The sequence below is a fragment of the Streptomyces sp. NPDC001787 genome (assembly GCF_040297465.1).
Lineage (GTDB): Bacteria > Actinomycetota > Actinomycetes > Streptomycetales > Streptomycetaceae > Streptomyces.
Map to the genome: position 1 here is coordinate 1 of NZ_JBEOZE010000017.1, position 57,671 is coordinate 57,671.

The following is a 57,671-nucleotide window of genomic DNA, read 5'->3' on the forward strand; positions in this document are numbered from 1 at the left end:
GGGGGGGGGGGGGTGTTGTTGCGGGGGGGGGGGCTGGGGGGGCGCCCCCCCCCCCCCCGGGGGGCCCCCCCCCCCCCCCCCCCCCGGGGGGGCCGGGGGACGGGGGGTGTGTCCCCGGACGTCCAGGGGCCGGCCCCGAGTCCGGGCCGGTGCCGGCCAGGGGCCGTTCCGGGGCCGGCCCTGCGCGGATCGGGCCCCGGGCAACGGCCTCAGGCCTTGCGGTATCCGTACGCCTCCGAGGCCGCGGCCTCCACCGCCGCCAGATCCCCGCCCGCCGACGCGGTGACCAGGGCGGCCACGGCGCCCTCGACGAACGGCGCGTCGACCAGACGCGCTCCGGCCGGCAGCTCGTCGCCCTCGGCGAGCATCGACTTCACCGTCAGCACCGCGCTGCCGAGATCGACCAGTACCGCGATCCCGGCCCCGCGGTCGACCGACTCGGCGGCGCGGGCGATCAGTTCGGCGCTTGTCCCGAACCCCCCGTCGGGCAGCCCACCGGCCGCGGCGACGGGCGCGGTGGCACCCCCCGCCGCGAGCCCCCGTGCCAGCTCGGCGACGGACTCGGCCACCGGCCCGCTGTGCGAGACCAGGACGATCCCGACCTGCCCGCGCGCACTCATGAGCCGCTCCCGTCCGTCGTCCCGCCGGCCCCGGCCGTTCCGGTGCCCTCCCCGGCCCCGGGCGGCTCGTCGGCCTCGACCAGCGCGGCGACCAGCAGCGCGGACGAGGCGGCCCCCGGATCCTCGTGCCCGATGCTGCGCGCGCCGAGATAGCTGGCCCGCCCCTTGCGCGCCTGGAGGGGAACCGTCGCCCGCGCACCGGCTCCCGCCGCGTCCCGGGCCGCCCGGAACGACGAACCCAGGGCGTCCGCGGCGGGCAGCAGCGCGTCGAGCATCGTCTTGTCCCCGGCCCGCGCGCCGCCGAGCTGCCCCACAGCCGCGACACCCGCGGAAAAGGCCCCGGCCAGCTGCCCCGACGTCACCTCGGCCGATTCGCCCAGGGCCTTGCCCGTACGGCGCAGCAGCGTCCCGTACAGCGGCCCGGACGCACCGCCCACGGTGGAGATCAGCTGTCGTCCGGCGAGGGTCAGCACGGCTCCGGGCGTCGCGGGGGCGTCCTTGGCCAGGGCCGCCGTCACCGCGGTGAAGCCGCGCTGGAGGTTGCTGCCGTGGTCGGCGTCACCGATCGCCGAGTCCAGTTCGGTCAGACGGTCCGCCTCACGGTCCACGGCAGCCGCCATGGCGGCCATCCAGCGGCGGAAGAAATCGGTGTCGAGCACAAGGTCTCCTGTTCCTCGGGCCGGTCCGGCGCGGGGGATCCCGGCGCCGTGCGCGCCACGGACGGGCGAGGGCGGGCAGTACGGGTGGGAGCCGGGCGGTCGGTACGCGGGGCGCCGGGGCTCAACGGCCCCAGCGGAGCGCGGCAGTCCGCACGGGCGCGTCCCAGAGCCGCAGCAGCTCCTCGTCGACCTGACACAGCGTCACCGAGCAGCCCGCCATGTCGAGCGAGGTCACGTAGTTCCCCACGAGCGTACGGGCCACGGGCACACCTCGCTCGGAGAGCACCCGCTGCACCTCGGCATTGAACCCGTACAGCTCCAGCAGCCCGGTCGCCCCCATGCCGTTCACGAGCACCAGCACCGGTCCGGTGGGCCGGAGGTCCTCCAGCACGGCGTGCACCGCGAAGTCGGCGATCTCCCCGGAGGTCATCATGGGGCGCCGTTCCCGGCCCGGTTCGCCGTGAATGCCGATGCCCAACTCCAGCTCGCCCGGGGGAAGATCGAAGGTGGGGCTGCCCTTCGCCGGAGTGGTGACCGAACTCAGCGCCACCCCGAAGCTCCGGGACCGCGCGTTCACCTGCCGCGCCACATCCGTCACCCGCTCCAGCGACGCGCCCTCGTCGGCGGCGGCCCCGGCGATCTTCTCGACGAACAGCGTCGCCCCCGTACCCCGCCGCCCGGCCGTGAACGTACTGTCGCTCACCGCCACGTCGTCGTCGACGAGGACCTGGGCGACCCGTACGCCCTCGTCCTCGGCGAGTTCGGCGGCCATCTCGAAGTTCAGCACGTCGCCGGTGTAGTTCTTGACGATGAAGAGGACCCCGGCCCCGCTGTCGACCGCGGCGGCGGCCCGCACCATCTGATCGGGTACGGGCGAGGTGAACACCTCCCCGGGACACGCGGCGGAGAGCATCCCCGGCCCGACGAACCCGGCGTGCAGCGGCTCGTGCCCGGACCCGCCGCCGGACACGAGCCCGACCTTCCCGGCCACGGGGGCGTCACGACGCACGACCACCCGGTTGTCGACATCGACGGTCAGCTCGGGGTGCGCGGCGGCCATGCCCCGCAGGGCGTCGTCGACCACGGTCTCCGGGACGTTGATGAGCATTCTCAACGGTTCCTCCTGGGAAGGTTTCCAGTACGGCTCTGAACTCGGGTTCTGCCCGGTCGGTGTTGCGTCGCGGGTTCCGGGCCCCGGCGTTCCGGGGCGGCCTCGGGCGGTGCCGGCGGGGCTGACGCCGGCTTCGCCGACTGATGGACAGGGGACGTGTGTCCTTGCCGCTGCCGCGACGAAGACTCCAGTATCGACGAGACGGGGCCGAGCGACGGTGCGTCGGGCCCGGCGCTTTCGCGCGCCGCACGGGGACCTGGCGTGCGGTGCGCGGGATGACGCGTTCCACGATGACGCACCGAACGGTGTGCGTCATCCGCACTGCGGGAGAGCCGTTCGACGGGCTCTCCGCGCGGGGCGGTGTCGGAAACCGCGGGGTCGTCGCGGACCGCGGCCCGGTCGTGCCGTCCCGCGACCGCGCCCGCGCAGGCCGGCGCCGCGCCCGGCCGGTCGGGCCGAACGGCCGCCCTTCGCCCCGGCGTCTCCCCACCTCCTCCCGCTGAGCCGCCGAGAACCCGCGGCCACGCACCTGTGCCTCCACGATCCGGGTGGCCCGGCGCCAGTTCCGCACCCCGGCCGGTGTGTTGCTCGCCGCGCCGGCCGCCTTCGCCGCCACCCTCGCGGTCACCGGCCCGCGGCCGGCCGATTTCTGCGGAGCCGGTGTCCGCCGCGCCGCCTTCCGGGTTCCGCGCCTGGTGGATCCGCCGCCGAGTGGCCCGACCGACGCAGGCCGCAGGCCGGGAGCAGCCGCGAGGGACGGCCCAGCGGCGGATCGGTCCTGGGGTTCCGTGGCCGCGGGGGGAGCGGCTTGTGGATTCACCCGCACGTTTCCCCTGCCCGGCCGGGCAGGCCAGGTCGCGGAGGTCTCGTCCTCGACGTGCCGTGCGAGCGGACTCTCGGCTTCCCCCGCTCAGGTGATTCCCCGGTCGGGCGCATCCGCTGTTCGGGGCCGGGCCGTGCCGTCCGCCTGGCACGCTTCCCCCCGGGGGTATCTCATGGATCCGGGCCGTTCCCGCCCCGCACCCCGCACCCCGCACCCGAGGAGGCTCGGACAGACGTGTCGGACCCCGAGCGCATCGACGTACACCAGCATCTGGTCCCACCGGCCTTCGGCGCTGTGATGGCCGAGCGAGCCGCGGCCCTCGGCTGGCCGGCTCCCGCGTGGGACGTCCGGAGTGCGATCGCGATGATGGACCGCAGGTCGATCGCCACCGGCCTCCTGTCGTTCCCCGCCCCGGTCGCGGCCCCGGACGACCTGGCCGGAGCCCGCGCCGGTGCCCGGAGCGTGAACGAATACACCGCCGAGGTCGTCAAGGACCGGCCCGATCGCTTCGGCCACTTCGCGGTCCTCCCTCTGCCCGACGTGGACGCCGCGCTCGCCGAGACGGCCCACGCGCTGGACGAGTTGAACGCGGACGGGCTGATGGTCCTGTCCAACGTGCACGGCCGCTACCTCGGCGATCCGGAGTTCGAGCCGCTCTGGGCCGAGCTGGACGCCCGTGCCGCCGTGGTCCTCGTCCACCCCACCGCGCCGCCGATCGCGCCTGTTTCCGGCCTGCCCGGACCCCTGGTGGACTTCCCCTACGACACGGCCCGCACGGCCCTGCACATGGCTCTGAACGGTGTGCCGAGGCGCCACCCCCGGATCAGGATGATCCTGCCCCACGCCGGTGGTCTCCTGCCGTACGCCGCCGACCGCTTCGCCGTCGCCGCCCGTCTCCACCCCGACTCCACCCCCGAGGGCCTGCTGAGCGACCTTCGGCGCTTCTACTTCGACACCGCCATGTCCCCCACCGCCGCGCTGCCCTCACTGCTCGCCTTCGCCGCACCCGGACACGTCCTGTACGGCAGCGACTTCCCCATGCTTCCCGAGGAGTGGGGCACCGGCTTCGACAGCGGGCTGGACGAGTATCCGCACTGGGAACCGGAGCAGCTTCACGCCGTCAACCGTGGCAACGCCGAACTCCTCGTCCCACGGCTTGCCCGTGCCTGACACCGCGGAGCGGTCGTACGGCTCCGGGCGTGTCCGCCGTACCGTGCGGGGCGCGCGGCCGTTCGACGGGCGGGCCGCGTCCGGACACGCGAACGGCGCCTTGCCGCGGGACGGGACGGAACCCCGCTGTGCGCAGTGACATGTTCGAGGCGGACGGAGCGCGTCTGTACCACGAGGTGCGCGGCAGCGGTCCCGCCCTGCTGATGATCAGCGGGGCCGGAGGGGACGCCGGGTACTACTCGGGCGTCGCCGAGGAACTGGCCGACGCCTTCACCGTGATCACCTACGACCGGCGGGGCAACTCCCGCAGTACCGGCCGTTGCGCCGAACCGATGGACCTCGCCCAGCAGGCGGACGACGCACGCCGGCTGATCGAGTCGGTGGCGCGCGGACAGGCTCTCGTCTTCGGCAACAGCGGAGGCGCGATCATCGGCCTCACGCTGGCCGCGCTGCACCCCCAGGTGCTCACCGGTCTCGTCGCGCACGAGCCGCCGGCCGTGAACGTCCTGCCCGACGGCGATCCCGACCGCGGTTTCTTCGGGGACATGGCCGCGCTGTACGCCGAGGGCGGCGCCCCGGCGGCGGGACGCCGGTTCGCGGAGACGACGCGCGGGGAGGGGACGTACCGCTGGCCCGACGATCTCTGGAAGCGGTTCCTGGGGAACCAGGACCATCTCTTCGGCACGGAGTGGCCCGGCTTCGCCGGCTTCCGCCCCGACGGGGCCGCGCTGAGGGCCGCGCCCTTCCCGATGGTGCTGGGCGCGGGCTCCTTTGACCGGGGTACGTATTACGCGCGTCCCGCCGCCGAGATCGCCCGCCGGATCGGTGTGCCGTGGGTGGAGTTCCCCGGCATCCACATGGAGTTCCTGCGCCGTCCGGCGGTCTTCGCGGCAGCCCTGCGAGCGCTGGCGACACAGATGCTGAGCCCCGGGGGCCGGGTGCCCGCCGCATGGCTGGACGAGCACCCGCCGGGAGCAGGACACGGCGACGAGCATCCTCGGGAGCGGTGAGGCGTACGGACGCCGGCCGCTGACCCGGGCGGTACACGACCGGCCGATACCGGGGCGCCCGCAGGGCAGAGACCCTCCCCTGCGGCCCCCGGCCCGCGGGGGCGTGTTCGCAGCGGCTTCACGTGGTCCGGCGCGCGTGGTCCGAGTTGCCCGGACCACGAGGATGGCTGTCTTGTGAGAGGGGACGAATGCATCCATATGCCTTCCCTGCTGTGCGCACGCCGGAGGGGAGGCCGGACCTGGGCGACGGAGAAACGGCATGGCGAAGAAGAAGTTCATGGCCGAGGCGGTACGGCTGGCCAAGGAGTCGGTGGTGAACGGCTGGGGCGGGCCGTTCGGCGCGGTGGTCACCCGGAACGGTGAGATCATCGCCCGCGGCCAGAACCGGGTCCTGCTGACCGGTGACCCCACCGCGCACGGTGAGGTGGAGGCCATCCGCAAGGCGATCCAGGTGCTCAACCCGGAGGCTCCGACCATCGCGGTGAAGTACCGGAACAAGAGCACGCTGAAGCTCATCCGCCGTGAGCCCGATTCTCCCGACCGGGTGCCGAGGCGGGCCCGGATGCTCAAGGGCTGCGAGATCTACACCAGCGGCCAGCCGTGTCCGATGTGCATGAGCGCCATCTACTGGTCACGGTTCGACGCCGTCTACTTCAGCCGCGACCTCAAGGCCACCGAGGAGATCGGCTTCAGCGACGAGTACCAGTACGAGGACTTCAAGAAGCCGATCGGTGAGCGGAGCATCCGTATCGTGCAGTGCTTCCCGGAGCTCGGCAGAAGCGCGTACGACGCGTGGCGGAACAGGCCCGAGAAGCACCCCTACTGAGGCGGATCCGCCGGGCTCCGCCCTCCGGGCGCCTTCCGGGGACCGGCTGCGGGACGGCCTCTAGGATGGGCGCCACGACAAGCGGAGCGCAGGGGGCCATGACATGACGTCGGAACTTTCCGGACCGGATGAGGCCGGGCGGGCCGCGGGACTGGTGGCGGCGCAGGAGAAGGCCGTCGCGCTGTTCGCCGAGGTGGAGGCGCGCGGACTGGTCGCGCCCGGTACCGGGGAGCGGGAGGCGAGCGACCGTATCCGGGACCTGGCCAACGACATGTTCGGCACCACCAAGCACTGGCACAAGCGGATCATCCGCTCCGGGCCGAACACGCTGCTCCCCTACCGGGACAACCCGCCCGACCGCGTCATCGGTGAGGACGACGTGGCCTTCGCGGACTTCGGCCCGATCTTCGAGGAGTACGAGGCGGACTTCGGCCGCACCTATGTCTTCGGCGACGATCCGGACAAGCGCCGGCTGCTGGTGGATCTGCCCCGCGTGTTCGACGCGGGGCGCGCGGTGTTCGCGGGGGATCCGGACATCACCGGCCGGCAGCTGTACACCGAGGTCGAGCGGCTGGCGGAGGAGGCCGGCTGGGAGATCGGCATCTGGCACTCCGGGCATCTCGTGGGGGAGTTCCCGCACGAGACGAACGACGGTGCCAAGGCGCGGTCCTACATCACCCCGGACAACACGGAGCCACTGCGGGGCACCGACCGGGCGGGGCGGGTCCGCCACTGGATTCTGGAGCTGCACTTCGTGGACAGACGACGGGGATTCGGCGGCTTCTACGAACAGCTGCTCGACCTGGCCTGACCTCCGCGCGGCCGGAGGCGGGGAAGAGGCCCGGCCCGAGGGTGGGGCCGGCCCGAGGGCCGGCTCCAGGACCGGCCCGAGCACCGGCCGGGTGTGCCGCCGGATCGGGCCGGGCCGGCAGCTCAGGGGTGTGTGCTCCAGAGGGCCGCGGAAACCCTGACTCCGGCGCCGTCACCCCTCACAGCGCCCACCGTCACCCCTCACAGCGCCTCCGGCAGTCCTCACAGCGCCCACCGGCAGTACATCCGGTGACCGGCCGACCGCGCCCGCCCGGCCAGTTCCGCCAGCTGAACCGCCACGTGGGCCGCGGTATCGGAGGCCATGCCGGAGGCGAGCAGCTCATCCGTACCGGCCCAGGGGCCGGCCGCTTCACGCAGGGTCTCGTGCGTGGCCGAGGCCAGCGCCTCCTGAAGGGTGTCGGACACGCTCATGATGAACGCGCTCTCCGCTTCGGGGGACGAGAGCAGCTTCCCCGAGCGGGGACGCCCGACCGCCTCGTCGTAGGTGCAGCCCGTCAGGATCGATTCGAGCCGCGGCATCACCACGACCGGGTCGATGCCCTTCAGCGGCACCACGTCGAAGGCCGAGGCATCCGGTCCGCCCGGTTCGTCGAGAACGCTGACGGCCGCGTCGTCATCGGAGGCCGAGAAGTAGTCACACATCACCATGCCGTGATCCTCGCACCCGGGACTGACAGTCCCCGGTGCGCCCGGTGTGCCCGGACTGCCCGGACTGCCCGGTGCGCGTACCGCGTCTCCCGGCACCGTTTGAATGATCAAAGTGGCATGGGGTTACCATATGAGCGCCGCCTAGCTCGAAAGATAAACCTGTGACTGTCAATGACGACTCGTTCACCAATTGGAAGACCCGCGAGGAGATCGCGGAGTCGATGATCCCGATCATCGGGAAGCTGCACCGGGAGCAGGACGTCACCGTCCTCCTCCACAGCCGCTCCTTGGTGAACAAGTCGGTGGTCAGCATCCTCAAGACGCACCGGTTCGCCCGGCAGATCGCCGGTGAGGAGCTCTCGGTCACCGAGACGCTGCCGTTCCTCCAGGCCCTCACCACGCTCGATCTCGGTCCTTCGCAGATCGACATCGGCATGCTCGCCGCGACGTACCGGGCCGACGGGCGCGGCCTCTCGGTGGCGGAGTTCACCGCCGAGGTCGTCGCCGGCGCCACGGGCGACAACAAGATCGACCGCCGTGAGCCGCGCGATGTCGTCCTCTACGGATTCGGCCGCATCGGCCGCCTCCTCGCCCGTCTGCTCATCGAGAAGACCGGCTCCGGCAACGGTCTGAGGCTGCGGGCCATCGTCGTCCGCAGGGGTGTCGGCCAGGACATCGTCAAGCGCGCCTCGCTGCTGCGCCGCGACTCCATCCACGGCCAGTTCCACGGCACGATCACCGTTGACGAGGCGAACAGCACGATCGTCGCCAACGGCAACGAGATCAAGGTGATCTACTCCGACGACCCGACCAAGGTCGACTACACGGCGTACGGCATCAAGGACGCCATCCTCATCGACAACACCGGCAAGTGGCGCGACCGCGAGGGCCTGTCGAAGCACCTGCGCCCCGGTATCGCCAAGGTCGTCCTGACCGCGCCGGGCAAGGGCGACGTCCCCAACATCGTCCACGGCGTCAACCACGACACGATCAAGCCGGACGAGCAGATCATCTCCTGCGCCTCGTGCACCACCAACGCGATCGTGCCGCCGCTGAAGGCGATGGCCGACGAGTACGGCGTCCTGCGCGGACATGTGGAGACCATCCACTCGTACACCAATGACCAGAACCTTCTGGACAACTACCACTCGGGTGACCGCCGCGGCCGATCGGCGGCGCTCAACATGGTCATCACCGAGACCGGCGCCGCCTCCGCCGTGGCCAAGGCGCTGCCCGCGCTCAAGGCGCCGATCACCGGCAGTTCGATCCGCGTCCCCGTGCCGGACGTCTCGATCGCGATCCTGAGCCTGCGGCTGGCGCGCGAGACCACCCGCGAGGAGGTCCTCGACCACCTCCGCGACGTCTCGCTCACCTCGCCGCTCAAGCGCCAGATCGACTTCATCAGCGCGCCCGACGCGGTCTCCAGCGACTTCATCGGCTCGCGCCACGCCTCGATCGTGGACGCGGGTGCCACCAAGGTCGATGGCGACAACGCGATCCTCTACCTGTGGTACGACAACGAGTTCGGCTACTCCTGCCAGGTCATCCGGGTCGTCCAGCACGTCTCCGGAGTGGAGTACCCGACCTACCCGGCCCCGGCGGTCTGATCCCGGCCGACGGTCCGATCAACCGTCCGGACAGGAGTCTCCTGTCCGGACGGGCGGGCGCGGCGGTGGTGGTGCGGCAAGGATTCCGAGAGGTGTCCGGTTGCCGCCCCGCCACCGCCGCGCCCGCAGTCGTCTCCCGTGCCTGAACAGCCTCGTGAACATTCGTGGGACCGGGCGGGGGCGGACATGTTCGCCCCATCCGCCGATGGGTCCAACACGGACTTGGCGAGGTGGGCCGGTCATCCCGAACACCCCTGGCACAACAGCACTTTGGAAGATGTGGCACCCCCGGGACGCAGCTACTTTGCTAAGTGACGGAAAGTGAAGGAAGTACCTTCCGGCATGAAATGCGAAGATCGCCAAGGGTGAGTACCGCGAGGTCACCGAGGCACGGTGGCGGACCTTCCTGTCACCGCTCGGCGCCGTGACCGTGCCGATGGATTCTGGGGGTAGGGATGCGTCAATTCGCTGTGCGGGCCGAGCGCGGAACGGTCGGCTTCTTACCGGTGCGAGCCCTGATCAACACGGGTGTCACGGCCACGTGGCCCCGGCAGGCGCGCGTCGGTCTGAGGCTGATCGCCCCCGAGGACCCCGCGTGTGCCGCGAACGAGGACGACGGGAGCCGCGCCGAACGCATGCGGCGCCACGGAGCGGGGCGGTTCCCGCACCGCGACCGGGTGGTCCACAGCCTCCGGGAGATCGGGCTGGCGTGGCTCGACCAGATGGGCCCCTGCCGTGTCGATGTGGTCGACGCGGACCTGCTCGACGAGGGGAGCCGGCTGTTCTTCGCGATCCTCGACGAACTGGGGGAGGGGATGATCACGCTCCACCGGCCGGCGGATCGTGTCGTGGAGCCGGAAGGCCTGATTCCCACGGCGGCCAGCCCCCGCGAACGCCACATCGAGCTCCTCGCGTCCTCGGCGGGCCGGCTGAGCGGGGAGGAGGCCGACTTCCTGTACCGCCAGGCGGTCGGCTACCTGGGCACCGGGGACGGCTGGACCGCGGAGCGCATTCTGCGCACGGTCCAGCGACACCGCCCGACCCCCGCCGGCCGGGCCAAACTGCAGGTTGCCCGCACCATGCTCGGCCACCCCCCGGGCGTGGGCCACCCCTCCGGGAGCCAGGCGCCTGTGCGGCGTCCGGCCGGGGCCGACACGGCCGCACGCGGACCGCTCCGGCTGACCGCGGGATGGGAGCTGCTGGAGCGCTGGTCGCGCACGGCCTGCCAGATCCACCGCAACGCGGTGCACAAGGCCCTCTTCGCCATTGCCGACCGATCGGTGTTCCGGGCGTACGAGACCGACGACGTCCCCGGCCGGCCGCTGGAGTTCTCCGTCCTGGTGAGGGACGGGCTCTTTCTCAAGATCCGCATTCGCGACCTGGACACCTTCGAGATCACCCATGTCGGTGCCCATGGCGAGGCACCTGGAAGGGAGGGGGGAACTCTCCGGGCGGCTTGAATCGTTCCCCGTGAGGGCCGGTGTCGAACCCCCAACACCGGCCCGAACAACTGTGCTTGACAGGGTGCAGGGCCTGTGAAAATGTCGTGGGCACTTGCGACACCTGGCTTCCTTTTCGAGAAATCGGGGAGATTTTGATGGCGCCACTGGAAGTGTCCGGAATAGACGTTTCCTCGCGGGTCCGGGCCCGTGATATTCAAATGGCGGGCGTCGCGGACATTCGCCGTCATGTGCTGATGATTTCCGGTGCGATCGACACCGTCGACCACGATGTCTCCGTCTGTGTGAATCTCCCCGAGCCGGGTCGCTGGCAGATCATCAAATCCGAGACCAACCTGACGGACCGTACGTGGGTGGCCATGCAGGCGGCCACCGACGAGGACTCCGTGTTCGTCGACGACGCCGACACCCTGGTGATGTCGCGTCAGTTCTCCAAGTCCTTCATCACCCCCGATCAGCGTCGGCTCACGTTCTACGGCGGCGAAGTGCGCCCAGGCGAAGCCGTGGTGAAGATGTATTCCCTGGAGACCACGGGCCGACGGCCCACCTACGCGTACTCCCGGTACAGCCCGATCGCCACGGACAGCCCGGAGACCAGCGCCAGGACGCTGGAGCAGCTGGTCGCCGAGGGAATGCCCCAACGCCCGGTCATCGAGGTCATCGTCCCGGTGACGGTCATCGGGTGATCACCTTCGTCCCCGAGCCCCACCTGCTGGAATCGCCCCGTGGGCGCGACTGGCCCCCCGCCCCGTACAGCACGCCCACCGCTCCGCCACCCGCCGAAGCGGACGTGGTCATCGTCGGTGCCGGCCCCGCGGGACTGGCCGTCGCGTCCGCGCTCTGGCACCTCGGCGTGCGCGATGTCGCCCTTCTCGACCGGGAAGGCCGGCCGTGCGGCCGTTTCTTCGACCGCGTCGACGTTCTGGGGCAGCGGGTCCTGCGCTCGCCCTACGAGCACCACCCCGGAGTCGAGGGCTACCGCGACTGCGAACTGCTCGACTACGCCCGCCTCCACTGGTCGCGGCTCACGCCCGTCGAGCGCCGCGAGATCCGTATGGCCCAGGCGGGGCACCGCTCCGTCGTGCCCGTCGATGTCTTCGAGGCCTACTGCGAGCACGTCGCCTCCCTGCACCATGTGGACGAGCGCACCTGGCGGGCCTCCGTCCGTGAGGTCCGGCCCGCCGCGGACGGCGTCACCGTCCGCGGCGACGGTTTCGCGGTCACCGCCGGGTACACCGTCCTGTGCCTCGGCGAGGAGCGCCGCCCCGCGCCCTCCGACTGGTGGGACGGCGAGGCCACTCCCCACAACGTCAGCTACTGGGACGAGCCGGTGCCCCGGGACGTCCAGCGCCTGGTCGTCATCGGGTCCGGGCTCAGCGCCGCCCACCTCATCACCAACGCCCTCAACGAGGGAACACGCGTGCACTGGGTGCTGCGCGCTCCCGAGGAGCGCTATCAGTGCGCCGACGTCAACGCGTCGTTCTTCCGTGCCGAGGGCCGGGCCCGTTTCGACGGGACGAGCTGGGAGGACCGCCGGATCCTGATGGGCGGACAGCGCCGGGCGTCGGTCATGTTCGAGTTCCGCCCCCTGCTGCAACGCGCCGAGGCCGACGGCCGGCTGACCGTCCACCGGGGCCGTTCCGTCACCGCCGTGGCACCCGGACGGGCCGGCCGCGCCGCCGTCCGGCTCGCCGGCGGTGAAGAGGTCATCGGCGACCATGTCGTGCTGGCCCTCGGCACCACCGTCTCCAACGGTGAACAGCTCCTGCCCCGCGGCATTCCCTCGCCCCGCGACGGCTGGCCCGACCTGGACGAGCAGACCCTGGCCTACCGCAACGCCCCGCGGGTGTTCGCCGTGGGCGCGGCGGCCGGGATGGTGCTGGGCCCGGCCGCCCGCAACATCGACGGCCACCGTGTCGCGACCGCCCGGGTGGCCACCGCCGTCGCCGCGCACCTGGAGGCGTCCGCGGGCCGGCGCCGTACCGAGGAAAGAGTGGCCGCCCGTGTCTGACCGCGACAGCCCCGGACACCGGGGCAGCCACGAGTACGCCGGGCACCACGACGGCCGTGACCGTCACGAGGACGACTACGATCCGCGGTTCTCCCTGTCCTCGGTCGATGACCCCGCGCTCACCGAGACGGGCGTCATGCTGATGGGCCTGGACGCCGAACGGCTCCTGGCGGGCCTCGGCATGGCCACCCTCATGGACGATCCCGCCCAGGTGGCCCTGGCCGTCGACCGGGTCCGGCACGGTGTCGCCGCCTTCCCCGGTTTCGACGGCCTCGTCGAGACCGGGGTCCGCCGCTGGCGCTCCGCCCGTGTGGCCCTCGCCGCCGCCGGCTCAGGGCCACCGGCACCCGCCTCCCTCCGCAGGGCCTGGGCCGAGACGCTGCGCGTGCTCGCGTACTGCGACCTCGGCGACGCGGGCTCCGCCACCACCGCCCACCTCGCCGCCTGCTGGCTCCGCCAGGAGGAGATCGACCGGTGCGCCCGCCGCCCGGCATCCGCAGGGAGCTGACCGCCCGATGTCCTATCTGCACTCCCAGCCCGCCGACGCCGCGCTGCTCGATGTCTTCCGCGCCTACCCGCACACCGCGCGCCCGCTGCTCGACCTGCATGAACAGATCCTGCGCGAGCCTTCCCCCTTCACCGTCGCCGAGCGGGAACTGATGGCCGCCTATGTCTCCGGCCTGAACGACTGCGCCTACTGCCACGGCATCCACACCGCGACCGCGGAAGCGTTCGGCGTCCCCGCGGGACTGCTCACGGCAGCCCTCACCGACCTCGACACCGCTCCCGTCGACGCCCGGCTCAGACCGGTGCTCCGCTACCTGGAGACCCTCACCCGCAAACCGTCCCGGCTGACCCCGCAGGACGCCGAAGCGGTCTACGCCGCGGGCTGGGACGAGCGGGCCCTCCATGACGCCGTCATGGTCGGCGCCCTCTTCAACTTCATGAACCGCATGGTCGAGGGGCTCGGGATCTCCGCCGACCCCGGCTATGTCCCCACCTCCGCCGCCCGGCTCCACCAGCACGGCTACGCGGCCCTCAGCCGCACGCCCCCCGCCTGACGGCCCGCTCGCCGGACACCGTGTCGTATCTCCGGGCGGGACCGGGAACACCCCTGCCCCGCCCTCCGGGTGCTCACGTCCCGGGGCGCTCCGGACGCAGCCCGCCGTGCCCCGTCCGGGCCACGGCGCCGACGCGTTTGACGGTACGCATGACGGGCGCGCTCTCCACCGCGTCGACGCCGTCGAGGGTTCCGACACGGTCGGTCAGATAGCTGTAGAGGTGTTCGTCGTCCGGGCAGAGGACGGAGGCGAGCAGATTGGTCCGCCCGGTGGTCGCCGCCGCGTACACCACCTCGGGATGGTCCGCCAGGGCCGCTCCGACGGCCGCCAGCCGCGAGGGCCGCACCGACATCCACAGAGCCGTGCGGACCTGGTTGCCGAGAGTGCGTTCGTCCAGGTCCAGGGCGAAGAAGAGGGCCCCCGACCCACGCAGGTGCGCGATACGGCGGCGCACCGTCGACTCGTGGCAGCGCGCCTCCGCCGCCAGCGCGGCATACGGCGTGCGTCCGTCCCGGGCCAGCGCGGCGAGCAGGACGTGGTCGAGAGCGGTGAGCACGACCGGAGGCGACTGGGCGTCGGGTGACGGGTACGGGGGAGCGAGCGCGGCAGCCGCCTCCCGGCTCAGCACGGACGCCGGGCCGGCCCAGCCGGTCGGACCTCCCTTGAAGAGCCGCAGCAGCCGGTGCGCGGAGACCGAGGTGACCCGGCGGCTCGCCGGAATCGTGTTCATCAGCAGTGTGTCCCGGTCCTGGTCGCTGTGGACCGCGAGATGGCTGATGATCTCCGTTCCGCCGGAGGCGAGCTGGACCCAGCGGGTGTCCGAGCGCTCGGCCAGCGCCCGCGCGAGGCCGAGCGAGGCACTGGGCACACAGATCAGCCGCAGGATCCACACGGACTGTCCGACGGGCCGGGGATTGAGCCGGCCGACGACACGGAGCCCGGCCGTCTCGTGCAGGCGGGCGTAGTGGCGGGCGATCATCTGGTCCGAGACGCCCAGCGCCGAGGCGATCCGGCGCAGCGGCGCGCGCCCGTCGATCTCCAGTGCATGAATGAGCTGCAGATCGAGGCTTTCCATGGATCACGACTCTAGTCCGCGCAGAAACCGGCAGGGCGGTCCGCACTCGTTGAGCACGGCCGTGGTCGGTCGGGATTCTCGATGTGCAGGCACCCCGCGCGCTCATCATCCACGCGGAGCCGCTTCCCCGCGGCATCGCTCCACGCGCGGCTGCCGACAGCACGGAAGAGATCGGAAGAGGAGGACGGAGAGACCGGGCGCACTGTCCGGCTCCCGACGGCACATGACCGCATTCAAGGATCTTCGGCACTACATCGACCGCATGACCGAAACACTCGGAAAGGACGAGGTCCTCCGGATCGACGGCGCGGACCGCGATCTGGACATCGGAGGCATCACCGAACTGCTGGCGGAGCAGGAAGGCCCCGCCCTGATGTTCGACAACATTCCCGGCTTCCCGGCGGGGTACCGGGTCTTCACCAATTTCATGGGGACGGCCGCCCGTACGGCGGTGGCCCTCGGCCTGCCCGCCGACACACCCAAGCTCGACATCGTGCGGGCCTGGAAGGACCTGAGCAAGCGGATCGAGCCGGTCCCGCCGGTGGACGTCACCACGGGACCGGTCCTGGAGAACGTCCTGACCGGCGAGGACGTGGACCTCGGCATCTTCCCCGCGCCGCGCTGGCACGACGGGGACGGCGGCCGCTACATCGGTACCGCCTGCATGGTCATCACCCGCGACCCCGACAGCGGCTGGGTCAACGTCGGCACCTACCGGGCCTGTGTCCAGGGCAAGGACCGGCTCTCCCTGTGGATGCTCGGCAACCGGCACGCCAGGGCCATCGCGGAGAAGTACTGGGAGCGCGGCCGGAGTTGCCCGATCGCGGTGGTGGTGGGACAGGACCCGATCCTCTCGACCGCCGCGGCGATCGCCGCACCCTCCGGAATGTCGGAGTACGACCTCGCCGGCGGGCTGCGCGGCCAGGGGGTCGAGGTCCTGTACCCGCCGGGCAGCGAACTGCCCGTCCCGGCCCACGCGGAGATCGTGATCGAGGGCGAACTGCCGCCGCTCGACGAGGAGTCCGTACTGGAGGGCCCCTTCGGGGAGTGGACCGGCTACTACACGCACTCGGGCCAGGAGACCGTCGTGCGTGTCACACGGATCCTGCACCGCGACGATCCGATCATCCTCGGCGCCCCACCGATGCTCCCGACCGTGCCCGCCGGTGACCAGGCCGTCCCGCTGTACTCGGCATCGGTGACCTGGGACCACCTGGAAGCCTCCGGAGTGCAGAACGTCCAGGGCGTGTGGGGTTACGCGCGCCAGCTCATGATGGTCGTCTCCATCAAGCAGACCGGGGCGGGCGACGCCATGCACGCGCTGCTCGCGGCAGCCGGGCGCAGGCGCACCGGCGGCATGGAACGGTACTTCGTCGTGGTCGACGAGGACATCGATGTCACCGATATCCATCACGTCCTGTGGGCGGTGTTCACCCGGGTCGATCCGTCCGAGTCCCTCCAGGTGCTGCGCGCCCCCACCACCGCCATCGACCCGAGGCTCTCGCCCGACAAGCGGGTCGCGGGTGATCTCGCGATGGGCATCGTGCTGATCGACGCGACCAAGCCGTTCGCCTGGAAGGACCGCTATCCGGCGGCCAACCGGTTCGACGAGCCGGCCCGCCAGGAGCTGCGCGCACGCTGGAAGGGCCTCCTGCCGCTGTAAGCCATCGGCACCGCACCGAGCACCCCGACCGGGCGCCGGGTACCCAGTACCCAGCACGTCGGGAATCTCCGGGGAGGACGGCCGCCACGGGCCGCCTCCCCGGGCCCGGCCCGGACACCCGCACAGCCGGTCATCCGCTCGGCCGGTCCAGCCCATCGCCCCGACGCGACGCGAGCCGTCCGTCCCCGACCCGCCCACCGCACCAGGAGCCCGCTGTGATCACCACACCCCCCACCCGCCTCGTCGTCGGAGTCACCGGCGCCACCGGCGCCCCGCTCGCCGTCCGGCTGCTGGAGATCCTGAGGGACGTGCCGGAGGTGGAGACCCATCTCGTGCTGAGCACCTGGGCCCGCTCCACCATCGAGGTGGAGACTTCACGCACCAGTCGCCAGCTCTCCGAACTCGCCGATGTGACGCACAAGTTCGGGGATCAGGGCGCCACGATCTCCTCCGGCTCGTATCCGGCCGCGGGGATGGTCATCGTCCCGTGCAGCATGAAGACGCTCGCCTCGGTCCGGCACGGACTCGCCGACAACCTCATCTCCCGCGCGGCCGATGTGATGCTCAAGGAGCGGCGCCCGCTGGTCCTCGTACCGAGGGAGACGCCGCTGAGCGAGATCCATCTGGAGAACATGCTCGCTCTCTCCCGTATGGGGGCCCGCATCGTCCCGCCGATGCCGGCGTTCTACGACGCGCCGCGCAGCATCGGTGACCTCGTGGACCATATCGCCATGCGGATCCTCGACCAGCTGCCCCTGCCCCCGGCCGTCGCGGACATCGCGGAGCGCTGGCGGGGCCTCGCCGACGCCCGTCGTGGGCGCCCCGCGGTGTCCACCCCGTGACCCACGCTTGGTCCAGACCTATTGACCGAAGGTCTGGACCACTTTACCGTTTGGCAGGGTCACGACATGGGTGGGCCGGGCGCGACCCCTTCGCGCCGGGCGGCGGCAGGCCCTGGCTGGAGAGGACACAGATGATGGGTCGGACGTCACGTCTGCTGGGCATCGGCCTGGCAACGGCATTCGCCGTGCAGATGCTGGTCGCGGCGGCACCGCCGAGCGCACCGCCGAGCGCGCCGCAGGAGGAGACCTGCGCGGTGAAGTCGAAGCCCGCGGGCAAGGTGCTCCAGGGCTACTGGGAGAACTGGGACGGTGCGGCGAACGGGGTGCACCCGCCGCTGGGCTGGATCCCGGTCACCGACTCCCGTATCACGGCACACGGTTACAACGTCATCAACGCCGCCTTCCCCGTCATCCGCTCGGACGGAACCGTCCTGTGGGAGGACGGGATGGACTCGACGGTCAAGGTGGCCACCCCCGCGGAGATGTGCCGGGCCAAGGCATCGGGCCTGACCACTCTCATGTCGATCGGCGGTGCGACGGCCGGGATCGACCTCAGCTCCACCGCGGTCGCCGACCGCTTCGTCGAGACGGTGGTGCCGATCCTCAAGAAGTACAACTTCGACGGCATCGACATCGACATCGAGACAGGTCTCGTCGGTACGGGAAACATCAACCAGCTGTCGCCCTCCCAGTCCAACCTCATCCGGATCATCGACGGCGTGCTCGCGCGGATGCCGTCGAACTTCGGCCTGACGATGGCTCCCGAAACGGCGTACGTCACCGGCGGCAGCGTGGTCTACGGCTCGATCTGGGGCGCGTACCTGCCGATCATCAAGAAGTACGCGGACAACGGCCGCCTCTGGTGGCTGAACATGCAGTACTACAACGGCAGCATGTACGGCTGCGCCGGTGACTCGTACTCCGCGGGAACGGTCCAGGGCTTCACCGCCCAGACGGACTGCCTCAACGCCGGGCTCGTCATCCAGGGCACCACGATCAAGGTGCCCTACGACAAGCAGGTGCCCGGACTGCCCGCGCAGCCCGGTGCCGGAGGCGGCCATATGCCGACCGGCCTCGTCTCCCAGGCCTGGAACCACTACAACGGCGCGCTGAAGGGCCTGATGACCTGGTCCCTCAACTGGGACGGTTCGAGGGGCTGGACCTTCGGAGACAACGTGAAGTCCCTGCAAGGGCGTTGAGCCACCCGGCGCACCGGACGGCATCAGCCGCGTCCGGTGCGCCGCGCTCCTCGCCGTCGGTCCACGGCGTGAACCGGCCGGGGCGGCCGGGGCCGTCGGAGCCGGAGCCGCGGATCGGGTACATATCGTGGTGCCCGGCCGACCCGGGTGATGGCACCGGTGCGGACCGACCGACGACAACGAGGAGAACCGATGGTGCACGAACGGGCCGGGCAGCCGGCACAGCCGGGAGACCTGGTCGACGTGGCACGGCTGGTGACGGCCTATTACGCCCTTCACCCCGACCCGGCGGAACCGGCCCAGCGCGTCGCCTTCGGCACTTCGGGACATCGCGGCTCGGCCCTCGCGGCAGCCTTCAACGAGGACCACATCGCCGCCACCACACAGGCGATCTGTGAGTACCGGGCCCTGCGGGGCACCGACGGGCCGCTCTTCCTCGGCGCCGACACCCACGCGCTGTCCGAGCCCGCCCGGGTCACCGCGCTGGAAGTGCTCGCCGCCAACGGGGCGGTCGCCCTGATCGACTCCGACGACGGATACACGCCCACCCCCGCCGTCTCGCACGCCATCCTCACGTACAACCGGGGGCGCACCGGTGGTCTCGCCGACGGCATCGTGGTCACCCCCTCGCACAACCCGCCCGCGGACGGCGGTTTCAAGTACAACCCGCCGAACGGCGGCCCGGCCGGCTCGGACGCCACCTCGTGGATCCAGGACCGCGCCAACGCCCTGATCGAGGGAGGCCTCAAGGAGGTCCGCCGCGTCCCGTACGCGCGGGCGCTGTCCGCGCCGACCACCGGGCGCCACGACTTCCTGACCGGATACGTCGACGACCTGCCGTCCGTACTCGATCTGGACGCCGTTCGGGATGCCGGGATCCGGATCGGCGCCGACCCGCTCGGCGGCGCCTCGGTCGCGTACTGGGGCCGGATCGCCGAACGGCACCGGCTCGACCTCACCGTGGTCAATCCGCTCGCCGACCCGACCTGGCGGTTCATGACGCTGGACTGGGACGGCAGGATCCGGATGGACTGCTCGTCACCGCACGCCATGGCCTCGCTGATCGCGCAGCGCGACGCCTACACGATCTCCACCGGGAACGACGCCGACGCCGACCGGCACGGCATCGTCACCCCGGACGGCGGTCTGATGAACCCCAACCACTATCTGGCCGTGGCCATCCGCTATCTGTACACGCACCGCGACGGCTGGCCCGCCGGTACGGGCATCGGCAAGACGCTGGTCTCCTCCTCCATGATCGACCGTGTCGCGCACGAGCTGGGCCGTCCGCTGGTCGAGGTACCGGTGGGCTTCAAGTGGTTCGTCGACGGGCTCTTCGACGGAACCCTGGGCTTCGGCGGCGAGGAGTCGGCGGGTGCCTCGTTCCTGCGCCGGGACGGACGGGTCTGGACGACCGACAAGGACGGCATCCTGCTCGCCCTGCTGGCCTCCGAGATCACCGCCGTCACCGGATCCACCCCGTCCCAGCACTACGGCGAGCTCACGGCCCGCTTCGGCGACCCGGCCTACGCCCGGGTCGACGCGCCCGCGACACGGGAGGAGAAGGCGGTACTGGCCCGGCTCTCCCCGGACCAGGTCACGGCCGGCACCCTGGCCGGGGAGCCCATCACCGCCGTCCTCACCGAGGCCCCCGGCAACGGCGCCGCCATCGGCGGACTCAAGGTCTGCACGGACAGCGCCTGGTTCGCCGCCCGGCCCTCCGGCACCGAGGACGTCTACAAGGTGTACGCGGAGAGCTTCCAGGGCCCAGATCATCTGAGCCGGGTACAGGACGAGGCGCGGGCGCTGGTCTCCACCGCACTGGGCGGCGCCGGCTGATCCGGGGGGCCGCCCACCGGACCGTGCCCGGCGTTCAGGCGCCGGGCACGGTCCGGTGCACCTGACGGAGGAACGTGGCGTTGTCCGGGGTGCGGCGGAGCCTGTCCAGGAGCACCTCCAGGGTGGCCTGCCCGTCCCCCCTGGAGCGGAGGGCGCGGCGCAGTCCCCGCACCGCCGTCAGCGTGGCGGCGGGCAGCAGGAGTTCGTCCCGGCGGGTGCCGGACGGGGCGATGTCGACGGCGGGGAAGACGCGCTTGTCCGCGAGCGAGCGGTCCAGACGCAGCTCCATGTTGCCGGTGCCCTTGAGCTCCTCGAAGAAGTAGTCGTCCGCACGGGAACCCGTCTCGACCAGAGCGGTCGCCAGGATGGTGAGCGAACCCCCCTCCTCGGCCAGGCGCGCGGCGCCGAACAGCTTCTTGGGCCCGCCGAGGGCCGCCGCGTCGACGCCCCCGCTCAGGGTGCGGCCACCCGCGCCCGCCGCGTTGTTGTGCGCCCGGCACAGCCGGGTGAGGGAGTCCAGCAGGATCACGACGTCCCGGCCCTGCTCGACGAGCCGTTTGGCCCGCTCCACGGCCAGACCGGCGAGAGCGATGTGCTCCCGGGCGGGCCGGTCGAAGGTCGAGGCGTACACCTCGCCCCGTACCGAGCGGCGCATGTCCGTGACCTCCTCCGGGCGTTCGTCGAGCAGCACCACCATGAGATGGCACTCGGGATGGTTGGTGGCGACGGCGGCGGCGAGCTGTTGCAGCAGCACCGTCTTCCCGGTCCTGGGCGGGGCGACGATCAGCCCGCGCTGGCCCTTGCCGACGGGTGAGAACAGGTCGATGACCCGCATCGCCGCCCCGCCCGCCGGGGTTTCCAGCCGCAGCCGGTCGCGGGGGTGGAGCGGGGTGAGGTCACGGAAGTGGGGACGGCCGGGCAGGGTCCGGGGATCACGGCCGTTGACCAGGCCGACCGCGGCCAGGACGCGTGGCCGCTCGCAGATGCCGTCGACGGCATCGCCCCTGCGCAGGCCGTGACGGCGGATCAGCGCGGGCGACACCTGGACGTCTTTGGGGGAGGCGTGGCCGCCGCTGACGCGCAGCGTGCCGTGCCCGTTGTCCGTGATGTCCAGGAGACCGGCGGTCCGCAGAGGCCGGTCATCCCCGTGGGCTACGGGGCGTTCGAGTGTGGTGGTCATGAGAGGGGTCCTTTCGCGGACATGGCGCATGAGGCGTCCGGCGAAGGGAGGGCGGCGGAATCACGCCCCGTACCAGGGGCACCGAAGGGGTACCACCGGGTACACGGGCGGCGGAGCGCCCGGACCGGACAGAGGAATCGTGCGAGAAGCTGGATCGCCGGTCCGTGAGGACAGGTGTCGCAGCGGGAGAAAGAGGGATCGGCACCGGCGCCCTCATGAGGGGGCGTACACAAATGCCACTCGCACTGTATCACTCATGCCCGAGACGTGGACAGGGGCAGGTGGAAGAAAAAAGGGACGGGCCGGTGGCGGGGCGCCCTCTCCGGGTGCCCCGCCGTCCGCGGTCAGGTCCGGCGGAACGCCCCGAGAATCTGCTCGGCGGCGAGAGTGGCCGTCAACTCGCCCTCCCGCACCCGGCGTTCGAGATCCGGGGAGAGTTCCCGTACCGCCGGATGGGCGCGCAGACTGTCCAGCAGTTCGTCACGGACCATCGTCCAGGTCCAGTCCACCTGCTGCTCGCTGCGCTTGGCCGCCAGCCGCCCGGTGGATTCGAGGAGCGTACGGTGCTGCTCCAGCCGCTCCCACAGGGCGTCGAGACCGCTCGACTCACGGGCGCTGCAGGTGAGGACCGGGGGAGTCCAGGCGGCGTCCGCCGGGTGCATCAGCCGCAGCGCGCCCGCGAGTTCACGTGCCGCCGAGCGGGCGTCGCGCTCGTGCGGCCCGTCGGCCTTGTTGACCGCGATGGCGTCCGCCAGCTCCAGCACCCCCTTCTTGATGCCCTGGAGCTGATCGCCGGTCCTGGCCAGGGTGAGCAGCAGGAACGTGTCGACCATGTTGGCGACGGCCGTCTCGGACTGCCCGACGCCGACCGTCTCCACCAGCACCACGTCGTAGCCCGCCGCCTCCATCACGACCATGGACTCACGGGTCGCCCGCGCGACCCCGCCCAGCGTTCCCGCCGTGGGCGAGGGGCGGACGAACGCGTTCCGGTCCACGGCCAGCCGTTCCATCCTGGTCTTGTCGCCCAGGATGGAACCGCCCGTGCGGCTGGACGACGGGTCCACGGCGAGCACCGCGACCCGGTGCCCGAGTCCCGTGAGCATGGTGCCGAGCGCGTCGATGAAGGTGGACTTGCCCACGCCGGGCACTCCGCTCACGCCGATGCGCCGGGCCCGCCCGGAGTGCGGCAGCAGCTCGCCGAGCAGTCGCTGGGCCAGCGCCCGGTGGTCGGGGCGGGTCGATTCGACCAGGGTGATGGCGCGGGCGATGAACGCCCGCTTCCCGTCGAGCACCCCGCCGGCGTAGGCGTCGGTATCGATCTTCACAGCCATCCGGTCAGCGGCTCACAGCTCGTGGCCGAGCGCGGCGGCGAGCCGCGTGACCAGGTCGTGGGCGGCGTCGGGGATCACCGTTCCCGGCGGGAACACCGAGGCGGCGCCCGCCTCGTGCAGGGCCTCGATGTCCTGCGGAGGAATCACCCCGCCCACCACGATCATGATGTCCTCGCGGCCCTCGGCGGCCAGTTCCTCGCGCAGCGCAGGTACGAGCGTGAGGTGCCCGGCCGCCAGCGAGGAGACGCCCACGATGTGCACGTCCGCCTCGACCGCCTGCCGGGCCACCTCGCCGGGCGTCTGGAACAGCGGGCCGACATCGACGTCGAAGCCGAGGTCGGCGAAGGCCGTCGCGATCACCTTCTGGCCGCGGTCGTGGCCGTCCTGGCCCATTTTGGCGACCAGGATGCGGGGGCGGCGGCCCTCCGCCTCCTCGAAGCCGTCGACCAGCTTGCGGGTGCGGTCCACCGAAGGGGACTCTCCTGCCTCTTTGCGGTACACCCCGGAGATCGTACGGATCTGGCCCGCGTGCCTGCCGTACACCTTCTCCAGCGCGTCCGAGATCTCCCCGACCGTGGCCATGGCGCGGGCGGCGTCGACCGCCAGGGCCAGCAGATTGCCCTCCAGCCCCGGCCCCGGGTTCCGTCCGGCCGCGTCCGTCAGCGCGCGCAGCGCGTCCTGGCAGGCGCTCTCGTCGCGCTCCTCGCGCAGCCGCCGCAGCTTCTCGATCTGCCGGCTGCGGACGGAGGAGTTGTCGACCTTGAGCACTTCGATTTGCTCATCGGTCTCCACCCGGTACTTGTTGACGCCGATGACGGGCTGACGCCCGGAGTCGATCCGCGCCTGGGTGCGGGCCGCGGCCTCCTCGACCCGGAGCTTCGGGATGCCCGCGTCGATGGCCTTCGCCATCCCGCCGGCCGCCTCGACCTCCTCGATGTGCTGCCACGCCCGGCGCGCCAGATCGTGCGTCAGCTTCTCCACGTACGCACTGCCGCCCCACGGATCGATGACCCGGCAGGTTCCGGACTCCTGCTGGAGCAGCAGCTGGGTGTTGCGGGCGATCCGCGCCGAGAAGTCCGTCGGCAGGGCCAGCGCCTCGTCCAGGGCGTTCGTGTGGAGGGACTGGGTGTGGCCCTGGGTGGCGGCCATCGCCTCCACACAGGTCCTGGTGACGTTGTTGAACACGTCCTGGGCGGTGAGGGACCAGCCCGAGGTCTGCGAATGGGTGCGCAGCGAAAGGGACTTCGCGTTCTTCGGCTCGAACTCCTTGACCAGCTTGGCCCAGAGCAGCCGGGCGGCCCGCAGCTTGGCGATCTCCATGAAGAAGTTCATGCCGATCGCCCAGAAGAAGGAGAGCCTCGGCGCGAACGCGTCCACGTCGAGTCCCGCCTCCCGGCCCGCCCGCAGGTACTCCACACCGTCGGCCAGGGTGTAGGCCAGCTCCAGATCGGCCGTCGCCCCGGCCTCCTGGATGTGGTAGCCGGAGATGGAGATCGAGTTGTAGCGCGGCATCTTCTGCGAGGTGAACGCGAAGATGTCGGAGATGATCCGCATCGAGGGGGCGGGCGGATAGATGTAGGTGTTGCGGACCATGAACTCCTTGAGGATGTCGTTCTGAATGGTCCCGGCCAGCTTCTCGGGCGGTACGCCCTGTTCCTCGGCGGCCACGATGTACAGCGCCAGCACGGGGAGCACCGCGCCGTTCATCGTCATCGACACCGACATCCTGTCCAGGGGGATGCCGTCGAAGAGCTGTCGCATGTCGTAGATCGAGTCGATGGCCACCCCGGCCATGCCGACATCGCCCGTCACCCGGGGGTGGTCGCTGTCGTAGCCCCGGTGGGTGGGCAGGTCGAAGGCGACCGACAGACCCTTCTGCCCGGCCGCGAGGTTGCGCCGGTAGAAGGCGTTGGACTCCTCGGCCGTGGAGAAACCCGCGTACTGCCGGATGGTCCAGGGCTGGTTGACGTACATCGTCGGGTACGGGCCGCGCAGATACGGGGCGATGCCCGGGTAGGTCCCGAGGAAGTCCAGCCCTTCGAGGTCCTGCCCGGTGTAGAGCGGCTTGACCGTGATGCCCTCGGGGGTCTCCCACAGCAGGTCCTGCTCACTGCCGCCGCTCGACTCCTTCACGGCCGCCCGCCACTGGTCGGCGCCGCCCGCGGGCGGCGCCGGGGAGTCGAGCGCCACGGTGGAGAAGTCCGGAACCGGGCCCACGGGCGCCCCGGAGGACGTCTCACGGGTCCCGGAAGCCGTTCCGGGGGCCTTCGCGGGGGTCGTCTCGGGGGTCTGCATCACGCCACTCCCATGCGGTCGAGTACGGAGGAGAGGACGGCGACCGCGTCGCAGCCGGCGAACACATAGGAGTCGACACCGGCGTACTCGCCGGGCCGCCCCGCGAGGAACACCTGTCCGGCGCCCGCGGAGCGGAGCGCCGAGGCCACCGCCCCCGCGTGCTCGGCGTACAGCGGGTCGGAGGAGCACAGGCACGCGGCCGTCGCCCCACTGGCGGTGAAGGCGCCGGCGGCCGACGACGCGTCCACCGACACCGGGTCGTGCACCGTCTCGATCCCGCCGGCCAGGAAGAGGTTGGAGGCGAAGGACGCCCGCGCCGTGTGCGCGGCGGGGTCTCCCAGGGCGGCGATGAACACCTTGGGACGTGAACCCGTGGCCGCGAGGTGCGCGTCCGACCGGGCCCGCAGTGTCTCGAAGGCCTCGTCGCGGCGGACGACGGGCAGCCCGCCCGGCGCACCGGGGGCGGCGGGCGCGGGTTCGCGTTCCACCGGCCGCTCCGACAGCTGCGGGAACTCGCTGACGCCGGTCACCGGCTCCTTGCGCCGCGCCAGGTCCTTGGACCGGGCGGCCCAGGTGGCGGCGAGCCGCTCACCCACCATCCCGGAACGCAGGGCGGCGGCCTGTCCGCCCGCCCGTTCGATCTCCTGGAAGAAGGACCAGGCGGCGGAGGCGAGTTCGTCGGTGAGCCGCTCCACGTACCAGGAGCCGCCCGCCGGGTCGACGACCCGGGCCAGATGCGACTCCTCCATCAGGATGGTCGAGGTGTTGCGGGCGATCCGCCGGGCGAACGCGTCCGGCAGGCCCAGCGCGTGATCGAACGGCAGCACGGTCACGGAGTCGGCGCCGCCGACACCCGCACCCAGACAGGCCAGCGTGGTCCGGAGCATGTTCACCCAGGGATCACGACGCGTCATCATCACCGGTGAGGTCACGGCGTGCTGACGCTGCGCACCCGCCCCGGCGGCCCCGCAGACCTCGGCGACCCGCGCCCACAGCCGGCGCGCGGCCCGCAGCTTGGCGATGGTCAGGAACTGGTCGGCGGTGGCCGCGTAGCGGAACTCCAGCTGTGCGCAGGCCGCTTCGACGGACATGCCCGCCCCGGTCAGCTCCCGCAGACAGGCCACCCCGGTGGCCAGGGAGAGCCCCAGCTCCTCGGCGGCCGAACCACCGGCCCCGTGGTACGGCAACGCGTCCACGCTCAGCGCGCGCAGCCCGGGATGCTCGCGCTCGCACACCTGGGCCCAGTGGACGGCGGCCGAGAAGTCGGCCTCGGTGCCGGTGCGGGCCGCACGGCCGAGCGGGTCCGCGCCGAGACTGCCGCGCACGGCATCCGCCGCCACCCCGCGCTCCTGGCAGAGCCGGATCAACTCCCTTGCTGCGGAGTCGAATTCGGTGGGGGCGTCCAGGGCTACGGGGGCCAGGTCGAGATAGACACCGTCCAGCGCGCGGGCGAGGCCGGAGACCGGGACCCCGTCGGGGCCGCCCACGGCCAGCCACAGCGAGGTGACACCGTTCTCCAGATCGCCGAGCAGGGCCTCGTTCAGCCGGGCGGGGTCGGTCAGCGCGTGCCGCTGCCGTACGTCCCAGCCGCCCGCCGCGGTCCCCTCGGCCCTGCTTCCCCGGGTGAAGGGGGCGAAGCCGGGAAAACCGGTGTCGGGCGAGGCGTCGTGCGAGGTGTAGAGGGGGCGGGTGGTGAGCCCGTCCTCCAGTGTGGTGGACAGCGCTTCCTCGGCCGCCGCGCCCGAGACTTCCTTGCCCGACTTGCGCAGTACGCCTTCGACAAGGCTCTGCCACTGGTCACGGGAAGGGTCAGGGAACTCGGCGGCCAGGGAGAGCCCGTCAGCAGGCAGGACCGTCATGCTCAGATGTTAGGTCAGGGCATGGAATGAGCAGCAGGGGAACCACCTGTGACCTTGCCCTCTCCGGAACGCACTTGATCCTTTACGGACCGTGGCGTAACCGGGCCCGCCGGTGTGTGCGCCGGGGCGGCGCGGACGGGCGAGCGGTCGACGCCCCGGGTGGTGTCCGGCGTTTTCCGTTGTCGATTCGTGCGGCGCGTGCGACTTTGATCCTGATATGCGTAATTCGCTGAACTCATAGGGAAAGAGGCATTTCATCGTGCAGACCGCCCGGGCCGTCCCGGCCGCCACCGTTGTCAATCTGCGCGATCTGGGCGGTATCGCCCTGGGGGGCGGCCGTCGGGTGCGGCAGGGGGTGCTCCTGCGCTCGGGGCAATTGAGTGACTTCGATCCGCAGGGGGACATGGCGGTGGCCGCCCTCGGTATTCGTACCGTCGTCGACCTGCGTACCGCCGACGAGCGCCAGTGGGCCCCGGACCGCCTGCCCGCCGGGGCCAGGCTGTTCGTCGCCGATGTGCTCGGGGGGAACCCCGGGGTCGCGCCGGCCCGGCTGCGGGCGCTGCTCGCGGACCCGGCCGAGGCGGACCGTGCGCTCGGCGGCGGCAGGGCCGAGGGGCTCTTCGCCGACACCTACCGGCAGCTGGTGCTCTCGCCGTCCGCCGCGGCCGCCTACCGGGCCTTCCTGGAGACGGCGGCCGACGCGCGGGCCAGGCCCGTGCTCTTCCACTGCACGGCGGGCAAGGACCGTACGGGCTGGGCGGCGGCCGTCCTGCTGATGATCGTGGGTGCCTCGCGGGAGGTCGTGCGCGCGGAGTTCCTGGCGGTGAACCCGGCGGTGCGGGCCGCCTTCGCGCCGTACGTGCAGAAGTTCCTCGACGCGGGCGGGGACCCCGGCATCGCCGCCGCGATCACCGAGGTCCGTCCCCGCTATCTGGACGTGGCGCTGGACGCGATGGAGGAGCGGTGGGGCGGGCTCGGCGGATATGTGCGCAACGGGCTGCGGATCCCCGAAACGACGGTGGAGCGGCTGCGCGGCGAGCTGGTGGTGTCCGGCTGAGCGGCCTCCGGGCTTGACTCCATACCCCTAGGGGGTATGTTGGTGGGTGTCGGGAGGAACACCCGTCCTTGGCGTCCGCCATCGACGGCGCCCGTCATCGACATCCGCCGGCACAAGGAGACCGTCATGAACACCGGACTGAGGATCACCGCCTTCGCCGCCGCGCTCGCCGCGACGTTCGGTACCGCCTACGGCGTGGGCAACGGCGCCGACCCGGTGTTCGAGGCCGCGCCCGGTCATGCCGCGCCCGGCGGTGCCGCCGATCGGCCGGACGGGCACGGCGGCCACCAGGACGAGGCGGCGGGAGCGGCCGAAGGAGGGGAGGGCGGGGACCGGGGGGCGGCCGGCGGGCTCCAGGTGTCCGAGGGCGGCTACGCCCTGGACCTCGACACCCCCACCCTGACCGCCGGGGCCCGGAGCGAGATCCGTTTCGCGATCAAGGACGAGCACGGCCGCAAGGTCACCGCGTTCCAGCGCGAGCACACCAAGGAAATGCACTTCATCATCGCCTCGCGCGATCTGACCGAGTACCGCCATGTGCACCCCGTGCGCGGAGCGGACGGCACCTGGTCCACCGTCGTCAGGCTGCCGGACGCCGGCGGGTACCGTGCCTTCGCCGACTTCACTCCCGCGGGCAAGGGGGCCACCGGCCGCACGCTCGGGGCGGATCTGGCCGTCGCGGGCGATGCCCGCCCGCAGCCCCTGCCGCCGGTCCGCGGCACCGCCGCTGCCGACGGGTACGAGGTCGCCCTCGACGGTGCCCTGCGCGCCGGGAAGCCGGGCGAGCTCAAGCTCACCGTGAGCAGGAACGGCCGCCCGGTCACCGACCTCCAGCCCTACCTCGGGGCGTACGGGCACCTCGTCGCCCTGCGCTCGGGCGACCTCGCCTATCTGCACGTTCACCCGAACGAGGGCGGCCCCGGCCCGGAGGTGTCCTTCACGGCCACCGCGCCCAGCAGCGGCGCCTACCGGCTGTTCCTGGACTTCCGGCACGACGGCGAGGTCCGCACCGTCGCGTTCACCGTGCACGCCGGTCACGCCGGGTCCTGACCCGGCGGGGAGGTGCGCTCCCTCCGGGAAGGAGGGGGCGGTCCTGATGCCGCCCGGGGGGTCGCCGTGCGACCTCCGGCCCTTCGGCGCGGACGCGGCGCTCACGCCGGGTGCGGCAACCGCCCGGGAGCCCCCCGCCCCGGCCGATGAGTAATACTCCCCGTATGACTTCAGGCATTACGTTCCCCGGGGGCGGTACGCACCGCGACGACGTGGTGGTCAGGCGGGCGACGGCGGGCGACGCCAAACGGCTCACCCGTCTGGTCAGGTCCTCGCGCGCCTACGAGGGCCCCTACGCGGCGATGACCGCGGGCTACCGGGTCGGGCCGGACTACATCGAGGCACACCAGGTGTTCGTGGCCACCGCGGTCGCGGGTGCCACCACGGGACCGGGCGACGGTACCGGACCGGGCGCCGTTACGGGCGTGGGCGTCGGTACGGGCGCCGGGGCCGCCACCGGGACCGGCCGGGTTCTCGGCTTCTACTCGCTGATCCTGTCGCCGCCTGAACTCGATCTGATGTTCGTCGCCGACGATGCCCAGGGGCTGGGCATCGGCCGTCTCCTCGTCGGCCATCTGCGCGGTGAGGCGCGGCGGGCCGGGCTGAGCCGGGTGCGGATCGTCTCGCACCCGCCGTCCGAGGGCTTCTACCGCAGCGTCGGAGCCGAGCGTGTCGGCACCCTGGCCGCCAACCCGCCCGCGGTGATGTGGGACCGGCCCGAACTGGTCCTGCCGGTCGTGTGAGCGGTCCGTGAGGCCGATACCCGGGCGCCGCGTCCGGTGGTCTCCTCATGGTGTGACGGGGTGACGCCGTGCGGTGGCCGGACCTCTGCCCGCCCCCGCGCGAGCGTTCGGATCGATCACCGCGGGGATTCCGGTGTCCCGCGACGCGGTGCGATCTGCGGTGTGAGGGATTCGATCTCCGGTGTGGAGGAGCCGTCGAGCGGGCGGCCGGGGTGGGTGAGGGTGCGGTCGAGCAGCTGTGCCAGGTGGGGGACGGTTGCCGGGGGCAGGTAGGCCTCGGCGCCCGCGTCGAGCAGGCGTCGGACCGGGCCTCGGTAGCTGACGCCTAGTTCGTCGTCCTCGATCTCGGCGACGACGACCCGGGCCTCGGGGAACGCCGAGCGCAGGCTCCCGATCAGCTGCGGGCTGACCGGCGGCACCAGCAGGACATCGGCCGATACGGGCGCCGCCTGGAGGTCGAGCACGATGTAGTCCGCGCCGAGCCGGTCGGAGAGCGAGGCACGGGCCGCGTCCGACAGCTTCATCGCCGTCACGACGACCGTGACGCCCTCGTCGGTGACCGACGGTTCCTCGTCGGCCGCGCTCGGCGTGACCGGATCCACGACGGTGCCGATGACGACGGTGCCGGGGACGCCGGAGATCCTCGCGACCGGTTCGCCGTCCCGGGTGATCACCAGGTCCTCTCCCGGGGCGAGGGCGTCGATGCGTGCCATGACGTCCTCGGGCAAGCGTGTCGCGTCGATCGCACGCGAGGCGCGCTCATCGGAGGCGAATGCTCGGTTCATGATCCTGCTGCGGTGCGCTGCTGGGGCCTTCGGCGGTCACCGGGACCGGTCTCGTGACGCGTACGGGCATTCCTTCTCCAAGCGATCCGTCACGTGCGGGGCGATGGTTTCGGAGAATAACGCGGCAATGGCTGTCCCCGGGACCGGCTCGCCCGTCCGTGCGTGCGCCTCGGTGCGTGCCTGTGCCGGACGGGCGTGTCCCGTCTCAGTCGGACTGGGCGTCCACCAGGTTCGTGCCCGTGGCCGAGCGGAAGTACAGGACCGACCGGCCCGCGCGTCTGCGCTGGATCAGGCGGGCCTCAAGCAGGACCTTGAGGTGCCGCCCCACAGAGCCCAGGCCCTGGCCGGTCAGGGCAACCAACTGCGTGGTGCTCTTCGGGGTGTCGAGCAGCACGAGCACGGCGGCACGCCCGGTGCCGAGCAGCGCACCCAGGGACTCGGGAACCGGAGCACGCCCGGTCCCGGCGAGAGCCCCGGCGCACGGGTAGACCACCGCACACCGGCGCACGGTGCGGTCCTCGGCCACCCCCGGCGCGTTCCAGCAGACCCAGCTCTGGCTCGGGGTGACGGGGACGAACATCAGCTGTGCGCCGGAGACTTCGAGCGACGGGCTGTCGCAGGTGGTGATCTGCAACCGGTTCTGCCCGAGCCAGCGCATACCCGGGCGCATGCCGGCGAGGGCCGTCGCCCAGCCGCCCTGTCCCAACCGGGCCGTGCGGGCCACGACATCGGCCTCGATGATGTGCTTGCGCACCGGCCACGAGGGCAGCACCGTCTCGGTCCATACCCACGCGAGCAGGTCGGCCGCGCGCTCCGCGAGGTCGTCGCTGCGGTCGAGGGGAGCGGGCAGCGGGCCGGACAGCGACTCGCGCAGATCGGCGCGGGCGGTGGCCGCGGGGGTCCGGCGGACCTGTTCCAGTTCTTCGGCGAACGCGCGGTCGCCCGTGTCGGCGGGCGTCGGCGTCAGGAACGTGGCATTCCAGCTGCGCCCGAGCGCCGCCCGGACCAGCGACGCGGTGGTCGCGTCCCTCGCCAACCGCTCCCGGTAGCGCGGCAGATGGGCGTCGAGCCAGTCGCGCTCACCGGCATGCGCTGCCGCGCCCCGGTGCAGGATCTTGAGGCAGGCAGTGGTCTCGGCGAGCGGAGAGGTGACAAACCGGCTCGTGGCCAGTGTGTCGGCGCTGACCTGCCACCAGCTCATCGTTCGGCCTCCCGGCGAAAGAGTAGCGCCGCGCCGATCCGCACAGGGCCACTTCCCGCGTACGTGGGTGTCAAGATCCCTTCCGAACGCCGGAGTTCCCTCCGCCGTCCGCCGGCGGGACGGTGAGCAGCGGCCGGTGGTGACCCGGCGGGGTGGGGTTCACCGATCGGTTTCCCTCCGCTTCCGCCCACGCGTGGGCGGCGAAGGGGTGGGTGCGTACACCGGTGCACTCGCGGCCGTGGAGCGAGGGTCCGACGAGGGCCGGCCGGGCCGTCGGCCACGGGCGCTCGGACGGCTCGCAGCAGCCGGAGGCGCGGGTGCGGAGCCGCTGGTGCTCGCCCAGGTGGACCGCGCGGGCGCCCCGGCCGGGGGAGAGGCGGTGAACCGGCTTCCGGCGGGAACGGGCCGCGCCGGCCCGTCACCGGCGCATTGGTTTCGCCTCCCCGCGAAAATCTGGCGATCCGTCGATGACGCCGGAGAGAATCTCCGCCATGCGTACTTATCGGGAACTCTTCCGTACCAAGGAGTTCACCCCGCTCTTCCTCGCCTCCGCGGGGCAGACCGCGGCTCAGACGGTGAGCGGACTGGCCCTCGGCATCCTGGTGTACCAGCGGACCGGCTCGGCGCTCCTGTCCTCACTGGCCATGTTCGCCCCCGCGCTCGCCCATATGGTGGGGGCCGCCACCGTGCTGTCCGGGGCGGACCGGCTGCCGCCGCGGGCAGCCATCACGGGCCTCAGCCTGCTCTTCGCCGCGGGTACGGCCCTGCAGGCGATCCCTGGGCTGCCGGTCTGGGCGCTGTTCGTGGTGCTGCTGGGGCTCGGCGTCGTCGGGTCGGTCAGCGGCGGGGTGCGGTACGGGTTGCTCAACGAGATCCTGACCAGGGACGGCTACCTGATGGGGCGCTCCGTCCTCAACATGTCGGTCGGAATCATCCAGATCTGCGGATTCGCGCTCGGCGGCGCACTGGTGATGGTGTTCTCGGCGCGCGGCACCCTGCTCCTGTCCGCCGCCCTGTATCTGCTGGCCGGCGTGGTGGCGCGCTGCGGGCTCACCAGGCGGCCGCCCCGGGGCGCCGGGAAGACGTCGGTCGCCGAGACCTGGCGCGTCAACGCACGGCTCTGGTCCTCGGTTCCCCGGCGGTACGTCTACCTCGCGCTGTGGGTGCCCAATGGCCTGATCGTGGGGGTGGAGTCGCTCTACGTCCCGTACTCGCCCAGCAACGCCGGCCTGCTCTTCGCCTTCGGCGCAGTGGGAATGCTGGTCGGGGACATCGTCGCGGGCCGCTTCCTGCCCGCCCGGTGGCGGGACCGGCTGGCCGTCCCGCTCTGCGTGCTGCTCGCCGCCCCCTACCTGCTGTTCGCGCTGCATCCGGGCCTGCCCATCGCCCTGGTGCTGGTCACGGTCGCCACACTCGGGTACGCGGCCGGGCTGCTGCTCCAGAACCAGCTGATGGCGCTGACCCCCGACGAGTTGAGTGGTCAGGCTCTGGGCCTGCACAGCTCGGGGATGCTCACCATGCAGGGGGTCGGGGCGGCATTGGCCGGCTCGGTGGCCGAACTGACGTCGCCGTCCACCGGAATCGTGGTGACGGCCGCGGCATCGCTGGTCACGACGCTGGTACTGGCCCCCGGACTGCGCAGGGCGACGACAGCGGGCCAGAAGGAAGGCCCGAATCAGGACGCCGTACCCGCCCCGCAGTAGTTCCCGCCGCGTCCGGCGCGCCCTGGCGGACGCGACGCCTGACGCGCACGCCGGCCGCGCCGGTACATGCGGCCTCGATATCGCCTCCATCCGGCTTCCATCCGCGCCGCGCAGCCTGGACCGGTGCTGACTTCGAGCGATGACCTGTCCCGGTTCTGTGCCTTCCTGTTCACTTCGATGTCCCGTGCCGACCAGCGCCGCTGGGGAGAGGTGTACGTGCGCGGCCTGGTGGAGGTCCCCGGCCGGAAGTCGGTGCGCCGGATCTCCGAGTGGGTCCTGGGGCAGCGGGCCGATCAGAGCCTGCAGCAGTTCGTCAACCAGAGCTCCTGGGCGTGGGAACCGGTCCGCCGGAACCTCGGCCAGGAGACCGCCACCGCCCTGCGGCCCACGGCCTGGGTGGTCGGCGAAGTCGTCATGCCGAAGAACGGCAAGAGCTCCGTCGGTGTCGACCGGCAGTTCTCGCAGACCGCCGGCCGGGTGCTCAACTGCCAACTGGGGCTCACCGTCATGCTGGTGTGCCCGGACGGCTCCGTGCCGATCAACTGGCGGCTATTGCTGCCACCGTCCTGGGACGCCGACGAGGAGCGTCGCTCCCGCAGCAGGGTGCCGGGCCACGAGCGGCACCGCTCGCGCTGGCACTATCTGTTCGAGGCCCTGGACGAGATGGTCCTCGCCTGGGGCATGCAACCGCCGCCGGTGGTGGTGGAGGCACGTGGAAACCCCTCCGCGGACCTGCTGATCCGCGGTCTGGAGATCCGTGGACTGCAGTACATCGTGCGGGCCTCGGCCACCGCCCCCCTGGCGCGCCTCGAATCCGGTGAGGTGGTGACCGGCGCCGGAGGTCTGGCCCGGTCGGCCGGCCGCCGGGGCACGACACAGCACTGGTGCCACGGCCGGCCCCGCGGCCCTCGTTACGTCACGGCCCCGCTGCCGCCCGGCACGCCGCCGTACGCCGCGGGCGGCGCCGGACGTCCGCAGCGGGCCCGGAAGGTCATCGCGGAATGTCCCCCGGACCGCGGCGGCCCCGAGTCGGTGTGGATCACCAATGTCGAAGTTGCGCAGACCTCGGCGGTGTTCGGGTTCCTGTCCCTGCAGTCCCAGGCCGCCCGGGAGCTGGAGCAGCTGAGTGAGACGGCCGGCCTGCGGCACTTCGAGGGCCGGTCGTTCTGCGGCTGGCACCATCACGTCACCCTGGTGTCGGCGGCGCACGCCTATGGTCTGTCCCGGCGTGCGGCGTCGAGCTGACACGTGTCGACTCCAGTGTCAGGCGGCCGGGCCGCTGGTGAGCAGGTCGAGGGTGCGCACCAGCGCGCCGGACCGGCACCGGGGCGGTTCGAGCTCGGGGTCGGCCGAGAGCAACGCCTCGTGCAGCCGTTTGATCCGCCGGGACGGCTCGATGCCGAGCTCCTCGGCCAGCGTGTGGTGCAGCTTGCGGAAGACGGCGAGGGCCTGGGCCTGGCGCCCGGACCGGAAGAGGGCGACCATCAGTTGCGCGTGCAGATTCTCATGGACCGGGTACTCCTCCGCCAGGCCCACGAGTTCACCGATCAGCTCGTTGTGCAGTCCGAGCTTCAGCTCGGCCTCGATGCGCAGTTCCAGGCTGCTGAAGCGGACTTCCTGCAACCGGGCGACATGGGTCGCGATGAGCGGGCCCGCATGGATGTCGACGAGTGGCGGGCCCTGCCAGAGCCTCAGAGCCTTGTTGAGTGTCGCCGCCGCGCGCTCACAGTTGTCGTCGGAGAGCGCGCGCTTCGCGTCGTCGACACAGTCCATGAAGCGGAACAGATCGAGTTCTGGCCGCGCGACGGTCAGCAGGTAGCCGCGCTGCCGGGTGTGCAGTTCCGTGCCGGTCAGCCCAGCCGTCGTGCGGGCCCTGTGCAGGGCACGGCGAATCCGCATCGCGTAGGTACGGACCGTGGTGACCGCGCTCGGCGGCGGGCTGGTCGCCCATAACTCGTCGATGCACATGGAGGTGGAGACGACCTTGTTGGCGTGCAGCGCGAGGAGCGCGAGGAGCTGGCGCGGCTTCGGTGCGGTGGGGGCGCAGTCCACTTCCGTGTCGGCACCTCCGAGAAACAGCGGCCCCAAGACTTTGACCTGCACGAACGCCCCCCGAGATGAAGCCGGATCACATCTGCAGCCGCAGGGGCGAGGACGTCTGGCGCGGCACGGACGGTCACTGTGCTCCGCCTCCCCCCATCGCGCTGCATCGTATGCAGCGGTCAGGTGCGACTCAACGAATCCACATGGAAGTGGCCTGTTCCGGGTGCCTGGGAATGCCCGGAAGACACCGGCCCGACGGGGGATCACCTGGAGGTCAGGGCAGCGTCGACGGCCTTCTCGAAGGTGTCCCTGCTCCCGGCGAATATCCCCTGTGTACGGGGATAGTTGACGACCACGTCGGTGAATCCGAGCTCCCGACACCGCCCCAGCACATCCATGAAACGTCCCGGTGACGCGTACGGCGACTCGACCACCCGGCTGATATTGACCACACGGTCGATGTCCAAAACCGCGCGTCCCACCCGCTCACAGGCCTCGTCCAGTCGGGAGTGCTGCAGGGCGAGGAGTTTCCAGCTCTCCTCCTCCGTGCGGCTGCCCGGCTGCCGGGCGTCACCGATGGTCACCCAGCACTGCCCGTACCGGGCGGCGAGCTCCAGGCCCCGCTTCCCGGCCGCGGCGATGGCGAAGGGCACCCGGGGCCGCTGGACGCAGCCGGGGATCATACGGGCGTCCACGGTGTCGAAGTAGGTGCCCCGGTGGGTGGTGACCGGCTGCCGCAGCAACAGATCGGACAGCTCAACGAACTCCTCGAACCGGTCGGCCCGTTGGGCCGGTGCCAGGTCCGGCGTGCCCAGCAGCCGCGCGTCGGCCCCGGGAGCGCCGGCGCCGATACCGAGCACGAAGCGGCCGGAGGAGATCTCGTCCAGGGTCATGACGTGCTTGGCGAGCACGGCGGGGTGCCGGAAGTTGGGCGTCGCCACCATGGTGCCGAGGCGGATCCGGTCGGTGACGGCGGCGGCCGCGGTGAGCGTGCTGAGCGCGTCGTACCACGGCGCGTCCCGCAGCGAGCGCCACGAGTGGTGGTCGAAGGACCAGGCGTGGTCGAGGCCGAGCCCGTCCAGGCTCTGCCAGATCGCCCGCGCCCGCGGCCACTTGTGCTCCGGCAGGACAACGGCACCGATCCGCGGTGTCCCGTTCCCGGAGGCGGTCGTGGTTCCCCCGGTCACAGAGTGCCCAGGCCGGCGGTGACCAGTTCGCGGCAGAGATAGTTGGGCGGGCCCATCAGGGTGACAGCACGTGCGTCCTGGGCGAGCCGGTTCAGCGGATGGGCGCGGGAGAAGGCGGCGCTGCCCGCGATCTCCTGCGCGCCCCGGCAGATCGCCTCGGCCGTCTCCGAGGCGAACACCTTCGCGGTCAGGGCGGGCACCGTGCGGTCGCCGTCCGGCCGGGTGGCCGCGTCGACCACACCCCGGACGGCCGCGAGGCGCGAGCCGAGTTCGAAGAGGAGATGCCGGTAGAGCGGGCTGTCCACGAGGGAGCGCCGGCGGGCGGCCTCCAGTGCCAGGTCGTGGGCGGTCTCGGCGACGCCGAGCGCGACAGCCCCCAGTGTCAGGCCGAGGACGTGGGGATGGCCGATGACCGTCGGGGTGTCGGTGGAGAGGGCGAGCATGTCCCCGGACCCGGCCGTGTAGGCGTCGAGCCGGATGAGGCCGGTCGCCGAGCGCCGCATACCGGCCAGGTCCAGGACCCCGTCGACCCCGAAGCCGGCCCCGGCCGCTTCGACGACGAAGATGCCCTGGTTCGTCTGGCCGTAACTGCCCGTGGCGGGGCCGGAGTCGCCGGTACGGGCCAGGATCAGATAGAGGTCCGCGACCCCGGCACCCGTGGTGAACGTCTTGGCGCCGCTGAGTTCCCAGCCGCCGTCCGCGCGCGCGGTCGCCGTCGTGGCGATGTGCTGCTTGGCGGCGCCCGCGCCCGGTTCGCTCCAGGACGAGGCGAAGATCTGCCCGTCCCGGGTGACCGCCGTCAGACAGCGCTTCTTCTGCTCCTCCGAACCCCAGCCGATGATCCGGCTGACGGCGGCGTGATGCAGGAACAGGATGATGCCCATGGAGGCGTCGACGCGGGACAGCGAGGTGATCGCCGCGTTCACGTCGCGCCAGGAGCCGCCCAGGCCGCCGTACTCCGCCGGGACGGGCAGCCGGAGCAGCCCGCTCCCGCGCAGCGCGTCCAGGGCGGTATCGCTGGGCCGCCCCCCTGCGTCGTCCCCGGCCTCGCTGCGGAGCACGTCGAGCAGGCCGGTCAGATCCGGTCGCCGAGATGTCGTGGTGCGGTCCATGGTTGCTCGCTGACTCTGTTCGGTGTTCGGCATGGAGCCCCTTCCTGACGGGCCGTCGCCCCTGGCTCTCGGCGGTACGCGGTCTGGCGGTCTGGCGGTCTCAAGGCTGTCCCGCGATCCCTGACGGTCGCGCGACGGCAGCTACGGCACCTCGCGGCGTTGCCGGAACATGCGCGTACGTCCCGTACGCGGACATCCCTCTGCCTTGCGAAGCACCGCGTCCGCGTCGCGCGCTGATCCGCCGGGGACGACGGGACGTCTTCAGCGGACGAGTACGTGGCCGTCGTCGGCCCGGTAGGAGCGGGAGCGGCGCAGGTCCGCCATGGCGAAGGTGCGCTGGACCCAGCGGTCCCTGCCGTCGTAGCGCGGCTGGAAGGCGGTGCGGCCGTGCAGGCAGAGGCGGTTGTCGACGATCGCGAGATCGCCGGAGAACATGCGCACCGTACGCGCGACGCCCGCGAGCACCGAGGACAGCTCGCCGAGTGCGGCACGGGCCTGTTCGGTCAGGCCGACGGTGGCCGCGAAGTCGACCCGGACATCGGGATCGTCGGGGTCGCCGGTCAGCACGGCGTGCTGGGGCACGGCCTCGCTGCCCCCGCCGAACGACGGAGGCGGCTGAGTGGTGAACTCGGGCAGTGCCAGGCGTCGCCTCGCGCGCTCGGACAGTACGGGGAGCGCCTCGCGGATGCAGGCCGTCGACAGTCCGGCCCGCCGGTCGTGGTCCGGGCGCAGGCACAGGAGCATCACGAAGTCGGGCCGGTGCGGGTGGAAGGCGTTCTCGTTGTGCATCATCAGGTCCACCGAACCGGCGTTGCCCTGGAACCGCTCCTGCCCCGGCACCGGCACGACGTCCTGCACCAGGGCGCCCGACTTCTCCGCCAGGAACGCGGCCGGGTCGCCGAGGCCGCACGCCGTCATCACCAGCAGCGCGGCCACCTCCGTCGTCGTCTGCTGGACGGAGCCCGGGGTCATCGGCGTGTCGCCCACGGTGCTCTCGTCCACGGGCAGTCCACGTACGACCAGGGCGCCGCCCGGTCCCGGGTCGCGGCGGAATTCCCGTATCCGGCGCCGGTAGGCGGCCGGCAGGTCCTCCCAGGCGGAGCGGGCCGCGGCCACCCAGTCGATGTCGTCGATCTTGTCCGCCGCCGACATCAGCTGCCGGGCGACCCGGCTCATCGCCGCCGCATCCGGCGCGGCCACCGTATGGACGGGATCCGCGGCACCTGCCTGCGCGGTGTTCAGCATGGTTTCCTCCCCAAGGGACCTCGATGGACTGGTGAACTCCATTGCCGGAGGGTCAGGTCCGTTGTGCGCGGAGCCTGCGCGCGACGATCGCGCCGATCAGACCCGCCGGCCGGCCGTGCATCATGTCGCCGTGCAGACAGTCGACGGGGTGGACCTCAAGGCCCTCCGACACGAAGGGCCGCCAGGCGCCCCAGTCCCCGGACCCGGGATCGTCCGCCGCGCTGAAGAACAGCGCCTCCCCGCGGAACACCGCCGGGGTGTGGCCGCGTCCGAGTGCCGCGTGTTGCAGGAAGGCCCGCCCCATGGCGGACACGGTCTCCTCGTCGAGGCCGGCCAGCGGTCCGTCGCCCGCCCCGGTCAGCCGGACCAGGTCGGCGACCTCCAGCGGCCTGCCGGGGGTGCTCTGCGCTGTCCCGCCCAGCGAGGCGAGGAGTTCGGCGAGCGGGTCGCGCGCCGGCGGGCCCTCCTCGCCCCGTCCGGCCGGATAGCCGTCGAGCATCGCGAGCAGCTCCACCTCCTCGCCCTGCTCCTGAAGGTGCGTGGCCATGGCATGGGCCACCACCGCGCCGAAGGACCAGCCCAGCAGGCGATAGGGGCCGGTGGCCTGGACGGCACGGATCCGCGCGACGTAGTCGGCGGCCATGTCCCCGACGCTCGCCGGGCCCGGCTCCGAGTCGTGCAGCGCGCGGGCCTGGAGTGCGTACACCGCCTGGTCCGGGTCGAGTGCGCCGAGCAGTGCCGTGTAGACGGAGCCGATCCCGGCCCCGGGGTGCACGCAGAACAGCGGCGCGGGCCCGTCGCCCGTGCGCAGCGCGAGCAGGCACTCCGGCGCCTCCCGCCGCTCCCCGTCCACCAACCGGGCCGCGAGCGCCGCCACGGTGGGCGCCGAGAACAGATCCTGGATGGTCAGGCGCACGCCGAGCACCGGCCGCGCCCGTGACACCAGGCGCGCGGCGAGCAGCGAGTGGCCGCCCAGGGCGAAGAACCCCTCGTCCAGGCCGACCTGTCCCAGGCCGAGCACCTCGGCGAACAGGGTGCACAGCGCCTTCTCCAGCGCCGTCGACGGCTCGCGGCCCGGCCGTGCCGGCCCGAGGTCCGGTGCGGGCAGTGCCGCACGGTCGAGTTTGCCGTTCCTGGTCATCGGCAGCCGGTCGATCACGGTGTACGTCGAGGGCCGCATGTACGCGGGCAGCAGACCGACGGCTCCCGCCCGCACGGCGTCCACGTCGATCGGCTCCGCCGCGGCGGGCACCAGGTACGCGGCCAGGCTGCTGCCGCCGATCACGGTGGCGGCGGCCGAGGCCACGCCGGGCTGTGCCGAGAGCACCGCTTCGATCTCGCCGAGCTCGACCCGGAAGCCGCGCACCTTGACCTGGTCGTCGACCCGGCCGACGAACTCGACCTGGCCCCTCCGGTCCCGGCGCACCAGGTCGCCGGTCCGGTACATGCGGGTGCCGGGCGGGCCGTAGGGATCGGGCAGGAACTTCTCGGCCGTCGCGTCCGGCTGGTTCAGATAGCCGCGCGCCAGGAGCCCGCCGCCGATGTGGAGTTCCCCGACCACGCCCACCGGTACGGGGGAGAGCGCCGCGTCGAGGATGTACCACTGGGTGTTCCAGATCGGGTGGCCGATGGTGACGCCGCCGGTGGGCACCGCATCGCCCGGTGCGATACGGAACTCGGCGCAGCCCACCGTGGTCTCCGTCGGACCGTACTCGTTGACCACGGTCACGCCGGGGTGCCGGGCCCGCCATTCGTCGAGGGCGGCGCCGAGCAGGAGTTCGCCGCCGAGGACCAGCTCACCGGTCGGGGCGTACGTCTCGGGCAGGATCTGGAAGAGCGCGAGGTGCGAGGGGGTGGCCTTGACGAAGGTCGGCTGCCCCACGTCGTCCGGGCGGGCGTCGTCGAGGGTCACCAACTCCACGGCTCCGCCCGCGGTCAGGGGGCCCCACAGGCCGGTGACCGTGAGGTCGAAGGCCACGGGCGAGTGCAGCAGCGCCCGGCCCGCCATGGCCGGATAGGCCTGCCGGGCCCAGGCCAGGTACAGGTTGAGGGAGCCGTGCTCGATCACCACGCCCTTGGGTTCGCCCGTGGAACCGGAGGTGTGGATCACATAGGCGGCGGTCCGCGAGGTCGGCCGCGCGGTGCGCTCGCCAGGCGTCAGATCGTGCGCGGCGCGCTGCCGGACGGCCGCGGCGGTCCGGGGGGCGTCCAGCACACAGAGCGGCGGACCGGGAAGCCGGTGCGCCAGTGCCTCGGTGGTCACCGCCAGGACGGGCGACGCGCCCGCGACGACCTTGGCGATTCGCTCGGCGGGCTGGTCCGGGTCCAGGGGCAGATATCCGGCCCCGGCCTTGAGGACGCCGAGCAGCGCGACCACGAGCTCGGGTGTCCGCGGCAGGGCCACCGCGACCAGCGTCTCCGGCCCGGCCCCGAGGTCCACCAGATGCCGGGCCAACCGGTTGGCGCGCTCGTTCAGTTCCGCGTACGTCACCGTGGTGGCGCCCTCGTGCACGGCGGGCGCGTACGGGGTCCGCCGCGCGTGCTCCTCGAAGAGCTCCGGCACGGTGCTCTCCGGGACCTCGGCCGCGGTGTCGTTCCCCTCGACGACCAGGCCGCGGCGCTCGTCGGGGCTGAGCAGGTCTAGCGAGCCGATCCGGCGGTCCGGGTCGGCGACGGCCTGTTCCAGGATGCGGTGCAGGCGGGCGGCGAGCGTCTCGGCGGTGCCGCGGTCGAAGAGGGCCGTGGCGTATTCGAGGACACCGCCGATCCCGGCCGGAGCACCGTCGGCGTCCCGGTGGTCCACGAGGCCGAGCCGCAGGTCGAACTTGGACACGTCGAAGCCCACCGGCTCCTCGGCGCACTCGATTCCGGGCAGCTCCAGATGGTCGGCCACGCTCCCGTCCAGTTGGAGGACCACCTGGAACAGGGGATGGCGGGACAGGGACCGGTCGGGGTTGACGGCCTCGACCACACGCTCGAAAGGCAGTTCCGCATGGTCGTACGCGGACAGATCCGACTCCCTCACCCGGTCCAGGAGGTGCGCGAAGGTCGGGTCCCCCGACACGTCGGTGCGCAGCACCAGTGTGTTGATGAAGAACCCGACCAGGTCCTCCAGGGCCTCGTCGGAGCGCCCGGCCACCGGTGCGCCGATCGGGATGTCGGTGCCCGCGCCGAGGCGGGACAGCAGCGTGGCGAGGGCGGCCTGCAGAACCATGAAGACGGTGCAGCCGTGCTCACCGGCCCGGCGCAGGAGCCGCTCGTGGAGCGCGGCGTCGAACTCGACGGGGACCGTGGCACCGGAGGTGTCCGCCTCCGGAGGCCTCGGCCGGTCGTACGGCAGTTCCAGCTCGGCCGGTACACCGGCCAGGCTCTCCCGCCAGAAGGCCAGTTGCCGGGCGGCCGGGCTGTCCGGGTCGTCCTCGTCGCCGAGCACCGTGTGCTGCCACAGGGTGTAGTCCGCGTACTGGACGGGCAGCGGTGCGAGGGAGGGGCCCCGTCCCTCGCACCGCGCGGTGTAGGCGGCGGTCAGGTCGCGCAGGAGCACGCCCAACGACCAGCCGTCCGAGGCGATGTGATGGGCCACCAGGGAAAGGACATGGTCGTCGGCGCCCGTCCGGTACAGGGCGGTGCGCAACGGGGGCTGGGTCTCCAGGTCGAACTCCCGTGCCGCGAGGGCGGCGAGTGTGCGCGCGAGATCGGCCGGCGGGCAGTCGACGGGCTCCACCGTCACCGGTACCGCCCCGGCCGGCAGGATGTGCTGGCCGGGCTCGCCGTCGTGCTCGGGGAAGACCGTACGCAGCGCCTCGTGCCGGTTCACCACGTCGGTGAGCGCCGCCCGCAGCGCACCGGTGTCCAGCGGACCGCGCAGACGCAGGGCGAAGGGCAGGTTGTAGTCGGGGCCCTGGCCGATCCGGCTGAGGAACCACACCCGCCGCTGCGCCGCGGACAGCGGCAGCACGGCGGGGCGCTCCGCCGGCGTGAGCGCCGTACGGGAGCCCGGGGCCGGGGCGAGGCGCGCCGCGAGGCCCGCGACGGTCGGGCTCTTGAAGAGGTCGCGGATGCCGAGTTCGACGCCGAGAGCGGAGCGGGCCCTGGCGATCAGCCGGGTGGCGAGCAGCGAGTGCCCGCCGAGGTCGAAGAAGCCGTCCTCGGCGCCGACCCGAGGCAGGGCGAGGACCTCGGCGAACAGGCCCGCGAGAATCTCTTCCTGGGGGCCGCGGGGCGGGCGTGAACCGGTGTCGGTGTGCTGGCCGGGCGCGGGCAGTTCCATGCGCAGCAGCGCCCGGCGGTCGAGTTTCCCGGTCGCGGTGAGGGGCAGCCGGGGAACGGTGACGAAGTAGCCGGGGATGAGGTAGTCGGGCAGCGACTCCGCCAGCCGGGCGCGGAGCCGGGCCGAGGCCGGGGGCACCGGATCGTCCGTGGTGAGATAGGCGACGAGGCGGCGGTCGCCGGGTGCGACCTCGACCGGGAGCACGGCGGCCTCCCTGACGTGCGGCAGCGCTCGCAGCCCCGCCTCGACCTCGGCGGGCTCCACCCGGTAGCCACGGATCTTGACCTGGTCGTCGGCGCGGCCGAGGAACTCCACGGCGCCGTCGTGCCGCCGCCGCACCAGGTCGCCGGTGCGATACATCAGCTGCCCGGGTGCGTCGCCGAACGGGGAGGGCAGGAACCGCTGCGCGGTGAGACCGGGGCTGCCCACGTAGCCGCGCGCCGGCCAGGGCTTGGTGACGTAGAGCTCGCCGGGCACCCCGACGGGGACGGGCCGCAGCCGTTCGTCCAGGACGTGGACACGGGTGTTGGCGATGGGGGTGCCGATGGGCGGGTGCGTCGGCCAGTGCTCCGGTGGGCCCGTCATCAGGTGGGCCACCACCGCGTGGGTCTCGGTGGGGCCGCACTGGTTCTCCAGTACGACGTCCGGCAGCCGGGACAGGAAGGCGCGGATCCCGGCGGTGAGGACGAGCCGTTCGCCGGCCGTGACGATCTCCCGCAGGGGGAGGGGGGCCGCGGCCTCGGCGGCGTCCTGGACGGCGAGCTGTTCCAGCACCATCGGCGGGCAGAACAGCCGCCGGACGTCGTGCGCGCGGATGGCGGCGAGCACCCGCCGCGGGTCGCGGCGCTCCTCCTCGCTGATCAGCACGAGGGCGCGGCCGGTGAGCAGGGTGGTGAACAGCTCCTGGAACGAGGCGTCGAAGTGCAGTGCGGAGAACTGCAGCGTATGTCCGGTGACGGTGGTCCGGTCGATCTGCCACTGGATGAGGTTGACCAGCGGCGCGTGGGACATCGCGACGCCCTTGGGCCGCCCGGTGGAGCCGGAGGTGTAGATCACGTAGCAGAGGTTGCCGGCGCCGGCCGCGGGCTCCGGGTCGGTGTCCGGCCGGCCGGTGAGGGCATCGTGGTCGAGCACGACGGCGACCGCGGCGGGCGGCAGCAGCGAGCGGAGCGTGCGGTCGGTGACGGCGGTGCGCGCCCGCGCGTCGCCGAGCAGGTGGGCGATGCGGTCCGCGGGCTGCGCCGGGTCGAGCGGAAGATATCCGGCACCGGCCTTGAGCACACCGAGCAGCGCCGTCACGAAGTCGGCGCCGCGCGGCAGCAGCAGCGCCACCGGTTCGTCCGTCCGTACTCCGCGGGCGCGCAGCTCGTGGGCCAGCCGGTTGGCGCGGGCGTTCAACTCGCGGTAGGAGAGCGGTTGGCCGCCGTCGATCAGCGCCACGGCGTCGGGGGCGCGGCGGACCTGCCGTTCGAATGCGTCGGTCACGGTCCCTTCGGGCACCGGACGGCCGGTGTCGTTCCAGGCGGCCAGGGTCGCGCCGAGCTCTCCGGGGTCGGCGAACGGCAGGTCCGCCACGGGGCGGTCCGGGTCGAGTGCGGCCTCGCCCAGCAGGTGCGCGTAGTGGCGGGCGAAGCCGCGCACCGTGGACTCGTCGAAGAGGTCGGTGGCGTAGACGAGTTCACCCTGGATCGGCCCCGATCCCGGGTCGGTCAGACGCAGCGCCAGGTCGAAGTTGGTGGAGGTGTGCCGGGGCCGGACACGCTCGACGACGGTGCCGGCGAGCGTGGCCGCGGCGGGGGCGTCCGACAGGTCGAACCAGGTCTGGACGACGGGGTTGTGGCTGGCTTCGCGGGGCGGCGCGAGCTCCTCGATGAGGTGCTGGAAGGGCACGTCCTGGTGTGCGAAGGCGTCGAGGACCGTGCCCCTGGTCCGGTCGACGAGGTGCGCGAACGTGGGGTTGTCGGTGAGATCGGCCCGCAGGGGGAGCGTGTTGACGAAGAAGCCGACCATGTCCTCCAGTTCGGCCCGGGTACGGCCCGCCGACGGACAGCCGACGAGGAAGTCGGCGCTGTGGGCGTAGCGGGAGAGCAGGACCTGGTACGCGGCCAGCGTGGTCATGAACAGCGTCGCACCATGGGCGCGGGACAGCACACGCAGCCGCTCCGCGGCGTCCTCGGGGACGGTGAAGCCGACCGTGGCCCCCCGGTATCCGGGGGTCGCCGGGCGCGGCCGGTCGGTGGGCAGCTCCAAGGTGGTGGGGGCACCCCGCAGGGCGGTGCGCCAGTGGTCGAGGTGCGGTGCCAGGTGCTCCGGCGTCAGATGCCGTTGCTGCCAGGCCGCGTAATCGCCGTACTCGACGGGCAGTTCGTGCCAGTCCGGATCGGAGCCGGAGCGGGCGGCGCGGTAGGCCAGGTCCAGGTCGCGCTCGAGGACGGCGGTGGACCAGCCGTCGAAGGCGATGTGGTGGATGACCGCGACGAGCACATGGTCCTCGTCGCCGAGGCGCAGCAGGCGCGCGCGCAGGAGCGGCCCGGTGCCCAGGTCGAAGGGGGTGCGCACCTCCGCGGCGATGATGTCGTGGGCGGCTTCCTCGGGGGAGTGGCGGGCGCTGAGGTCGGTCACCGGAAGGGTGACGCGCTCGGCCGGTCCGGCGACCGCGTGGGGCTCGCCCTGGTCGTCGGCGAAGTGTGAGCGCAGCGGGGTGTGACGTGTGACCACCAGGTGGAGCGCCCGGTGCAGGGCGGGGACGTCGAGCGGGCCCCTGATGCGGTACACGGTGTCCGCCGTGATGTAGGCGATCGAGCCGGGGTGCAACTGCTCGGTGAACCACAGGCGTTGCTGAGCGAAGGACAGCGGGGTGCGATCGCCGGCGTGCCCCCGGACGAGGGCCGTCGACCGGTCCGTGCGTGCGGGAGCGGCGCCGTGCAGACGGCGGGCGAGCAGCTCGGCCTGGGCGGCGGAGAGCTGCGAAGAGTGCTCGACTGACATGGACCCTCCGAACGTATGACCGGGGCACGAAGCTGTCGCTGCGGCGTACGGGGCTGCCGCGGCTACGGCGTGGGGCCGCTCGCGTCCCGCTCGGCCAGGGCTCTGCGGACGCTGAGCGGGGTGATGTCGGTCCAGACTCGGTTGATGTGGTCGAGACACTCCGCCTTGCCGCCCTCGACTCCTGCCTCGCTCCAGCCGGCCGGGGTCGCACGGTCGGCCGGCCAGATCGAGTACTGCTCCTCATGGTTGACCACGACCTTGTACGCGGCGTCGGCACCGTTCGACATGGCGCGTCCTCTTCTGCGAGGGGGTGGGGAGCGGGCAGCGGCCTCGGGGCGAGAGGCAGCGGCGCGGGCGGCGCCCGGCCCGAGGGTGTCCGGCCCTGGAAGATCATCAATAGACGGCCGTCGTGGCGTGGAGCAAGCACCCGCGGCAAAGTCCTGAGGTACTACGTTCAATCCGATGCCAGGCCGACGTTCTGCGGCGCTTTGAAGCGAAATATTCGTGGCAAGAACCGCGCGCTACTTCGTTCAATCGGCGTTGTTCCCGCCGATGAGGGTCGCAGATGCTGTTGGCGATCAACCTGTCCGTGCCCGCAGCGCAGCCCGATCGCCGAGTCCGTAACAAGGAGCCGCCTTGGACATCATCGAGCGTTTCGAGGAACGGGCGAGCACCGACCCTGAGGCCACCGCGCTCGTCGCCGCTCAGGAGCGGATGACCTATCGCGAACTCGACTCCCGTGCCGACCGGTTGGCACATCTGCTCCAGCGGCGCGGCGCCGGACCCGAGACCGTCGTCGGCCTGTGCATGGACCGGAGGCCCGAGGCGTTCGTGGCGATGCTCGCCGTGCTCAAGACCGGCGGCGCCGTCCTGCCGATGGACCCCGGCCACCCCGCGCGGCGGCTGCGGGACAACCTGGCCGCGTGCGGGGCGCTGCTCCTGCTCACCGAACGCGCCCACACCGAAGCGTTCCAGGGCCTGGACATCCCGGTGCTGCCGTGCGAGGAGTTCGCGGACGCCGCGGCCGAGTACCCCGCGACCCGCCCCGACAGGTTCCTGCACGAGGCGGCACTGCGCTGTGTCCTGTTCACCTCCGGATCCACCGGGCGCCCCAAGGGCATCGGCCTGCCCTCGGCCAGTATCCGTAAGGTCGCCGAGTGGGCGGTGCACCGCCTCGACGGGCCGCAGGTCTTCCTGCAGTTCACCTCGCTCGGCTTCGACGTCTCCCTGCAGGAGATCTTCGGCGCCCTGCTCAGCGGCGGCTCCCTGGTCCTGGTGCGCGAGGAGCACCGGCAGGACCCGGCGGCCCTGCTCGACCTCATGGTGCGCGAGCGCGTGGAGCGGATCTATCTGTCCCCGGCCTTCCTGCGCCAGTTCGCGCGCGCCGCGCTCCAGGACAGGGACCGGATGCGCGCGCTCGTCCTGACGGAGATCGTCTCGGCGGGGGAACCGCTGCGTCTGACGCCCGAAGTCCGGGAATTCATGGGGGCGTTGCCCGGCACCGTCCTGGAGAACCAGTACGGCCCTTCGGAGACGCACCAGGCCACCGCCTGCACCCTGGACGGCGGCCTGGCGAGCTGGCCGGACGCCCCGCCGCTGGGCCGTCCGCTGCCCGGCGTGCGCGGCCACGTCCTGGACGAGCGTCTCGCCCCCGTCGCGGACGGACGGCCCGGCGAGCTGTACCTCACCGGCGTCGGCGTCAGCCGGGGCTACCTCGGGCGGCCCGAGCTGACCGCCGCGCGCTTCCTGCCCGATCCCCACGGCGCCCCGGGCGGCCGGATGTACCGCACCGGCGACCTCGTACGCCGCAGGAGCACCGGTGAGCTGGAGTTCGTCGGCCGGTCCGACGGCCAGGTCAAGGTCCGCGGCCACCGCGTCGAACCGGCCGAGGTGGACGCGGTGTTCACCGCCCACCCGCAGGTGCGGGAGGCCGCGACCGTCGCCCACCAGGCGGGCGACGGCACCTGGGTGCTGACCTCGTACCTGGTGCCGCGGCCGGGCGCCGTGCTGCCGGCCGCGGCGGAGCTGCGCTCCTTCGCCGGGCGGCGGCTGCCCGGCTACATGGTGCCCGGCGCGCTGATGTCCCTGGAGGAGCTGCCGCTCAACAGGAACGGCAAGGTCGACCGCGCCGCACTGCCCCGGCCCGACGCGGCGTGGCGTGACGGCTCCACCGAGTACGTCCCGGCGCGCAACCCGCAGCAGGTCCTCATCCGGGACATCTGGGCCCAGGCGTTGGAGCGGGATCCCGGACACATCGGCATCGACGACGCCTTCCTCGACCTCGGCGGCAACTCCCTGCGCGCCATGCAGGTACTCGCTCGCGTCCGGCAGGTCTTCGACGTGGACCTCTCGGTCCGTGTCCTCTTCGACTCCCCCACGGTCAGGCGACTGGCCCAGGCCGTGGAGGAGGCCATCATCGCGGACCTCTCCACCGCACCGGCCGCCGACTCCTGACCCCGACCTCCCGACACCACGTCTCCCGTCCCTGACGACCCACGTACGAACAGATTCCAGAAGGAGTGGTTCACCCATGTCTGCTGCGGGCCAGGCAGCCGGTACCGGCGGCGTCGTGCGCAACGTACTCGACCGGTACTTCCAGGAGATCCGGGCGGCGGCGCGCAAGGCCGGTGCCGCGCGCACCCAGCCGCCGGAAATACCACTGGAACTCGACGTCAAACCCGCCGAGTTCACGAAGTTCACCGAGGTCACCGATGTCGGCCTGACCCAGGTGCGGGAGCGTACGTACATTCTCGACCTGATGCGCAACCCCGGCGCGCGCACGACGAAGACCGTCGCGTCACTGCTGATGATCGCCCGCGCCGCCGCTCACATCCGCCGCACCGGCGAGCGGGTGCTGCTGCTCACGCCGACCTCCGGCAACAAGGGGACGGCCCTGCGTGACGCCGTGGCCCGCGCCTACGAGACCGGACTGGCGACACCCGACGAGCTGCGCATCGTCATGCTCGCCCCCAAGGCGTCGCGGACCAAGCTGCGCGACTGCGCACTGACCGCCGAGCAGCCGCTGCGCACCGCCAATCCGGTGGTCATCGCCGATGTCGAGCAGCCGGCCGACGTGAAGCTGCTCAGCGGTGAGGTCGTCGAACGGTACGCCGCGGAGATCTTCGAGACCACCGGCTTCCGCCTCTGGTACACGCTCGACCTCGACAACTACCGCATCGCGGACGCGGCACGCGCCTTCGTCGAGGCCGAACTGCTGCCCCTCACCGAGCGGTCCGCGCCCCGTGTGCACGCCCACGCCGTCTCCAGCGCCTTCGGTCTGCTCGGCTACCACCTCGGGCACCAGCTGCTCAGCGAGGGCCTGACCGGCTTCACGGCACCCGCCCGGCACCCCGGTTTCTTCCTGATCCAGCAGCTCGCCACCGCCGACATGGTGACCAGCCTGCTCGGTACCGAGGTGCCCGAGTACACCCACGACCAGGAATCCGGTCTGTGGCGGCAGTCCGCGGCGGCCGCGTTCCCCGCGGTCACGGACCATCCGCAGGAGGTCATCGACGCCACCTTCTACACCAAGGAGCCGCCGACACGACCCCAGGTCAACGAGATCGTCGCACGCCACGGCGGCGGCGGTGTCGTGGTCTCCCGCCGGGAGTGCCTCGACCGGTTCGACCAGGTGCGCCCGCTCGCCGCCGAGGCCGGGATCACGATCGCCGACGACCCCGCGCGGATCCGTGAGTGGTCCCTGGTGAAGGCGCTCACCGGTGTGCTCGTGGCGCGCGAACGAGGTCTGATCGCCGCTGGGACCGACGTGGTGGTGCACGCGTCCGGCTACTACAGCGACGAGCTGCTCGCCCCGCTGCGGGACGAGCACCTCACCCACGCCGACACCGCGGACGACCTCGCCAAGGCCGTCCTCGCCGCTGCCCACGAGTAGAGCCGGTCCACGAGGCACACGAGCCCGAGAGGCGACAACGATGTTCCGTACGATGCTCAAGTCCAAGATCCACCGCGCCACGGTCACCCAGTGCGATCTGAACTACGTCGGCTCCCTCACCATCGACGCCGATCTGATGGACGCCGCCGATCTGCTTCCCGGCGAGCTGATCCATCTCGTGGACATCAACAACGGCAACCGGCTCGAGACCTATGTGATCGAGGGGCCCCGGGGCAGCGGCGTCATCGGCGTCAACGGCGCCGCGGCCCGCCTCGTCCAGAACGGCGACCTCGTCATCATCATCGCCTACGCGACGGTCCCCGACGCCGACGCGGCCAAGACCGACCCCAGCGTGGTCTTCGTCGACGACCGCAACCGGATCGTGCACCGCGACGCCGCCCTGAGCGCCGTGCCCGCCGGCTACGGACTGACCCCCGGGGACACGGTGGAGGCCGGGTGATCCCACCGAACTGGCGGTACATCTGGAACAACAGCGGCGACCCGCGCATCGTGCGGGTCCACACCCTGGCCGACGCCGCCGCTGCCGCCCGGCCCGACGTCACCGTGTCCCGGCCGGGGGACGGGGGAGTGGTCCTGGCGTACGGCGGGCTGCCCCAGGGCCTGACACACGTACTGCCCTTCCTGGAGCAGCGGCGCGGAACGGCGTCGCACCGCACGCGGCGGGGCACGACCTGGGCCGACCTCGCGGGCGGGCGCGCCGCTCCCGGCGCCGACATCCTCGCGGTCGGGGTGCTGCGCGAGCGCGCCCCGGCCCGCCCGCCGCGGCACAGTCTGCTGCTGCCGTTCAGGATCACCCTGTCGGTACCGGTCGGGCCCGACCCTCAGGACGTGCTGAGCAGGCTCTCCCGCAAGGCCCGGCAGCAGCACACCCGTGAGCTCCGTTCCCGCGGCCGAAGGCTGGAAGTGGCCACGGGCGAGGAGGACTTCGCGTACTTCTACGACGGCATGCACCGGCCGACCATGACGAACAGGCACGGCGACTCCGCACGCTCGGAGGACCGGGAAAGCGCTCGGGTGTGCCTCTTCCGGCGCGGCGTGCTGTTCTTCCTCTGCGAGGGGGACCGCAGGGTCGCGGGGATGCTGTGCCGGCTCGAAGGCCGGACCCTGGTCGTGCGTCTGGCCGGCGTGGACGGAGGCGGCGCCGACGCGTACCGCTCCGGCACCTACATGGCGATGTACGTGCTGATCCTTCAGTGGGCGGCCGAGCACGGTCTGACGCGCGTGGACCTGTCCGGGTGCGAGCCGTTCCTGAGCAAGGGGATCCTCCAGTTCAAACGCAAGATGCATCCCGAGATCGCCCTGCCCGACAACCACTTCCACCACAAACGGCTCGTGGTGCGCGTCCGCCGGGACAGCCCGGCCGTCCGCGACTTCCTGACCGCCAACCCCGTGCTCGGTCTCGGCCGGAACCAGGGACTCGAAGCGGTCTACTTCCACGACGCGGACCGGCCACCCCGTCTCGACCTGCGCTGGCAGTGCCCCGGCGTGCTGGGGCACCGGCTCGTCCACTTCGACGACTTCCTCGCCGGCCTTCCGGGCCCCTCACGGCGGACGCCCGCCGCCCGACCCACTCTTCCCTGACGTCTGCACAAGGAGCGCGTGATGTGTGGCATCGCCGGCTGGATCGACTTCTCCCGTGACCTCACCCTGGAGCGGCAGACCGTGGAGGCCATGACCGGTTCCCTGTACCGCCGGGGGCCGGACGCCAACGGGGTCTGGCTCGCTCCGCACGTCGCGCTGGGCCACCAGCGCCTGGCCGTCGTCGACCTGGAGGGCGGCAGACAACCCATGATGGCGTACCGGGGCGCGCCCATGGCCCCGGTGGTGCTGACGTACAGCGGTGAGGTCTACAACTTCCGTGAACTGCGTGCCCAGTTGTCCGCACGCGGCCACCGCTTCGAGACGGTGTCCGACACCGAGGTCGTGCTGCACGCCTACCTGGAGTGGGGCGTCGCCTTCGTCGACCACCTGACCGGGATGTTCGCCTTCGCGATCTGGGACGCCGGCCGTGAGGAGCTGCTCCTCGTACGCGACCGGCTCGGCGTCAAACCCCTGTACTACCACGCCTACGACGGCGGCCTGCTGTTCGGCTCCGAGCCCAAGGCGATCCTGGCCAACCCGCTGTTCACCGCGAGGACCAGCGAGGACAAGCTCCCCATTCTGTTCAACCCCCGCCTCGCCATGCCGTGGGAGACGCCCTACACCGATCTGCGCCAGGTGCAGCCCGGCCATATCGTGCGGGTCGACCGGTCCGGTGCCCACGAGACGCCCTACTGGCGGCTGGTGAGCCGGGAGCATCACGAGGACGGGCCCGCCACCGTGGCCCGGGTCCGGGAGATCCTGGAGGACGTCGTCCTGCACCAGATGGTGGCGGACGTGCCGCTGTGCACCCTGCTGTCCGGGGGCCTGGACTCGTCGACGATCACCGCCCTGGCCGCCACCCACCACCCCCGGGGGCTGCGCTCCTTCTCCGTCGACTTCGAGGGCGCCGACGACGACTTCCGCGCCACCGCCCTGCGCCCCGAACGCGACACCCCCTTCGCCCTGGCCGCGGCGGCGCACCTGGGCGTCGACCACACCTCGATCACACTCGACCCGGCGGCGCTGCCCGGGGTCGTGCCGGAGACGCTGCTCGCCCGCGACCAGCCCAGTCTCGGCCAGTTCGACTCCTCCATGTACCTGCTCTTCCAGGCGATCCGGGAGCGGTCCACCGTCGCCCTCTCGGGCGAGGCGGCCGACGAGGTGTTCGGCGGCTACCCCTGGTTCTTCGACAGCGGCACCGTCTGGGGCGACACCTTCCCCTGGCTCGGCAACAGCCCCCGGCTCACGGACTGCCTGGCGCCCGACGTCCGGGCCCGGATCCGTCCCGACGACGACGAACGCGACCGCTACGCCACGCTCCGCGCGCGCGTTCCGCGCCTGCCGGGCGAGTCCGGACTGCAGGCCCGGATGCGCGAGGTCCTCCACCTGAGCCTGCAGGGACCGCTCCTCTACCTCCTGGACCGCAAGGACCGGATGAGCATGGCCGTCGCTCTGGAGGTGCGGGTGCCGTTCTGCGACCACACGCTCCTGGAGTACGTGTGGAACGTGCCGTGGAAGATGAAGGTCGCCGACGGCCGCGAGAAGAGCCTGCTGCGCGCCGCCGCCGCCGACCTGCTGCCGCGCGAGGTGCTTCAGCGCCGCAAGAGCGCCTACCCCGCCACCTTCTCGCCGGCGCACGCCGACGCCGTACGCGCCGCTCTGGACGCCGTACTGGACGACGGGGACTCCCCGCTGGCCGGACTGCTCGACGTACCCAGGGTACGAGAACTGGCCGCGGGCCGGACCCGCATGATGACCATGGCCGACAATCTGCATCTGCTGCTGCCGTTGATCGAGGTCGACCGCTGGATGCGGACCTACAACGTGTCGCTGACAGCCTGAGCGCCCGGCAGCCCGGGTGCCCCACCGGGAGCGAGGAGAGACCGATGGACAGCGGCAGGAGCCGACTCGCCGGACTGGCAGAGGAGTTCTGGACATGGCGCGCGGCGGCACAGCCCGACTCCTACGACGACATCACCCGGGTCGAGCGCCCCGGCGGCTGGCTGCCCGACTGGTCGCCGGACGCGATGGCCGAACGGCGGCGTGTCCTGACGGAGTTCACGCGCCGCCACGGTGACCTCGACATGTCGGCGGCGTCCGTCGCCGACCGGGTCGACGCGGCCCTGCTGGGTTCCGCGCTGGCCCGCGTGCACTGGGAGCTGGACCAGCTGTGCGACTGGCGCCGCAATCCCTGCTTCTTCATCGACCAGGCCCTGGTGCCCGTCTACAACCTGCTGCTGGAGCCGCCGCCCTTCCACGGCACACGCGCCCAGGACATCGTGGCCCGGCTCGGCCGCGTACCGGAACTCCTGGAGCAGGCGAAACACCACCTCGCCGGTCATGCGGCAGGTCCCTTCGCCCAGTACGCGCTGCGGCTGCTCGACACCGCCGACGAGGCACTGGGGGCGGCCATGGCGGCGCTGGCCCCGTTCCTGAGCGCGGCACGGGCGGCGGCGCTCGCCGCCGTCACCGCCGCCGCGCGGCGCGCGCTCGTGGACTACCGGGAGTGGCTCCAAGAGCACCTGCCGGCCTTCACCGGCGCGATCAGCCCGGGGCCCGAGGCCTTCCGCTACTTCCTGCACCGGGTGGCCCTGCTGCCGTACCCGGTCCAGCGGCTGCGGGACATGGGCCGGCAGGAGTACGCCCGCGCCGCCGCGGCCGAGCTGGTGCTGCGCCGACGCCACCGGGACCTTCCCGAGCCACCGCTTCTCGCCGACACCACGCGCCAGATCGAGCGACAGCGCACGGACGAACAGAGCATCCGGATGTTCCTGCGCGACGAAGGCCTCATCGATCTCCCTCATGACCTGCGCCACTACCGCAACGCCCCCATGCCGCCCCACTTGGAACCCCTGACCTGGCTCGGCGTCCCGCACTACATGGCCTCACCCCGTCGACCCGGCGACGACGCCCTGCGCTACATCCGCGCCCCCCGCGCGGACCTGCCCTACTTCCAGCGCGCGGAGGCCCACGACCCCCGTGTCGGCGTCATCCACGAGGGCGTTCACGCCTGGCAGTCGGCACTCTCATGGCGTCATCCCAACCCGGTGCGACGTCACTACTACGACTCCGCGGCCAACGAGGGCATCGCCTTCCACGCCGAGGAACTCACCCTGCACGCCGGGTTGTTCGACGACGACCCGGCCAGCGCGCTGTTCGTGGTGAACGCGATGCGCCTGCGGGCCCTTCGGGTGGAGGTGGACATCGGCCTCGCCCTCGGCGAACTGACCCTCGGTCAGGCCGCCACCCGGCTCGCGGAGTACGTCCCCATGGACTCCGGCACGGCCTGGGAGGAGGCGGCCTTCTTCGCCGGGCACCCGGGCCAGGGGCTGAGCTACCTCATGGGCAAGACCCAGATCCACGACCTCCTCGCCGACGCCGCCCAGCGCGGGGGCGACACCTTCGGGCTCGCTTCCTTCATGGGCCGCCTGTGGCGCGAGGGCAACGTCCCCCTCGCCCTGCAGCGGTGGGAGCTCCTCGGCGACCGGGACCACGTGGACGCGGCACGGCGGCTGGGAGGTGACCCCGGTGCGCCTGCTGTCGGCCTGGCGGAAGCTGCTCTCGGGTGACGGGGGCGGAACCGGCCCGGAAGGCCCGGACGGCCCGGAAGACCCGGACGGTTCGCACCGGCGAGCGGGAATCCTGGCGGGCCTGACCTGCGGCACGGTCGCGGTCCATGTGCTCGCGTCGAGGGCGGAGGAACACCTCGCGGCGCGCGGGGAGCACGCCCCCGGACAGCGCGGGCACCCTGACGGGAACGGCTCGTGACGGGAATGGCTCGTGACGGGCCGGTGGAAACGCTGGAAACGGTGGGTACGGGCGTGGGGCCGACCGCCCGGAGCCGGCCCACGGCAGCCACCCGGCCGTTCGGCGGACCGGGTGGCTGTCATGTCAGGGCGTGCTCACAGGAACCGTACGGTTATGAAATGCCGCCGTACGGACGGGTGATGAGCTCCAGGGCATGACCGCTCGGATCGAAGAAGTACACGCCCCGGCCGCCGTCGTTGTGGTTGATCTCGCCGAGGAGTTTCTGATGGGGATCGCCGTAGTAGGTGAGCCCCTGCTCCTTGATCCGGGCGAACGCGGTGTCGAACTCCGCCTCCGAGATGAGGAAGGCGTAGTGCTGCGTCGTGATCGATTCCTCGGGAATCGTCGCGAAATCGAGTGTGACGCCGTTCGCGAGGTCGACCGGAATGAAAGGGCCCCATTCCGGCCCGGTCTCCAGGTCCAGAAGGTGCGCCAGGAACTCGGCGGATTCCCGGTTGTTCCGGCAATGAACGATGGTGTGATTCAACTCTACTGACACTGTGGAATGCCTCCAGCGGGCATCTCACGGGCTACCTCCACGCCTCACCCGGCCGGTGACCGACGCGCGATGCCGTGCGGGGATCTTAGGCAGGCGGACGGAGGGACGTCGAGGGTCCCCGGCGCGATGGCTCAATTCCGCCCACCGCCCCCACCGGCCCCCGCTCCCGCCTTCGGCCCCCACCGGCCACCGGCCTCCCCCCACCGTCGGCCTCCCGCCGTGCGGCCGTCTCCGGCGGGCGGAGCCGCCCGTGATGCGCCCACCATGGAGGGAGAGGGTTCACCACGTGGCACCGGGAGGAACGCGCGGCACCCTCGGGCCCACCCTCGCGGAGAGATCCGTACAGGCGCAGTGAGGAGGCATCCGGTGGTACGGAGTTCTGACGGCGCCCGGGGCGGGGAAACGGACGCCGGGGCGGCCGGGGGAGCGGACCCGGAGAGGGTCCGGGACAGCGGGCGCCGGGAGACCGAGGAGGAGCGGGCGGACCGGCGGTGGAGCGACCTGCTCCAGGAACTGCGCGTGGCCCAGACCGGCGTGCAGATCCTCTTCGGCTTTCTGCTCGCCGTGGTCTTCCAGCCCCGTTTCACCGAACTGTCGGTGACCGACCGCAACATCTACGTGGCGACGGTCCTGCTCGGCTCGGCGACGGCGGCCACGCTCATCGGGCCCGTGTCGTACCACCGGCTGCTCACCGGCCGCCGGGTGAAGCCGCGGACGGTCGTCTGGGCCTCGCGGCTGACCGTGCTCGGTCTGGTGCTGCTGTTCTGCACGATGTGCTCGGCCCTGCTGCTGATCCTCCGCGTGGCCCTGCACAACGGTGCGGCCCTGTGGCTGGTGGGCGGCATGGCGCTGTGGTTCCTGGTCTGCTGGTTCGCGTTCCCCCTGTGGGAGCGCGCCCGCGCGGACGCTCCGGGCCGGGGGCGGCGCCGCCCGGGCCCGCGGGCCTGAGCGGCCCGCGGGACCGAACGGCTCAGTCGTCCGTCCGCGCCGGGCTGCGTACATCGGTCACGGTGAAGAGCGCGCCGTCCGGGTCGCGCAGGGTCGCCTCATGGCCGCGGAGCACGGCCTGCTCCTCGACCGGGGTGCCGCCGTGCCGCTGTGCCGCCGCGACGGTTCCCGCCAGGTCCGTCACGGGGAACTGCACCTGCCAGTGCGGGCGCACGACGGGGTCGACGGCCGCCTCCACCGCCCCGGAGCTGATCCGGGCCAGTGGCCGCCCGTCGCACCGCACGATGACCTCGTCCCCCTCGTACGCGACGTCGCAGCAGCCGGGACGGCCGCTCGCCCAGTCGAGCACCTCGCCGTAGAAGATCGCGGCGTCGAACGCGTCGCGGGTCCGCAGCCGCAGCCAGGCGTGCGAATGGCCG

The 57,671-nt window shown here is 72.1% G+C and carries 46 protein-coding genes (1 of these 46 running past the window's edge); 27 read left to right on the top strand and 19 right to left on the bottom strand.

Annotated elements, in window-relative coordinates:
- Window positions 1-209: 209 nt before the first annotated feature.
- From ABT170_RS22755 to dhaK, 3 genes are all read right to left on the bottom strand, one after another.
- A complete protein-coding gene (locus ABT170_RS22755) occupies window positions 210-620 on the bottom strand; it encodes a PTS-dependent dihydroxyacetone kinase phosphotransferase subunit DhaM (protein ID WP_329945152.1) in 411 nt (136 codons plus the stop codon).
- Window positions 617-1,279: a dihydroxyacetone kinase subunit DhaL gene (gene dhaL / locus ABT170_RS22760; RefSeq protein ID WP_351870205.1), complete on the bottom strand. Its 663-nt coding sequence runs from the start codon at window positions 1,277-1,279 to the stop codon at window positions 617-619. The genes ABT170_RS22755 and dhaL overlap by 4 nt, the downstream gene beginning before the upstream one ends.
- 121 nt (window positions 1,280-1,400) lie before the next feature.
- The gene (dhaK, locus tag ABT170_RS22765) at window positions 1,401-2,393 is read right to left on the bottom strand and encodes a dihydroxyacetone kinase subunit DhaK (protein ID WP_329945150.1); all 993 of its coding nucleotides are present in this window, start codon (window positions 2,391-2,393) and stop codon (window positions 1,401-1,403) included.
- Between the two features lie 1,054 nt (window positions 2,394-3,447).
- On the opposite strand from dhaK, the gene ABT170_RS22770 reads away from it, so the two are divergent.
- The 4 genes from ABT170_RS22770 (at window position 3,448) to ABT170_RS22785 (ending at window position 7,030) form a co-directional block, all read left to right on the top strand.
- The gene (locus ABT170_RS22770) at window positions 3,448-4,383 is read left to right on the top strand and encodes an amidohydrolase family protein (RefSeq protein ID WP_351870208.1); all 936 of its coding nucleotides are present in this window, start codon (window positions 3,448-3,450) and stop codon (window positions 4,381-4,383) included.
- Window positions 4,384-4,511: 128 nt separating this feature from the next.
- Window positions 4,512-5,393 (top strand): alpha/beta fold hydrolase, encoded by an 882-nt coding sequence (locus ABT170_RS22775; protein ID WP_329945148.1) that lies wholly within the window; start codon window positions 4,512-4,514, stop codon window positions 5,391-5,393.
- A gap of 259 nt (window positions 5,394-5,652) precedes the next feature.
- A complete protein-coding gene (locus tag ABT170_RS22780) occupies window positions 5,653-6,219 on the top strand; it encodes a nucleoside deaminase (RefSeq protein WP_329945147.1) in 567 nt (188 codons plus the stop codon).
- A gap of 103 nt (window positions 6,220-6,322) precedes the next feature.
- Entirely contained in the window at window positions 6,323-7,030 is a 708-nt protein-coding gene (locus ABT170_RS22785) for a M24 family metallopeptidase (RefSeq protein WP_329945146.1), read from the top strand.
- A gap of 221 nt (window positions 7,031-7,251) precedes the next feature.
- Here the strand turns inward: ABT170_RS22785 and ABT170_RS22790 are convergent, their stop codons facing one another.
- On the bottom strand, window positions 7,252-7,698 hold the full coding sequence (locus tag ABT170_RS22790; RefSeq protein WP_329945145.1) for a hypothetical protein: 447 nt from the start codon (window positions 7,696-7,698) through the stop codon (window positions 7,252-7,254).
- A 161-nt stretch (window positions 7,699-7,859) separates the two neighbouring features.
- Here ABT170_RS22790 and ABT170_RS22795 point away from each other — a divergent pair, with 161 nt between their 5' ends.
- The 6 genes from ABT170_RS22795 to ABT170_RS22820 all read left to right on the top strand — a co-directional run bounded on the left by ABT170_RS22795 (window position 7,860) and on the right by ABT170_RS22820 (window position 13,837).
- Window positions 7,860-9,305: a glyceraldehyde-3-phosphate dehydrogenase gene (locus ABT170_RS22795; RefSeq protein WP_329945144.1), complete on the top strand. Its 1,446-nt coding sequence runs from the start codon at window positions 7,860-7,862 to the stop codon at window positions 9,303-9,305.
- A 455-nt stretch (window positions 9,306-9,760) separates the two neighbouring features.
- Window positions 9,761-10,765 carry a DUF6235 family protein gene (locus ABT170_RS22800; protein WP_329945143.1) on the top strand — a complete coding sequence of 335 codons (1,005 nt, stop codon included), beginning with the start codon at window positions 9,761-9,763 and terminating at the stop codon, window positions 10,763-10,765.
- 236 nt (window positions 10,766-11,001) lie between these two features.
- Window positions 11,002-11,451 carry a DUF6423 family protein gene (locus ABT170_RS22805; RefSeq protein ID WP_266928770.1) on the top strand — a complete coding sequence of 150 codons (450 nt, stop codon included), beginning with the start codon at window positions 11,002-11,004 and terminating at the stop codon, window positions 11,449-11,451.
- On the top strand, window positions 11,448-12,776 hold the full coding sequence (locus ABT170_RS22810; RefSeq protein WP_351870215.1) for an FAD-dependent oxidoreductase: 1,329 nt from the start codon (window positions 11,448-11,450) through the stop codon (window positions 12,774-12,776). Before ABT170_RS22805 ends, ABT170_RS22810 begins: the two co-directional genes overlap by 4 nt.
- Window positions 12,769-13,284: a DUF6187 family protein gene (locus tag ABT170_RS22815; protein ID WP_351870218.1), complete on the top strand. Its 516-nt coding sequence runs from the start codon at window positions 12,769-12,771 to the stop codon at window positions 13,282-13,284. Before ABT170_RS22810 ends, ABT170_RS22815 begins: the two co-directional genes overlap by 8 nt.
- A 7-nt stretch (window positions 13,285-13,291) precedes the next feature.
- A complete protein-coding gene (locus tag ABT170_RS22820; RefSeq protein ID WP_329945139.1) occupies window positions 13,292-13,837 on the top strand; it encodes a carboxymuconolactone decarboxylase family protein in 546 nt (181 codons plus the stop codon).
- Between the two features lie 73 nt (window positions 13,838-13,910).
- Here the strand turns inward: ABT170_RS22820 and ABT170_RS22825 are convergent, their stop codons facing one another.
- Window positions 13,911-14,912 (bottom strand): Lrp/AsnC family transcriptional regulator, encoded by a 1,002-nt coding sequence (locus ABT170_RS22825; protein ID WP_351870220.1) that lies wholly within the window; start codon window positions 14,910-14,912, stop codon window positions 13,911-13,913.
- 262 nt (window positions 14,913-15,174) lie between these two features.
- Between ABT170_RS22825 and ABT170_RS22830 the strand changes: the two genes are divergently transcribed.
- The 4 genes from ABT170_RS22830 (at window position 15,175) to pgm (ending at window position 20,455) form a co-directional block, all read left to right on the top strand.
- The gene (locus ABT170_RS22830; RefSeq protein ID WP_351870223.1) at window positions 15,175-16,575 is read left to right on the top strand and encodes a UbiD family decarboxylase; all 1,401 of its coding nucleotides are present in this window, start codon (window positions 15,175-15,177) and stop codon (window positions 16,573-16,575) included.
- 215 nt (window positions 16,576-16,790) lie between these two features.
- Entirely contained in the window at window positions 16,791-17,417 is a 627-nt protein-coding gene (locus ABT170_RS22835) for a UbiX family flavin prenyltransferase (RefSeq protein ID WP_329945136.1), read from the top strand.
- Between the two features lie 134 nt (window positions 17,418-17,551).
- Window positions 17,552-18,616: a chitinase gene (locus ABT170_RS22840; RefSeq protein ID WP_329945252.1), complete on the top strand. Its 1,065-nt coding sequence runs from the start codon at window positions 17,552-17,554 to the stop codon at window positions 18,614-18,616.
- Between the two features lie 192 nt (window positions 18,617-18,808).
- Window positions 18,809-20,455, top strand: coding sequence for a phosphoglucomutase (alpha-D-glucose-1,6-bisphosphate-dependent) (gene pgm, locus ABT170_RS22845; protein WP_351870227.1), 1,647 nt, complete (start codon window positions 18,809-18,811; stop codon window positions 20,453-20,455).
- 34 nt (window positions 20,456-20,489) lie between these two features.
- Here the strand turns inward: pgm and rho are convergent, their stop codons facing one another.
- The 4 genes from rho to ABT170_RS22865 form a co-directional block, all read right to left on the bottom strand.
- Window positions 20,490-21,635 (bottom strand): transcription termination factor Rho, encoded by a 1,146-nt coding sequence (gene rho, locus ABT170_RS22850; RefSeq protein ID WP_329945134.1) that lies wholly within the window; start codon window positions 21,633-21,635, stop codon window positions 20,490-20,492.
- Between the two features lie 344 nt (window positions 21,636-21,979).
- Window positions 21,980-22,966: a methylmalonyl Co-A mutase-associated GTPase MeaB gene (gene meaB / locus ABT170_RS22855; protein WP_329945133.1), complete on the bottom strand. Its 987-nt coding sequence runs from the start codon at window positions 22,964-22,966 to the stop codon at window positions 21,980-21,982.
- A 12-nt stretch (window positions 22,967-22,978) separates the two neighbouring features.
- The gene (scpA, locus tag ABT170_RS22860; protein ID WP_351870232.1) at window positions 22,979-25,261 is read right to left on the bottom strand and encodes a methylmalonyl-CoA mutase; all 2,283 of its coding nucleotides are present in this window, start codon (window positions 25,259-25,261) and stop codon (window positions 22,979-22,981) included.
- On the bottom strand, window positions 25,261-27,120 hold the full coding sequence (locus ABT170_RS22865) for a methylmalonyl-CoA mutase family protein (protein WP_351870235.1): 1,860 nt from the start codon (window positions 27,118-27,120) through the stop codon (window positions 25,261-25,263). Before ABT170_RS22865 ends, scpA begins: the two co-directional genes overlap by 1 nt.
- A 259-nt stretch (window positions 27,121-27,379) precedes the next feature.
- Here ABT170_RS22865 and ABT170_RS22870 point away from each other — a divergent pair, with 259 nt between their 5' ends.
- From ABT170_RS22870 to ABT170_RS22880, 3 genes are all read left to right on the top strand, one after another.
- Window positions 27,380-28,177 carry a tyrosine-protein phosphatase gene (locus tag ABT170_RS22870; RefSeq protein WP_351870238.1) on the top strand — a complete coding sequence of 266 codons (798 nt, stop codon included), beginning with the start codon at window positions 27,380-27,382 and terminating at the stop codon, window positions 28,175-28,177.
- Window positions 28,178-28,303: 126 nt separating this feature from the next.
- Window positions 28,304-29,227: a DUF8832 domain-containing protein gene (locus tag ABT170_RS22875; RefSeq protein ID WP_351870241.1), complete on the top strand. Its 924-nt coding sequence runs from the start codon at window positions 28,304-28,306 to the stop codon at window positions 29,225-29,227.
- Between the two features lie 164 nt (window positions 29,228-29,391).
- Window positions 29,392-29,970 carry a GNAT family N-acetyltransferase gene (locus ABT170_RS22880; RefSeq protein ID WP_351870244.1) on the top strand — a complete coding sequence of 193 codons (579 nt, stop codon included), beginning with the start codon at window positions 29,392-29,394 and terminating at the stop codon, window positions 29,968-29,970.
- Between the two features lie 116 nt (window positions 29,971-30,086).
- Here the strand turns inward: ABT170_RS22880 and ABT170_RS22885 are convergent, their stop codons facing one another.
- Together ABT170_RS22885 and ABT170_RS22890 are read right to left on the bottom strand one after the other, a co-directional pair.
- Complete coding sequence (locus ABT170_RS22885) at window positions 30,087-30,755, bottom strand: hypothetical protein (RefSeq protein WP_351870247.1); 669 nt, start codon at window positions 30,753-30,755, stop codon at window positions 30,087-30,089.
- A gap of 205 nt (window positions 30,756-30,960) precedes the next feature.
- Window positions 30,961-31,956 carry an ArsR/SmtB family transcription factor gene (locus ABT170_RS22890; protein ID WP_329945126.1) on the bottom strand — a complete coding sequence of 332 codons (996 nt, stop codon included), beginning with the start codon at window positions 31,954-31,956 and terminating at the stop codon, window positions 30,961-30,963.
- Between the two features lie 491 nt (window positions 31,957-32,447).
- Here ABT170_RS22890 and ABT170_RS22895 point away from each other — a divergent pair, with 491 nt between their 5' ends.
- Window positions 32,448-33,659, top strand: coding sequence for an MFS transporter (locus tag ABT170_RS22895; protein ID WP_329945125.1), 1,212 nt, complete (start codon window positions 32,448-32,450; stop codon window positions 33,657-33,659).
- 123 nt (window positions 33,660-33,782) lie between these two features.
- A complete protein-coding gene (locus tag ABT170_RS22900; RefSeq protein WP_329945124.1) occupies window positions 33,783-34,904 on the top strand; it encodes an IS701 family transposase in 1,122 nt (373 codons plus the stop codon).
- Between the two features lie 18 nt (window positions 34,905-34,922).
- Here ABT170_RS22900 and ABT170_RS22905 read toward each other — a convergent pair whose 3' ends face one another.
- From ABT170_RS22905 to ABT170_RS22930, 6 genes are all read right to left on the bottom strand, one after another.
- Window positions 34,923-35,711, bottom strand: coding sequence for an AfsR/SARP family transcriptional regulator (locus ABT170_RS22905; protein WP_329945123.1), 789 nt, complete (start codon window positions 35,709-35,711; stop codon window positions 34,923-34,925).
- A 254-nt stretch (window positions 35,712-35,965) separates the two neighbouring features.
- The gene (locus tag ABT170_RS22910) at window positions 35,966-36,889 is read right to left on the bottom strand and encodes an LLM class flavin-dependent oxidoreductase (RefSeq protein ID WP_329945122.1); all 924 of its coding nucleotides are present in this window, start codon (window positions 36,887-36,889) and stop codon (window positions 35,966-35,968) included.
- A complete protein-coding gene (locus ABT170_RS22915; RefSeq protein WP_351870253.1) occupies window positions 36,886-38,034 on the bottom strand; it encodes an acyl-CoA dehydrogenase family protein in 1,149 nt (382 codons plus the stop codon). Before ABT170_RS22915 ends, ABT170_RS22910 begins: the two co-directional genes overlap by 4 nt.
- A gap of 228 nt (window positions 38,035-38,262) precedes the next feature.
- Entirely contained in the window at window positions 38,263-39,246 is a 984-nt protein-coding gene (locus ABT170_RS22920) for a TauD/TfdA family dioxygenase (RefSeq protein WP_443034347.1), read from the bottom strand.
- A gap of 52 nt (window positions 39,247-39,298) precedes the next feature.
- Window positions 39,299-46,504: a non-ribosomal peptide synthetase gene (locus ABT170_RS22925; protein ID WP_351870256.1), complete on the bottom strand. Its 7,206-nt coding sequence runs from the start codon at window positions 46,502-46,504 to the stop codon at window positions 39,299-39,301.
- Between the two features lie 62 nt (window positions 46,505-46,566).
- The gene (locus ABT170_RS22930; protein ID WP_329945119.1) at window positions 46,567-46,791 is read right to left on the bottom strand and encodes an MbtH family protein; all 225 of its coding nucleotides are present in this window, start codon (window positions 46,789-46,791) and stop codon (window positions 46,567-46,569) included.
- Between the two features lie 349 nt (window positions 46,792-47,140).
- Between ABT170_RS22930 and ABT170_RS22935 the strand changes: the two genes are divergently transcribed.
- The 7 genes from ABT170_RS22935 to ABT170_RS22965 all read left to right on the top strand — a co-directional run bounded on the left by ABT170_RS22935 (window position 47,141) and on the right by ABT170_RS22965 (window position 55,766).
- A complete protein-coding gene (locus tag ABT170_RS22935) occupies window positions 47,141-48,958 on the top strand; it encodes a non-ribosomal peptide synthetase (RefSeq protein ID WP_329945118.1) in 1,818 nt (605 codons plus the stop codon).
- Window positions 48,959-49,034: 76 nt separating this feature from the next.
- Window positions 49,035-50,396, top strand: a complete 1,362-nt coding sequence (locus ABT170_RS22940; protein ID WP_329945117.1) for a DUF6002 family protein — start codon at window positions 49,035-49,037, stop codon at window positions 50,394-50,396.
- 40 nt (window positions 50,397-50,436) lie between these two features.
- On the top strand, window positions 50,437-50,856 hold the full coding sequence (panD, locus tag ABT170_RS22945) for an aspartate 1-decarboxylase (RefSeq protein WP_329945116.1): 420 nt from the start codon (window positions 50,437-50,439) through the stop codon (window positions 50,854-50,856).
- Entirely contained in the window at window positions 50,853-51,998 is a 1,146-nt protein-coding gene (locus ABT170_RS22950) for a GNAT family N-acetyltransferase (protein WP_351870262.1), read from the top strand. Before panD ends, ABT170_RS22950 begins: the two co-directional genes overlap by 4 nt.
- Window positions 51,999-52,019: 21 nt before the next feature.
- Window positions 52,020-53,840 carry an asparagine synthase (glutamine-hydrolyzing) gene (gene asnB, locus ABT170_RS22955; RefSeq protein WP_329945114.1) on the top strand — a complete coding sequence of 607 codons (1,821 nt, stop codon included), beginning with the start codon at window positions 52,020-52,022 and terminating at the stop codon, window positions 53,838-53,840.
- A 44-nt stretch (window positions 53,841-53,884) separates the two neighbouring features.
- Window positions 53,885-55,567: a DUF885 family protein gene (locus ABT170_RS22960; RefSeq protein ID WP_351870267.1), complete on the top strand. Its 1,683-nt coding sequence runs from the start codon at window positions 53,885-53,887 to the stop codon at window positions 55,565-55,567.
- Window positions 55,527-55,766, top strand: coding sequence for a hypothetical protein (locus tag ABT170_RS22965; RefSeq protein ID WP_329945112.1), 240 nt, complete (start codon window positions 55,527-55,529; stop codon window positions 55,764-55,766). Before ABT170_RS22960 ends, ABT170_RS22965 begins: the two co-directional genes overlap by 41 nt.
- Window positions 55,767-55,917: 151 nt before the next feature.
- Here the strand turns inward: ABT170_RS22965 and ABT170_RS22970 are convergent, their stop codons facing one another.
- Window positions 55,918-56,304, bottom strand: a complete 387-nt coding sequence (locus ABT170_RS22970; protein ID WP_329945111.1) for a VOC family protein — start codon at window positions 56,302-56,304, stop codon at window positions 55,918-55,920.
- A gap of 366 nt (window positions 56,305-56,670) precedes the next feature.
- Here ABT170_RS22970 and ABT170_RS22975 point away from each other — a divergent pair, with 366 nt between their 5' ends.
- Window positions 56,671-57,252 (top strand): DUF6328 family protein, encoded by a 582-nt coding sequence (locus tag ABT170_RS22975; protein ID WP_502970555.1) that lies wholly within the window; start codon window positions 56,671-56,673, stop codon window positions 57,250-57,252.
- 22 nt (window positions 57,253-57,274) lie between these two features.
- On the opposite strand, the gene ABT170_RS22980 is transcribed toward ABT170_RS22975, so the two are convergent.
- Window positions 57,275-57,671: the 3' end of a VOC family protein gene (locus tag ABT170_RS22980; RefSeq protein WP_329945110.1), read on the bottom strand. Its footprint extends 428 nt past the window's final position; the window shows 397 of its 825 coding nt (coding positions 429-825); its start codon lies off the right edge, out of view; its stop codon occupies window positions 57,275-57,277.

Coding starts and splice junctions, on each gene's coding strand:
- ABT170_RS22755 (WP_329945152.1), bottom strand. CDS start 620: ATGAGTGCGCGCGGGCAGGTCGGGATCGTCCTGGTCTCGCACAGCGGG.
- ABT170_RS22780 (WP_329945147.1), top strand. CDS start 5,653: ATGGCGAAGAAGAAGTTCATGGCCGAGGCGGTACGGCTGGCCAAGGAG.
- ABT170_RS22785 (WP_329945146.1), top strand. CDS start 6,323: ATGACGTCGGAACTTTCCGGACCGGATGAGGCCGGGCGGGCCGCGGGA.
- ABT170_RS22790 (WP_329945145.1), bottom strand. CDS start 7,698: ATGGTGATGTGTGACTACTTCTCGGCCTCCGATGACGACGCGGCCGTC.
- ABT170_RS22800 (WP_329945143.1), top strand. CDS start 9,761: ATGCGTCAATTCGCTGTGCGGGCCGAGCGCGGAACGGTCGGCTTCTTA.
- ABT170_RS22805 (WP_266928770.1), top strand. CDS start 11,002: ATGATTTCCGGTGCGATCGACACCGTCGACCACGATGTCTCCGTCTGT.
- ABT170_RS22820 (WP_329945139.1), top strand. CDS start 13,292: ATGTCCTATCTGCACTCCCAGCCCGCCGACGCCGCGCTGCTCGATGTC.
- ABT170_RS22825 (WP_351870220.1), bottom strand. CDS start 14,912: ATGGAAAGCCTCGATCTGCAGCTCATTCATGCACTGGAGATCGACGGG.
- ABT170_RS22830 (WP_351870223.1), top strand. CDS start 15,175: ATGACCGAAACACTCGGAAAGGACGAGGTCCTCCGGATCGACGGCGCG.
- ABT170_RS22840 (WP_329945252.1), top strand. CDS start 17,552: ATGGGTCGGACGTCACGTCTGCTGGGCATCGGCCTGGCAACGGCATTC.
- pgm (WP_351870227.1), top strand. CDS start 18,809: ATGGTGCACGAACGGGCCGGGCAGCCGGCACAGCCGGGAGACCTGGTC.
- rho (WP_329945134.1), bottom strand. CDS start 21,635: ATGACCACCACACTCGAACGCCCCGTAGCCCACGGGGATGACCGGCCT.
- meaB (WP_329945133.1), bottom strand. CDS start 22,966: ATGGCTGTGAAGATCGATACCGACGCCTACGCCGGCGGGGTGCTCGAC.
- scpA (WP_351870232.1), bottom strand. CDS start 25,261: ATGCAGACCCCCGAGACGACCCCCGCGAAGGCCCCCGGAACGGCTTCC.
- ABT170_RS22865 (WP_351870235.1), bottom strand. CDS start 27,120: ATGACGGTCCTGCCTGCTGACGGGCTCTCCCTGGCCGCCGAGTTCCCT.
- ABT170_RS22875 (WP_351870241.1), top strand. CDS start 28,304: ATGAACACCGGACTGAGGATCACCGCCTTCGCCGCCGCGCTCGCCGCG.
- ABT170_RS22880 (WP_351870244.1), top strand. CDS start 29,392: ATGACTTCAGGCATTACGTTCCCCGGGGGCGGTACGCACCGCGACGAC.
- ABT170_RS22885 (WP_351870247.1), bottom strand. CDS start 30,755: ATGAACCGAGCATTCGCCTCCGATGAGCGCGCCTCGCGTGCGATCGAC.
- ABT170_RS22890 (WP_329945126.1), bottom strand. CDS start 31,956: ATGAGCTGGTGGCAGGTCAGCGCCGACACACTGGCCACGAGCCGGTTT.
- ABT170_RS22895 (WP_329945125.1), top strand. CDS start 32,448: ATGCGTACTTATCGGGAACTCTTCCGTACCAAGGAGTTCACCCCGCTC.
- ABT170_RS22915 (WP_351870253.1), bottom strand. CDS start 38,034: ATGCCGAACACCGAACAGAGTCAGCGAGCAACCATGGACCGCACCACG.
- ABT170_RS22920 (WP_443034347.1), bottom strand. CDS start 39,246: ATGCTGAACACCGCGCAGGCAGGTGCCGCGGATCCCGTCCATACGGTG.
- ABT170_RS22925 (WP_351870256.1), bottom strand. CDS start 46,504: ATGTCAGTCGAGCACTCTTCGCAGCTCTCCGCCGCCCAGGCCGAGCTG.
- ABT170_RS22930 (WP_329945119.1), bottom strand. CDS start 46,791: ATGTCGAACGGTGCCGACGCCGCGTACAAGGTCGTGGTCAACCATGAG.
- ABT170_RS22940 (WP_329945117.1), top strand. CDS start 49,035: ATGTCTGCTGCGGGCCAGGCAGCCGGTACCGGCGGCGTCGTGCGCAAC.
- panD (WP_329945116.1), top strand. CDS start 50,437: ATGTTCCGTACGATGCTCAAGTCCAAGATCCACCGCGCCACGGTCACC.
- asnB (WP_329945114.1), top strand. CDS start 52,020: ATGTGTGGCATCGCCGGCTGGATCGACTTCTCCCGTGACCTCACCCTG.
- ABT170_RS22960 (WP_351870267.1), top strand. CDS start 53,885: ATGGACAGCGGCAGGAGCCGACTCGCCGGACTGGCAGAGGAGTTCTGG.